The 57,671-nt window shown below is 36.8% G+C and carries 60 protein-coding genes, 2 pseudogenes and 3 other annotated features (2 of these 65 cut by a window edge); of the genes and pseudogenes, 23 read left to right on the top strand and 39 right to left on the bottom strand.

The genetic code is table 11. The features are described 5' to 3' along the window. The 9 genes from COE49_RS13940 to trpE form a co-directional block, all read right to left on the bottom strand. Positions 1–132, bottom strand: the start of a protein-coding gene (locus COE49_RS13940; RefSeq protein WP_098252428.1) for an L-lactate permease. 1,368 nt of this gene lie to the left of the window's left edge; only the first 132 of its 1,500 coding nucleotides appear in the window; its start codon is at positions 130–132; the stop codon falls past the left edge of the window. Positions 133–247: 115 nt separating this feature from the next. Continuing rightward, positions 248–607 carry a DUF4029 domain-containing protein gene (locus COE49_RS13935; RefSeq protein WP_088231398.1) on the bottom strand — a complete coding sequence of 120 codons (360 nt, stop codon included), beginning with the start codon at positions 605–607 and terminating at the stop codon, positions 248–250. A gap of 73 nt (positions 608–680) precedes the next feature. Further along, positions 681–1,457 (bottom strand): tryptophan synthase subunit alpha, encoded by a 777-nt coding sequence (trpA, locus tag COE49_RS13930; RefSeq protein WP_098357504.1) that lies wholly within the window; start codon positions 1,455–1,457, stop codon positions 681–683. A gap of 3 nt (positions 1,458–1,460) precedes the next feature. Continuing rightward, positions 1,461–2,654 (bottom strand): tryptophan synthase subunit beta, encoded by a 1,194-nt coding sequence (trpB, locus tag COE49_RS13925; protein WP_098252430.1) that lies wholly within the window; start codon positions 2,652–2,654, stop codon positions 1,461–1,463. Next, positions 2,651–3,265 (bottom strand): phosphoribosylanthranilate isomerase, encoded by a 615-nt coding sequence (locus COE49_RS13920; protein WP_088231401.1) that lies wholly within the window; start codon positions 3,263–3,265, stop codon positions 2,651–2,653. The genes trpB and COE49_RS13920 overlap by 4 nt, the downstream gene beginning before the upstream one ends. Continuing rightward, positions 3,262–4,023 carry an indole-3-glycerol phosphate synthase TrpC gene (gene trpC / locus COE49_RS13915; protein ID WP_088231402.1) on the bottom strand — a complete coding sequence of 254 codons (762 nt, stop codon included), beginning with the start codon at positions 4,021–4,023 and terminating at the stop codon, positions 3,262–3,264. The genes COE49_RS13920 and trpC overlap by 4 nt, the downstream gene beginning before the upstream one ends. 1 nt (position 4,024) lies before the next feature. After that, positions 4,025–5,050, bottom strand: coding sequence for an anthranilate phosphoribosyltransferase (trpD, locus tag COE49_RS13910; protein ID WP_088231403.1), 1,026 nt, complete (start codon positions 5,048–5,050; stop codon positions 4,025–4,027). Beyond that, positions 5,047–5,634, bottom strand: a complete 588-nt coding sequence (locus COE49_RS13905) for an aminodeoxychorismate/anthranilate synthase component II (RefSeq protein ID WP_098252431.1) — start codon at positions 5,632–5,634, stop codon at positions 5,047–5,049. Before COE49_RS13905 ends, trpD begins: the two co-directional genes overlap by 4 nt. Next, on the bottom strand, positions 5,631–7,049 hold the full coding sequence (gene trpE / locus COE49_RS13900; RefSeq protein ID WP_141552143.1) for an anthranilate synthase component I: 1,419 nt from the start codon (positions 7,047–7,049) through the stop codon (positions 5,631–5,633). Before trpE ends, COE49_RS13905 begins: the two co-directional genes overlap by 4 nt. Positions 7,050–7,101: 52 nt before the next feature. Further along, positions 7,102–7,346: a binding site (T-box leader), on the bottom strand. Between the two features lie 42 nt (positions 7,347–7,388). After that, positions 7,389–7,626: a binding site (T-box leader), on the bottom strand. 306 nt (positions 7,627–7,932) lie between these two features. On the opposite strand from trpE, the gene putP reads away from it, so the two are divergent. Both putP and COE49_RS13885 read left to right on the top strand, forming a co-directional pair. Further along, entirely contained in the window at positions 7,933–9,405 is a 1,473-nt protein-coding gene (gene putP, locus COE49_RS13890) for a sodium/proline symporter PutP (protein WP_088231406.1), read from the top strand. Positions 9,406–9,566: 161 nt separating this feature from the next. Next, positions 9,567–9,962, top strand: coding sequence for an Ig-like domain-containing protein (locus COE49_RS13885; protein WP_088231407.1), 396 nt, complete (start codon positions 9,567–9,569; stop codon positions 9,960–9,962). A 25-nt stretch (positions 9,963–9,987) separates the two neighbouring features. On the opposite strand, the gene COE49_RS13880 is transcribed toward COE49_RS13885, so the two are convergent. Further along, entirely contained in the window at positions 9,988–10,383 is a 396-nt protein-coding gene (locus COE49_RS13880) for a PH domain-containing protein (RefSeq protein WP_088231408.1), read from the bottom strand. Positions 10,384–10,459: 76 nt separating this feature from the next. After that, positions 10,460–11,371, bottom strand: a complete 912-nt coding sequence (locus COE49_RS13875; RefSeq protein ID WP_088231409.1) for a DMT family transporter — start codon at positions 11,369–11,371, stop codon at positions 10,460–10,462. 202 nt (positions 11,372–11,573) lie between these two features. Between COE49_RS13875 and COE49_RS13870 the strand changes: the two genes are divergently transcribed. The 6 genes from COE49_RS13870 (at position 11,574) to exsF (ending at position 16,777) form a co-directional block, all read left to right on the top strand. Continuing rightward, positions 11,574–12,305 (top strand): alpha/beta hydrolase, encoded by a 732-nt coding sequence (locus COE49_RS13870; RefSeq protein ID WP_088231410.1) that lies wholly within the window; start codon positions 11,574–11,576, stop codon positions 12,303–12,305. A 93-nt stretch (positions 12,306–12,398) separates the two neighbouring features. Then, positions 12,399–12,917, top strand: a complete 519-nt coding sequence (locus COE49_RS13865) for a YjcG family protein (protein ID WP_088231411.1) — start codon at positions 12,399–12,401, stop codon at positions 12,915–12,917. Position 12,918: 1 nt separating this feature from the next. Next, positions 12,919–13,341, top strand: coding sequence for a GNAT family N-acetyltransferase (locus COE49_RS13860; RefSeq protein WP_088231412.1), 423 nt, complete (start codon positions 12,919–12,921; stop codon positions 13,339–13,341). A gap of 99 nt (positions 13,342–13,440) precedes the next feature. Further along, positions 13,441–15,507: an ATP-dependent helicase gene (locus COE49_RS13855; RefSeq protein WP_088231413.1), complete on the top strand. Its 2,067-nt coding sequence runs from the start codon at positions 13,441–13,443 to the stop codon at positions 15,505–15,507. Positions 15,508–15,648: 141 nt separating this feature from the next. After that, positions 15,649–16,116, top strand: coding sequence for a CotY/CotZ family spore coat protein (locus tag COE49_RS13850; protein WP_098252435.1), 468 nt, complete (start codon positions 15,649–15,651; stop codon positions 16,114–16,116). 157 nt (positions 16,117–16,273) lie between these two features. Continuing rightward, a complete protein-coding gene (gene exsF, locus COE49_RS13845) occupies positions 16,274–16,777 on the top strand; it encodes an exosporium protein ExsF (RefSeq protein WP_088231415.1) in 504 nt (167 codons plus the stop codon). Between the two features lie 75 nt (positions 16,778–16,852). Here exsF and COE49_RS13840 read toward each other — a convergent pair whose 3' ends face one another. After that, positions 16,853–17,038 (bottom strand): cytochrome C oxidase subunit III, encoded by a 186-nt coding sequence (locus COE49_RS13840; protein ID WP_088231504.1) that lies wholly within the window; start codon positions 17,036–17,038, stop codon positions 16,853–16,855. A gap of 101 nt (positions 17,039–17,139) precedes the next feature. Beyond that, on the bottom strand, positions 17,140–17,499 hold the full coding sequence (locus tag COE49_RS13835) for a DUF1360 domain-containing protein (RefSeq protein WP_098357337.1): 360 nt from the start codon (positions 17,497–17,499) through the stop codon (positions 17,140–17,142). Positions 17,500–17,624: 125 nt separating this feature from the next. Here COE49_RS13835 and COE49_RS13830 point away from each other — a divergent pair, with 125 nt between their 5' ends. After that, the gene (locus tag COE49_RS13830) at positions 17,625–18,083 is read left to right on the top strand and encodes a CotY/CotZ family spore coat protein (protein WP_088231417.1); all 459 of its coding nucleotides are present in this window, start codon (positions 17,625–17,627) and stop codon (positions 18,081–18,083) included. A gap of 60 nt (positions 18,084–18,143) precedes the next feature. Here COE49_RS13830 and COE49_RS13825 read toward each other — a convergent pair whose 3' ends face one another. The 3 genes and pseudogenes from COE49_RS13825 to COE49_RS13815 form a co-directional block, all read right to left on the bottom strand. Further along, complete coding sequence (locus tag COE49_RS13825; RefSeq protein WP_088231505.1) at positions 18,144–18,665, bottom strand: CotO family spore coat protein; 522 nt, start codon at positions 18,663–18,665, stop codon at positions 18,144–18,146. 141 nt (positions 18,666–18,806) lie between these two features. Continuing rightward, complete coding sequence (fabI, locus tag COE49_RS13820; RefSeq protein ID WP_000421885.1) at positions 18,807–19,577, bottom strand: enoyl-ACP reductase FabI; 771 nt, start codon at positions 19,575–19,577, stop codon at positions 18,807–18,809. Between the two features lie 186 nt (positions 19,578–19,763). Further along, a pseudogene (locus COE49_RS13815) lies at positions 19,764–20,223 on the bottom strand (tetratricopeptide repeat protein); the annotation flags it as partial. A 241-nt stretch (positions 20,224–20,464) separates the two neighbouring features. Between COE49_RS13815 and COE49_RS13810 the strand changes: the two are divergent. The 5 genes and pseudogenes from COE49_RS13810 to COE49_RS13790 all read left to right on the top strand — a co-directional run bounded on the left by COE49_RS13810 (position 20,465) and on the right by COE49_RS13790 (position 25,205). Continuing rightward, entirely contained in the window at positions 20,465–21,247 is a 783-nt protein-coding gene (locus tag COE49_RS13810; protein ID WP_098945928.1) for a BclA C-terminal domain-containing protein, read from the top strand. Positions 21,248–21,399: 152 nt separating this feature from the next. Then, a pseudogene (locus COE49_RS13805) lies at positions 21,400–21,567 on the top strand (glycosyltransferase family 2 protein); the annotation flags it as partial. Positions 21,568–21,681: 114 nt separating this feature from the next. Continuing rightward, positions 21,682–22,842 (top strand): FtsW/RodA/SpoVE family cell cycle protein, encoded by a 1,161-nt coding sequence (locus COE49_RS13800; protein ID WP_098945927.1) that lies wholly within the window; start codon positions 21,682–21,684, stop codon positions 22,840–22,842. Between the two features lie 75 nt (positions 22,843–22,917). Beyond that, on the top strand, positions 22,918–23,658 hold the full coding sequence (prpE, locus tag COE49_RS13795; protein ID WP_088231419.1) for a bis(5'-nucleosyl)-tetraphosphatase PrpE: 741 nt from the start codon (positions 22,918–22,920) through the stop codon (positions 23,656–23,658). Positions 23,659–23,816: 158 nt separating this feature from the next. Beyond that, positions 23,817–25,205, top strand: a complete 1,389-nt coding sequence (locus COE49_RS13790; protein ID WP_098357339.1) for a peptidase G2 autoproteolytic cleavage domain-containing protein — start codon at positions 23,817–23,819, stop codon at positions 25,203–25,205. A 47-nt stretch (positions 25,206–25,252) separates the two neighbouring features. Here COE49_RS13790 and COE49_RS13785 read toward each other — a convergent pair whose 3' ends face one another. From COE49_RS13785 to COE49_RS13770, 4 genes are read right to left on the bottom strand one after another with little or no spacing between them, the layout of a single operon-like run. Next, positions 25,253–26,146 (bottom strand): RluA family pseudouridine synthase, encoded by an 894-nt coding sequence (locus tag COE49_RS13785; RefSeq protein ID WP_098357340.1) that lies wholly within the window; start codon positions 26,144–26,146, stop codon positions 25,253–25,255. A gap of 15 nt (positions 26,147–26,161) precedes the next feature. Continuing rightward, a complete protein-coding gene (locus tag COE49_RS13780; protein ID WP_088231422.1) occupies positions 26,162–26,959 on the bottom strand; it encodes an NAD kinase in 798 nt (265 codons plus the stop codon). An 18-nt stretch (positions 26,960–26,977) separates the two neighbouring features. Next, entirely contained in the window at positions 26,978–27,616 is a 639-nt protein-coding gene (gene yjbM / locus COE49_RS13775; RefSeq protein WP_001081488.1) for a GTP diphosphokinase, read from the bottom strand. A 30-nt stretch (positions 27,617–27,646) separates the two neighbouring features. Continuing rightward, complete coding sequence (locus COE49_RS13770) at positions 27,647–28,018, bottom strand: UPF0738 family protein (RefSeq protein WP_088231423.1); 372 nt, start codon at positions 28,016–28,018, stop codon at positions 27,647–27,649. A 144-nt stretch (positions 28,019–28,162) separates the two neighbouring features. On the opposite strand from COE49_RS13770, the gene COE49_RS13765 reads away from it, so the two are divergent. The 3 genes from COE49_RS13765 to COE49_RS13755 all read left to right on the top strand — a co-directional run bounded on the left by COE49_RS13765 (position 28,163) and on the right by COE49_RS13755 (position 30,217). Next, complete coding sequence (locus COE49_RS13765) at positions 28,163–28,741, top strand: CYTH domain-containing protein (RefSeq protein WP_098252437.1); 579 nt, start codon at positions 28,163–28,165, stop codon at positions 28,739–28,741. Positions 28,742–28,925: 184 nt separating this feature from the next. Then, positions 28,926–29,324: a globin domain-containing protein gene (locus tag COE49_RS13760; protein WP_088231425.1), complete on the top strand. Its 399-nt coding sequence runs from the start codon at positions 28,926–28,928 to the stop codon at positions 29,322–29,324. After that, positions 29,324–30,217: a ClpXP adapter SpxH family protein gene (locus COE49_RS13755; RefSeq protein WP_098357341.1), complete on the top strand. Its 894-nt coding sequence runs from the start codon at positions 29,324–29,326 to the stop codon at positions 30,215–30,217. The genes COE49_RS13760 and COE49_RS13755 overlap by 1 nt, the downstream gene beginning before the upstream one ends. A 531-nt stretch (positions 30,218–30,748) precedes the next feature. Here COE49_RS13755 and pepF read toward each other — a convergent pair. From pepF to mecA, 4 genes are all read right to left on the bottom strand, one after another. Further along, positions 30,749–32,575 carry an oligoendopeptidase F gene (pepF, locus tag COE49_RS13745; RefSeq protein WP_098357342.1) on the bottom strand — a complete coding sequence of 609 codons (1,827 nt, stop codon included), beginning with the start codon at positions 32,573–32,575 and terminating at the stop codon, positions 30,749–30,751. 50 nt (positions 32,576–32,625) lie between these two features. Further along, positions 32,626–33,870 carry a competence protein CoiA gene (locus COE49_RS13740; protein WP_098357343.1) on the bottom strand — a complete coding sequence of 415 codons (1,245 nt, stop codon included), beginning with the start codon at positions 33,868–33,870 and terminating at the stop codon, positions 32,626–32,628. A gap of 79 nt (positions 33,871–33,949) precedes the next feature. Next, positions 33,950–35,494 (bottom strand): cardiolipin synthase, encoded by a 1,545-nt coding sequence (locus COE49_RS13735; RefSeq protein ID WP_088231429.1) that lies wholly within the window; start codon positions 35,492–35,494, stop codon positions 33,950–33,952. Between the two features lie 72 nt (positions 35,495–35,566). After that, on the bottom strand, positions 35,567–36,250 hold the full coding sequence (mecA, locus tag COE49_RS13730; RefSeq protein WP_088231430.1) for an adaptor protein MecA: 684 nt from the start codon (positions 36,248–36,250) through the stop codon (positions 35,567–35,569). A gap of 357 nt (positions 36,251–36,607) precedes the next feature. Between mecA and COE49_RS13725 the strand changes: the two genes are divergently transcribed. Further along, positions 36,608–37,282 (top strand): TerC family protein, encoded by a 675-nt coding sequence (locus COE49_RS13725; RefSeq protein ID WP_088231431.1) that lies wholly within the window; start codon positions 36,608–36,610, stop codon positions 37,280–37,282. 49 nt (positions 37,283–37,331) lie between these two features. Here the strand turns inward: COE49_RS13725 and spx are convergent, their stop codons facing one another. Beyond that, a complete protein-coding gene (gene spx / locus COE49_RS13720; RefSeq protein WP_000258267.1) occupies positions 37,332–37,727 on the bottom strand; it encodes a transcriptional regulator Spx in 396 nt (131 codons plus the stop codon). Between the two features lie 592 nt (positions 37,728–38,319). Between spx and COE49_RS13705 the strand changes: the two genes are divergently transcribed. After that, complete coding sequence (locus tag COE49_RS13705; RefSeq protein ID WP_088231434.1) at positions 38,320–38,523, top strand: hypothetical protein; 204 nt, start codon at positions 38,320–38,322, stop codon at positions 38,521–38,523. Between the two features lie 27 nt (positions 38,524–38,550). Here the strand turns inward: COE49_RS13705 and COE49_RS13700 are convergent, their stop codons facing one another. After that, complete coding sequence (locus COE49_RS13700; RefSeq protein WP_088231435.1) at positions 38,551–40,197, bottom strand: peptide ABC transporter substrate-binding protein; 1,647 nt, start codon at positions 40,195–40,197, stop codon at positions 38,551–38,553. A 353-nt stretch (positions 40,198–40,550) separates the two neighbouring features. On the opposite strand from COE49_RS13700, the gene COE49_RS13695 reads away from it, so the two are divergent. Continuing rightward, the gene (locus COE49_RS13695) at positions 40,551–41,996 is read left to right on the top strand and encodes an MATE family efflux transporter (protein ID WP_141524744.1); all 1,446 of its coding nucleotides are present in this window, start codon (positions 40,551–40,553) and stop codon (positions 41,994–41,996) included. A 108-nt stretch (positions 41,997–42,104) separates the two neighbouring features. Here the strand turns inward: COE49_RS13695 and COE49_RS13690 are convergent, their stop codons facing one another. The 5 genes from COE49_RS13690 to COE49_RS13670 all read right to left on the bottom strand — a co-directional run bounded on the left by COE49_RS13690 (position 42,105) and on the right by COE49_RS13670 (position 47,822). Continuing rightward, complete coding sequence (locus COE49_RS13690) at positions 42,105–43,040, bottom strand: ABC transporter ATP-binding protein (RefSeq protein WP_088231437.1); 936 nt, start codon at positions 43,038–43,040, stop codon at positions 42,105–42,107. Then, entirely contained in the window at positions 43,033–44,076 is a 1,044-nt protein-coding gene (locus tag COE49_RS13685; RefSeq protein ID WP_000854340.1) for an ABC transporter ATP-binding protein, read from the bottom strand. The genes COE49_RS13690 and COE49_RS13685 overlap by 8 nt, the downstream gene beginning before the upstream one ends. A gap of 20 nt (positions 44,077–44,096) precedes the next feature. Further along, positions 44,097–45,113 carry an oligopeptide ABC transporter permease gene (gene opp3C / locus COE49_RS13680; RefSeq protein ID WP_088231438.1) on the bottom strand — a complete coding sequence of 339 codons (1,017 nt, stop codon included), beginning with the start codon at positions 45,111–45,113 and terminating at the stop codon, positions 44,097–44,099. Beyond that, positions 45,110–46,039, bottom strand: a complete 930-nt coding sequence (opp3b, locus tag COE49_RS13675; protein ID WP_088231439.1) for an oligopeptide ABC transporter permease — start codon at positions 46,037–46,039, stop codon at positions 45,110–45,112. The genes opp3C and opp3b overlap by 4 nt, the downstream gene beginning before the upstream one ends. Positions 46,040–46,172: 133 nt before the next feature. Beyond that, a complete protein-coding gene (locus COE49_RS13670; protein WP_088231440.1) occupies positions 46,173–47,822 on the bottom strand; it encodes a peptide ABC transporter substrate-binding protein in 1,650 nt (549 codons plus the stop codon). A 319-nt stretch (positions 47,823–48,141) separates the two neighbouring features. Between COE49_RS13670 and COE49_RS13660 the strand changes: the two genes are divergently transcribed. Continuing rightward, the gene (locus tag COE49_RS13660) at positions 48,142–48,522 is read left to right on the top strand and encodes a DUF3899 domain-containing protein (protein WP_088231441.1); all 381 of its coding nucleotides are present in this window, start codon (positions 48,142–48,144) and stop codon (positions 48,520–48,522) included. Positions 48,523–48,627: 105 nt separating this feature from the next. Continuing rightward, positions 48,628–48,844 (top strand) — a binding site (T-box leader). A gap of 74 nt (positions 48,845–48,918) precedes the next feature. Further along, positions 48,919–49,908: a tryptophan--tRNA ligase gene (gene trpS, locus COE49_RS13655; protein ID WP_088231442.1), complete on the top strand. Its 990-nt coding sequence runs from the start codon at positions 48,919–48,921 to the stop codon at positions 49,906–49,908. Between the two features lie 388 nt (positions 49,909–50,296). On the opposite strand, the gene COE49_RS13645 is transcribed toward trpS, so the two are convergent. The 7 genes from COE49_RS13645 to COE49_RS13615 form a co-directional block, all read right to left on the bottom strand. Continuing rightward, positions 50,297–51,043: a YjbA family protein gene (locus tag COE49_RS13645; RefSeq protein WP_088231443.1), complete on the bottom strand. Its 747-nt coding sequence runs from the start codon at positions 51,041–51,043 to the stop codon at positions 50,297–50,299. 142 nt (positions 51,044–51,185) lie between these two features. Then, positions 51,186–51,974, bottom strand: a complete 789-nt coding sequence (locus COE49_RS13640; RefSeq protein WP_098252440.1) for a DUF2268 domain-containing putative Zn-dependent protease — start codon at positions 51,972–51,974, stop codon at positions 51,186–51,188. A gap of 106 nt (positions 51,975–52,080) precedes the next feature. Next, positions 52,081–53,319, bottom strand: coding sequence for a beta-ketoacyl-ACP synthase II (gene fabF, locus COE49_RS13635; RefSeq protein WP_088231445.1), 1,239 nt, complete (start codon positions 53,317–53,319; stop codon positions 52,081–52,083). 31 nt (positions 53,320–53,350) lie between these two features. Beyond that, positions 53,351–54,283, bottom strand: a complete 933-nt coding sequence (gene fabH / locus COE49_RS13630) for a beta-ketoacyl-ACP synthase III (RefSeq protein ID WP_088231446.1) — start codon at positions 54,281–54,283, stop codon at positions 53,351–53,353. 230 nt (positions 54,284–54,513) lie between these two features. Then, positions 54,514–54,690: a ComZ family protein gene (locus COE49_RS13625; RefSeq protein WP_001003337.1), complete on the bottom strand. Its 177-nt coding sequence runs from the start codon at positions 54,688–54,690 to the stop codon at positions 54,514–54,516. 54 nt (positions 54,691–54,744) lie between these two features. Then, entirely contained in the window at positions 54,745–55,617 is an 873-nt protein-coding gene (locus COE49_RS13620; protein WP_098252441.1) for an NAD-dependent epimerase/dehydratase family protein, read from the bottom strand. 29 nt (positions 55,618–55,646) lie between these two features. Then, positions 55,647–56,381 carry a lipase family protein gene (locus COE49_RS13615; RefSeq protein WP_000028709.1) on the bottom strand — a complete coding sequence of 245 codons (735 nt, stop codon included), beginning with the start codon at positions 56,379–56,381 and terminating at the stop codon, positions 55,647–55,649. Positions 56,382–56,537: 156 nt separating this feature from the next. Here COE49_RS13615 and COE49_RS13610 point away from each other — a divergent pair, with 156 nt between their 5' ends. Then, entirely contained in the window at positions 56,538–56,720 is a 183-nt protein-coding gene (locus COE49_RS13610; protein ID WP_001211113.1) for a YjzD family protein, read from the top strand. 33 nt (positions 56,721–56,753) lie between these two features. On the opposite strand, the gene clpB is transcribed toward COE49_RS13610, so the two are convergent. Further along, a protein-coding gene (gene clpB, locus COE49_RS13605; protein ID WP_098945926.1) for an ATP-dependent chaperone ClpB crosses the window boundary here: on the bottom strand, positions 56,754–57,671 show its 3' portion. It continues 1,683 nt past the right edge of the window; the window shows 918 of its 2,601 coding nt (coding positions 1,684–2,601); its start codon lies beyond the right edge, outside the window — the gene reads right to left on this strand; it ends in the stop codon at positions 56,754–56,756.

Here is a 57,671-nt window from a genome sequence, read left to right as displayed (position 1 = left end):
TGTTGGCGAGAGTAAAACAATTCCAACAGAAACGGCATAAGAAATTAATGAGGACCTTAATGACGTTTGTTTAAATAAAAATAAACAAATGAAAATCATCATAATTGGGATAAGTGCCAATAATACGGACATGTTATCATCTCATTTCGTTTAAAATACAATTTTTAACTATTATATAACAGATGGAATCACTTTCAATTGTTTTTATAACAGAATCAAAAAAGAACCAACGCGGCTCTTTTTTGATTTAATCCCAGTTTCTTTTATCTTGAAAAACCGTCTGCTGCCTAATTATTTTGTCTAACATAACAAACACAATATAAGCACATATTACTTGCAATACAATATTCCCAAGCTTTATTAATTCAAATGAATAGATCCACCGGAATAATTCATTTAATAATACAATCGAAACGATACTAAATAGTTCTATACTAATCGAAAATATACATACTTCTAAAATAGATTGCTCTTGAATGCGATTTAAGTTGGAAAAGATGAATACATACCCTAAAAATAGAGCCATCACCTCTATTTTCGTCATGCTAATGAGCCAAGCGTATAGTGGTACAGTTAAAAGAAGATATAGTAGTTTCCGTCTTAGCATGCTTTCTCACCTCTAAATTATATGTATTTTCTGTATATTTTAACATTTATTACGCAAAACAAAAAGAAGAGACTTATGCCTCTTCTTTTTGTTTTGTTGCCTGTATTAATTCACATATTTCTTCTCGTTTTTCATTTTCTAACAGCTCAATAACCTTACTCCCAACGACAACTCCGTCACATATTGTAATCATTTCTTCTACATGTTCTTTTGTTGAAATGCCGAATCCTGCAACTACTGGTAAATGCGTATGTGATTTTACCTTTTCTAAGTAACTATGAATCTCACCTTTAAAGTTTTGACGTGCCCCCGTTACGCCTGCTACTGTAACGGCGTAAACGAATCCTTCTGATTCACTCGTAATTTTTTCGATTCTTTCAATAGGACTCGTTACGGTAACAAGTGGAATGAGCGCAATGCTTGCCTCGCGAAGTAACGGGGCAATAATGTCTTGTTCTTCATATGGTAAGTCTGGAACGATGATGCCGTCTACACCTGCTTCCGTACAGTTCTCGATGAATCGTTCTTTTCCGAATGCAAGTACCGGATTTAAATATGTCATGAGTACAAATGGAATTTGTACTTCTTTCCTCACCTCTATTAACGCTTGAAAAATACCTTTTAATGTTACGCCGCTATCTAGCGCTCGTTTCCCTGCTCTTTGAATCGTTGGGCCGTCTGCGACTGGATCTGAAAACGGAATACCGATTTCAACGATGCTTGCTCCTGCTTCATCTAAAAAACGAATTCTTTCTTTTAATTTTTCAAGTCCACCATCTCCGCCCATTACGTACGGAATAAATGCTTTTTTACCATTTTCAAACGCTGCTTTAATTTTTTCTACTCCCATTGTTTACACCTCTTCCATATAACGTTTTATACTCTCTACATCTTTATCGCCACGGCCAGATAAACAAATGACCAGCCCTTCGTCTTGCTTCATTTGCGGTGCTAATTTTAAAGCGTACGCGACAGCATGTGAACTTTCTAGCGCCGGAATAATCCCTTCTTTTTTCGTTAATAATTGAAATGCCTCTAGTGCTTCATCGTCTGTGATTGAATGATAAGAAACGCGGCCAATATCTTTTAGCAAACTATGTTCTGGCCCAACGCCAGGATAATCAAGTCCTGCTGAAATAGAGTGTGCTTCTTGAATTTGTCCTTCTTCATTTTGCAGAAGGTACATCATCGATCCGTGTAAAACACCGACGCTTCCTTTCGTTAATGTCGCTGCATGTTTCTCTGTATGAACGCCTTTTCCAGCTGCCTCTACGCCGTAAAGAGCAACATCTTCATCGTGTACGAACGGATAAAACATTCCCATCGCGTTACTACCACCGCCAATGCAAGCAACAACTGCTTCTGGTAATTTCCCTTCTAGCGCTTCATATTGTTTTTTCGTTTCTTTCCCAATTACACTTTGGAAATCACGAACAATTTGCGGGAATGGATGCGGTCCAAGAACGGATCCCATAATGTAGTGCGTATCATGCACATGTGAAACCCAGTAGCGAAGCGCCTCGTTCACCGCATCTTTTAATGTGCCGCTACCTGCCGCTACACTTTCTACTTTCGCTCCGAGTAATTCCATTCGAAACACATTTAATTTTTGACGTCTTACATCTTCTTCTCCCATAAAGATGACGCATTCTAATCCAAGAAGGGCACATACAGTAGCTGTTGCCACTCCGTGTTGTCCTGCTCCTGTTTCAGCGACAACCTTTTTCTTGCCCATTCTTACTGCAAGAAGTGCCTGACCGATTGTATTGTTAATTTTATGAGCTCCTGTATGGTTCAAATCTTCACGTTTTAAATAAATCTTTGCCCCTCCGCAATACTTCGTCATATTTTCAGCGAAATAAAGCGGTGTTTCTCTTCCGACGTACGTTTTTAAATAGTGATTTAATTCTTTTTGAAACGCTTCATCTTCCATTGCCTCTTTATATGCTTCTTCTAGCTCTAATACAGATTGCATTAATGTTTCTGGAACGTATCGTCCTCCGTATATACCGTAGTGACCTTTTTCATCTGGGTATGCGTAGTTCATTTGGAACACTCCTTCGCTTTTATAATAAATTGTTTTATTTTCTTTATATCTTTCTTTCCTTCTGTCTCTACTCCGCTGCTCACATCAACCATATAAGGCTGAACAGTTCGAATTGCTTCGTCTATATTAAGGACGTTTAATCCACCAGCTAATATCGTTTTCCCTCGCAACTCGTTTGGCATATGAGCGAGTAACTCCCATGAAAATGTCTTTCCATTTCCTCCGTGAAACTTTTCTTTTGGGCTATCAAACAATATAAACTCCGTTTCATATACTTGAGCGTTTTTCATATCACTCTCTGAAGTTACTCCTAGCGCTTTTATAGACGGAATATTCAATCTTTCAATTTGATAATTATCTTCATTTCCATGTAATTGCACATGTGTTAACCCGCACTCATCTGCAATTTTCTGGATCATGTCTACTGATTCATTTACGAAAACACCGACCTTTAAAACATGTGCCGGAATCACCTCAATAATTTCTTTCGCTCTCTCTGGAGTGATTTTCCGTTTACTTTCTGCAAAAACAAATCCAATTGCATCCGCACCATATTCGCATGCAATTTTTGCTGTTTCCATATCAGTGATCCCGCAAATTTTCACTTTCATATGTTCACCTTACAATCTTCAAAAAAGCTACGAATAGAAGACGATGTCATAAGCGCTTCTCCGACTAATACGCCTTTTGCTCCGGCTCGTTTGACACGGATGATATCCTCTTTTGAATGAATACCACTTTCACTAATCCAAAATAGATTTTCCTCATTCAGTCGTTTTCCAAGCTTTTCTGTTTGGCTTAAATCGACTTCGAACGTTTTTAAATTGCGGTTGTTAATACCGATAACGTGCGGATTTAATTGGATTGCAATTTCTAATTCCTGTTCATCATGAACTTCAACGATTGCTTCTAATCCTTTTTCTAGTACGTAGCTATACAGCTCTTTTAATTTCTCTTTCGTTAACGCCGCTACGATTAGCAAAATAATATCTGCTCCTGCTTCGTATGCTCTATCAATTTGAATCTTATCAATTATAAAATCTTTGCATAAAAGCGGTATGTTACTTTCTTCTCTTGCCGTTTGTAAATCGTGAAACGATCCTTTAAAAAATTGACCGTCTGTTAAAACAGAAACTGCACCAGCGCCGCATTCTTCATATGTTTTCACTTGCTTTCGTACATCAACGTGTAAGTTAATATCTCCTTTTGATGGTGATGCTCGCTTTACTTCTGCAATGACAGTAAATTGATCTAAAGCTTTTACAAGTGAGTGTGTTTTTCTGTTTTCTTTTACTGGTGTATACGTTTTATATAACTCCGCAACTTCCACTTTCTTCTGCTCTACAATTTTGTCTAAAATCGTCCCCACTTTAATTCACCCTTTCTAATTTTTCGTTACTTGCTGCAATTAATACGTTTAGTTTCGCTAATGCTTTTCCAGAGTCAATGCTATGCGTTGCTAGTTTAATTCCTTCTTCAATCGTTTCTGCTTTTCCATTTGCAAAAAGAGCAAGACCTGCATTGAATAAAACGGTATCGCGATAAACACTCTTTTCTCCGCTCAATACTCCAAGTGTAATTTTTGCATTTTCTTTTGGATTCCCGCCTCTAATTTCTTCATTTTTCACTTTTGAGAAACCGTATTTCTCAGGCACAATACTCATTTCTACTATTTCATTATCTTTTAAAACGACGACATGATTTTCCCCTTGCAATGAAGCTTCATCTAAAAAGCCACTTCCATTTACAACAAGCGCTTGTTTCCGCCCTAGCTTTTGTAACACTTGCGCAACTGGTAATAACATATCTCGTTTATAAATGCCGACAAATTGTGTTTCTAAATTCACCGGATTTGTTAAAGGGCCAATTAAGTTAAAGATTGTCGGTACATTTAATTCTTTTCTTATTTTCATAATGCGCCTTAGTGCTGGATGCATCGCTGGTGCAAATAAGAAGGCAATTCCTACATTCTCTAATAAATAGTCAATCTCACCCGGCGTACAACTAATATTTACACCAAGTTCTTCTAATAAATCAGCACTACCTGTTTTACTAGAAACAGCACGGTTTCCATGCTTCGCAACCTTTACACCTGCTCCTGCCAGTACGAATGCCGATGTTGTACTTATATTGAACGTTTGCGCACCGTCACCACCTGTCCCGCAATTGTCCATCGCACCTTTTATATGATTCGAAAACGGTAATGCCTTTTCACGAAGAGCACGAACGAGACCGTATATTTCATCTGCAGTTTCACCTTTTGCTTTCAGTAAGACTAGGAAAGCTGCAATTTCACTTTCTAATAGGTTTTCACTTAATAAAAGAAGTCCCGCCCTATACATTTCCTCTTCTGTTAAATGTTGTCCCTCCATTAATTTGCGAAGATAGTTATTCATACTCTTTCCTCCTCTTTCACTTCTGCTAAAAAGGCACGTATTAATTTCCCGCCTTCTTCTGTTGCAATTGATTCCGGATGAAACTGTAATCCGAAAAGCGGATAATAATTGTGACGAACTGCCATTATTTCGCCGTCGTCCATCGCTGTCGCAAGTATGTCAAAACACTCTGGCAAGCTCGTTTGCGCTGCAACAAGAGAATGATAGCGCATTGCTGTAAGCGGCTGCGTTACGTATGAAAAGATTGACGTTCCATTATGTTTCACACGCGATGTTTTTCCATGTTTAATGCGCTCTGCTCTTACAATGTCCCCTCCAAATGCTGATATAATTGCTTGATGGCCAAGGCAAATCCCTAATATGGGAACGTTCTTATAAAAATGATGAATGACATCGATACAAATACCAGCATCTTCCGGTTTCCCTGGTCCTGGTGAAAGCACAATTCCTTTTGGATTCATCGCTTCTAATTGCTCTATCGTTATTTGATCATTTCTTACGACGACAATATCCTCTTCGTATTCACCTAACAGTTGATACAAGTTGTATGTGAATGAATCGTAATTATCAATCAGTACAATCATTTCATTACCTCCAAAAGTGCTCTCGCTTTATTTAATGTTTCTTCATATTCAGCTACTGGATCTGAATCGTACACGATGCCTGCTCCCGCCTGAACGTACGCTTTTTCATCTTTTACAACCATCGTTCGAATTGCGAGCGCCATATCAAGATTACCTGAAAAACTAACGTATCCAACTGCACCGGCGTATACATTTCTTTTTTCTTTCTCTAGTTCATTTATAATTTCCATCGCTCTAATTTTCGGAGCTCCTGATACTGTGCCAGCTGGCAGGCAATAAGCTAATGCATCAAAACCGCTCATTCTTTTTCGCAATGTTCCGTAAACTTCAGATACAATGTGCATAACGTGAGAATATTTTTCTACTTTCATATATTTATCTATTGTAACTGAGCCGATTTCACTCACTCTGCCAATATCGTTTCGTCCAAGATCTACAAGCATCATATGCTCTGCTCGCTCTTTCTCATTGCCTAATAATTCTTTTTCTATTTCCTCATCTTCTCTCTTCGTTTTCCCTCTTGGCCTCGTACCAGCAATTGGATTTGTCATCACTTTATCGCCCCGTACTGATAGCAAACTTTCCGGTGAAGAACCGAGTACAACATAATCTTGGAAATCGATATAAAACATATATGGTGATGGGTTCGCAATTCTAAGTTTTCGGTATAACGCGAATGGATCACCAATACATTCACTTTGCAAACGCTGCGACAATACGACTTGGAATATGTCCCCGGCTCGTATATGTTCTTTCGCCGTTTCTACCATGTCGCAAAACTCTGTTTCAGTTATGGAAGAAGTGAATGATAACGTTGATTGTATTTCATTTCCTTCCGTTTCTTCTCCCTCCAATACTTCATTTTTGTATACTTGCAACCTTTCATACACTTCTTCATAATCTGCTGAATCATCTTTCCTGCATACGTATACAAACGACAACTTTTGGCGTAAATGATCGTAAACGATAAACTCGCGATACAGTAAAAGGTGTACTTCTGGAATATTCAATGGATCGTGTAAATCTGCTCCAATGTTTTCATATTGTCGAATGACATCATAGCCAATATAACCAACTGCTCCTCCGCAAAATGGGAATGGACTTTCTACTTGCGTTGGTGCAATTACTTCTTCTAACACTTGTAACACGTTATCTTGCAACTTTTCTATTTGCCCGTATGTCGTTCGTTCTACTTCCGTACCCACGCTTTTCACTTCACCATACGGATTACATCCTAAGTAAGAATAACGTCCTTTATCTTGATGAAGCTGTGAGCTTTCCAGTAAAAACTTCTTCTTTCCGTTCATACGTCTATATAAAGAAATTGGCGTAATGCTATCTCCTTCTTCTTCAGCTATTACTAAAAATGTTTTTCCTTGTTCTTTTCGCTTTATAAATTCTTCTTTCGTCATCATGTCCTTCACCTCGCCCGGAAAAATAAAAAAGCCCTCTACATATCGAAAATATGTAGAGGACGATAAATATACCGCGGTACCACCTCATGTTGGATGCAAAAGCATCCCGCTTTATTCAGGTACAAAATTTATACCTTATCCTTGTAACGGCGGAACCCGGGTTGCCTACTGAAAATAATTGTTCAGCATACCTCTCGTAAGCCCATTCCGTATATGGCACCGCACCGGGCTCCCACCTATCCCCAGCTCTCTGAAACGTCTCCAATATACGTACTCTTCTTACTTAAACGATTTCATTTATTTAATTTTTTGTATACAAAAAGGGAGTACTCATCCTATAGAAAGGACGGGTACTCCCGTGGTGCCACCTTAATTCGTTACGACTGTAACGCACTTTACCGTATCAAAAACAATACGTGTCTCTTGTATCGATGAGATCATGTCGCCAAAGCCTACTTCTTTCGTTTCGGTTTGGAAGCTCCGAAGCCCATTCCACATCAATCCCATACTGATTCGCACCAACCATCAGCTCTCTGACATGTTCATCATGTGTACTCTTCTTCATCAACGCTTGCATTTTTTTAAGTTGCACTCATTATAGACCTAACTTTTTTCATAAGTCAATATTTTTTTGAAAAAATTATTTTTTTCTTGTTTCAATATTATATTGACAAAACAATCTCTTTTTATGTAAATATAATAAATACTCTATTGAAATTAAGCTTTTTTGTCTTATATTTATATATCAAAAAAATAAATCATTGTCAAAAAACGCTTACATTTCAGAAAATTCATATTTCAGCATGGATTTTTCTGAATAATCATGATAGATTATGAATATGCATAACGCATCAAAAGACATGACAAAAGGAAGGGGAACTACATGAGTACGCAGATGTTAACTTTAACTTCTATCTCTATTTACATGCTCGGGATGTTAGTAATCGGCTATTTCGCCTATAAACGAACGTCCAACTTAACAGATTATATGCTTGGCGGGCGTACACTAGGCCCCGCAGTAACAGCATTAAGTGCTGGAGCATCCGATATGAGCGGTTGGCTTTTAATGGGATTACCCGGTGCAATGTTTAGCGTTGGATTAAGTAGTAGTTGGATTGCGATCGGCCTAACACTAGGCGCATACGCAAACTGGCTTTATGTCGCTCCTCGCTTACGTACCTACTCTGAAATTGCAAATAACTCTATTACTATTCCAGAATTTTTGGAACACCGTTTCCACGACAAATCTCACATGCTACGCTTAGTATCTGGACTTGTTATTATGATTTTCTTTACTTTCTATGTAGCTTCAGGGCTAGTTTCAGGCGCTGTATTATTTGAAAATTCCTTTGGTATGAACTATCATGTTGGATTATTCATTGTCGCAGCAGTTGTTGTAGCTTACACGCTATTTGGTGGTTTCTTAGCTGTAAGTTGGACAGACTTCGTGCAAGGAATCATTATGGTAATTGCTCTTATTCTTGTTCCTATCGTAACAATTATGAATTCGAATGGACTTGGACCTGCATTTGATACAATTCGATCTGTAGATCCAACACGCTTAGATATTTTTAAAGGTGCCTCTACTTTAGGAATGATTTCTTTATTCGCATGGGGCCTTGGTTATGTTGGACAACCTCATATTATTGTACGCTTTATGGCGATTTCGTCTGTAAAAGAAATTAAAAGCGCACGAAGAATTGGTATGAGCTGGATGATTTTCTCTGTTGTCGGAGCTATGTTTACTGGTCTTATCGGTATTGCTTACTATTCACAACAAGGGTTGACATTATCTAACCCAGAGACAATTTTCCTTGAACTTGGAAAAATTTTATTCCATCCACTTATTACTGGATTTTTATTAGCAGCTATTTTAGCGGCTATTATGAGTACAATCTCATCTCAGTTACTCGTTACTTCAAGTGCGGTAACTGAAGATTTATATCGTACATTCTTTAAACGTTCTGCTTCTGATAAAGAGCTTGTATTTGTCGGTCGTATGGCTGTACTTGGTATTGCATTAATCGGATGCGCTTTAGCGTTTAAACAAAATGATACGATTTTAGCTCTTGTTGGATATGCTTGGGCTGGATTTGGTTCTTCATTTGGACCTGCTATTTTATTGAGTTTATATTGGAAACGTATGACAAAATGGGGCGCGCTTGCTGGTATGATTTCTGGTGCTGCGACTGTTATTATATGGACACAATTTAAATTCTTAAAAGACTTCTTATATGAAATGATTCCTGGTTTCGCTATTAGTTTACTAGTGATCATAATTGTTAGTTTACTAACGCAATCTTCAAAAGAAGTTGAAGAACAATTTGAGAATTTTGAAAAACAACATAATCTATAAAGGGAAAGCTCTGCTGTTACAATAACAGCAGAGTTTTTTTAATCAAAGTTCGACAATCTTCTTCGCGAACTTAACAAATTCTTTATGTTTCGTTAAATTTAGCATAACACTACTCCTTTATAGTGTTAGTATCAGCACTTATACAGAAAGGGGACTCCAATATGTTAGCATCTTTCCAGCAACAACAAACACGAAAATTTTCACCTATTACAAACGCTTCTACTTCTTGTTTACACATACAACCTAAACCTACAATTTCCATTGCTCCTTCTGTTATTTCAGTTATTGGTGTTCATATGCAAAAAAATAAGTTAAAAATAAAAACTGGGCAAAGCACTGAATTATCAGCTTCTATTTCGCCAAAGCAAGCGACAAATCAAGAGCTTATTTGGACAAATATGAACTCTGATGTCATCACCATATATCCAAAAGGTGATACGGTAACGATTACTGGAAAAAGTGCAGGAAGAGCAGTCGTAATTGTTACAACTGCTGAAGGAAAATTCCGCGACTTATGTGTCATTCATGTACAACCTTATATAATAAATCCAAAGTAAAAGAGTGGCTTCCTTAGCCACTCTTTTACTTTGTTTCAATATTTGAGTTTTTACTCTTTACAAGATAGATAAATCGCTCCTTATCTTTAGGAGAAATAATCTCTGTTTCATATGCCCCGTAAGCAATTTCAAGTCGATCAAATGACAATGCATGAGCTGCTATTGGATTTTTCGTTTCGGAAATTTGTTTTATATCTCGTATAAATATGCGTTTTTTAACGAAACCGGATTGAATAGTAATGATTTCTTCCCCGACAATATATTTTGTCGAAAACCAACTCCAACTAAATAGGATAGCTAACGGAATTGTAAAAAATAAGAGAAAGTAGTCTCTCCCTACAAATATTGGTGCAAAACAAGCACTCACAACAATGAAAAAAACTGGATATAACCATGCATCTTTTTTTGATGGAAATTCCATTCCCCTCCCCCTTCTTCACCTAAATTTCTATAAAACAAAAAGAGAAGCCACACAACTTCTCTTTTCTCCTCCAACATTATAATTCCTGTGTATACACAGGCTCGTTCACCACATTTTTTGTTGTTCGTTTTTGTTGCTGTAGTAAGAAAACAGATACACCAAACAATACGAGCATGCTACCGATAATTTGCATTGCGTTTAATGTTTCTCCAAGTAGGAAGAACGCTAGTATCGATGCTCCAACTGGTTCTCCTAAAATACTCATTGAAATCGTTGTTGCATTCACATAATTTAACAGCCAGTTATTGATTACATGTGACACTGTCGGTACGACCGCAAGTAAAAGAAAAACAGTCCAGTCCCACTTCGTATAACCTGTAAAAGGCACTTGTAGCACGATATTATAAATTCCCATGAAAATACCTGCGAATGCAAAGACTGTAAAGCTGTAAATCCAGTGTGATACTTTTTTTACTGTCGTTTGACCAATAAATAAATAACCAACCACCGCTATTACACTTAAAAAGGATAATATATCCCCATAAATCGCTTGTTCACTTAGCCCTAAATCTCCCCACCCAATACACATTACGCCTAGTATCGCAATTCCCATTGTCGCAATGGCTGAGTATGTCGTTCTTTCTTTAAATAAGAAAAAGCCTCCTACTAAAGATACGATCGGTTGAAGTGCTAAAATAATCGTCGAACTAGCAACTGTTGTATGCTTTAAAGATTCAAACCATAAAAGAAAATGAAGCGCTAAAAAGAATCCAGATCCAATTAAAAATCCCCAATCTTTTATTTGAATCTTATGAAATTCTTCCCGTTTCTTCCAAACGATTGGCAGCATGATAAGTACGATAATCCATAATCGATACATACTTAAAATAGAAGATGGTGCTGAGGACATCTTTACAAAAACTGCTGCAAATGAAATGGCTATAATGGAAATTGCTAATGGTAGTGCGATTGATCTTTCTTGTTTCAAATCCTGTCTCCCCTCTCACCTGTAAAAATCCCACTTCATTATATCTGTTTTCTTTCATAACTTAAATACTAATTTTTTAGATTCTTCGTACCATTATGGTAAAATAGAAATTAAGGCACCTATTAGTGAATATTTCTTTCCTTTTCACTACAAGCGTCGCTCTTACAATCGTTACAGTAAATTTTTATTTAGGGGGATCTACATGAATCAAACAGTAGGGAGAATTGAAGAAATTTCATTTTATAGCACATCACTTCAAGAAGACGTTACGCTTCTCGTTTACTTACCAGTAAATTACACGCCATTACACAAACATACAGTTGTAATTGCACAAGATGGCAGAGATTATTTTCAGCTTGGTAAAGCACACCGTGTAATTGAAAGTCTTCGTGAAACGGAAGACATTGACCGTACAATTATTGTCGGTATTCCATATAAAAATGTACACGATCGTAAAGAAAAGTATTTCCCAAATGAAGTGAAAAATGCTGCGTATATTCGCTTCCTTGCTCATGAACTTGCACCATATATTGATGAAAATTATCCAACATATCAAATGGGCAAAGGACGTGTTTTAATTGGGGATTCCCTTGGCGGCACAGTTTCCTTTATGACTGCACTTATGTATCCGCATACATTTGGTAAAGTCGTTATGCAATCACCATTTGTTGATGAAACAGTGATGAACTTAGCAAAAGAATTCAAAGATCCACAGGCGTTAGAACTTTATCACGTCATTGGGACAGAAGAAACAGCTGTAAAGCGTACGGACGGACAAGTATCTGATTTCGTAGAACCAAACCGTAATTTGAATGCTCTTCTTACAGATCGAAATTTCATTACGCATTACGAAGAATTTGAAGGGAATCATACATGGAAGTATTGGCAAGCAGATTTACCGAAAGCCTTCTCTCATATTCTATCAATGAAATAATAGAGAGCAGTATTCAGAATAATTTGATATAATAGATAAAGAGATTTATTTTTCTCAAAATCTAACTAGACTTACAAAGGGAGGAATTGGAACATGAAATTAGGCATTGTAATTTTTCCATCTAAAATGATTCAAGATAAAGCGAACGGATTGCGTAAGCGTTATGATCCGCACTACGCATTAGTTCCGCCACATATTACATTGAAAACACCCTTTGAAACGCAAGATGATCAACTAGAATCGATTGTAAACGAGTTACATACAATCGCAAGTAAAACGAACCCTTTCACCCTTCATGTTGGAAAAGTCGGTTCATTCGCACCTGTTAATAATGTTCTTTATTTTAAAGTAGAAAAAACACCTGAACTTACTTTCTTAAATGAAGAAATGCATAATGGTTTCTTTACACAAGAACGCGAATACGCTTTCGTACCACATTTAACAATTGGACAAGGTTTATCAGATGCAGAGCATGCTGATGTATTAGGTCGATTACGTATGAAAGATTTCTATTATGAGCAACCTATCGACCGTTTCCATCTTCTATATCAATTAGAAAATGGAACGTGGACTGTATATGAAACATTCCACCTTGGAAAGGGGAACAACTAATTTGCACGCACAAATCGTACAAACAGACGAACAACTAAGAGATGCATTCTCTGTACGTAAGCAAGTATTTGTGAACGAACAACGTGTTTCTGCTGAAGAAGAATATGATGAGTTTGAAGAAACTGCTACACACGTTGTTATATATGATCATGATGTTCCAGTTGGCGCTGGCCGCTTTCGCATCGTTGATGGAATAGGAAAGATGGAGCGCATTTGCGTACTAAGTTCTCATCGCAAAAAAGGCATTGGAAAAATTGTTATGGATGCACTTGAAATACATGCGAAGGAAAACTCACTACCAAAATTGAAACTTCATGCCCAAACACATGCTGAAGATTTCTATACAAAACTTGGATACGTAACGACTTCTGATGTATTTATGGAAGCGAATATCCCGCACGTCGTAATGATAAAAGAATTGTAATTTGAAAACAGGAGGTAACCCCTCCTGTTTTTTACATTGCTATTTTCTTTTTCTTCCGCTAAAGTTAAATGTTGATGCTATAGTTTTGAAGGTGAATATATGACACAAGAAAAATTTTCACAAAAATCGTTAACACACGCTGACATTCCGCGAGCAACATATCATATTCCGAAAACATCTACTCATTTAATTATGGAAGAAGATGCAGACGCGGCGTATTTTCGTGCTCTCGAACAGCAGAACGTTTATTTAAACGAAAAACAATTAGAAGCAGTACGAACAACAGAAGGTCCTGTCCTTACATTAGCTGGTGCCGGAAGCGGGAAAACGTCCGTTTTAACAACTCGCGTCGGTTATTTAGTGAATGTAAAACAAGTTCATCCGCGAAATATTTTACTACTAACGTTTACACAAAAAGCAGCTGAAGAAATTCGAACGCGCGTAGCGAACTTACCTGGTATGAACCATGCTGCAAGCAGCTATGTTGTCGCTGGTACATTTCACTCTGTCTTTTTAAAATTGCTTCGTAGCCAAGGATATAATCAGCAAATTTTAGCAAATGAAAAACATAAACAAATTATGATAAAGAAAATTTTAAAAGAACTACGCTTGAAAGACGATTATGATGCAGAAACGATTCTCGCTATGATTTCACTTGAGAAAAACAAATTGAATCGTCCGAAAGATGTAAAAGCGAAGACACCAGTCGAGCAAGAATTTAAAGAAGTATATGAACGTTTTGAAGAGGTAAAACAACGATATAATTATATTGATTTCGATGATATCTTATTAGAAACATATTATATGCTAGAAAATAATGCGCCTTTGCTTACACAATTGCAACAACGGTTCCACTATATTGAAGTAGATGAGTTCCAAGATACATCGTATGCACAATATGAAATTGTAAAATTGTTAGCTACCCCAAGAAATAATTTATTTATCGCAGGGGATGATGACCAAGCTATTTATGGCTGGCGAGGAGCAAGTCACCAAATTATTTTATCTTTTCCAAAAGAATTTGATAACACTACGATTATTGCGCTTAATACGAATTATCGATCCAATCCATTTATCGTCGGACTTGGAAATGAGGTTATCAAACTAAATCAAGAACGTTTTGATAAAGAGCTATACTCTGTTCGTGAAGAAGGTGTACAACCATTTTACGCACGACCAGCTACGACTCTTGATGAAGCAAATCAAATTTTGCAGCTCATTCAAGAAAAAGTGGATAGCGGCGAACGTAACTTCAAAGATTTTTGTTTACTATATCGCACACACTCTGTAAGCCGTTCATTACTAGACCAGCTTACAATTCATAAAATCCCGTTTATTAAACACGGGGCGAGTCAATCATTTTACGAGCATTCTTTAATTAAGCCTGTATTAGATCATTTAAGACTGGTGATTGAACCGTTTCGACTAGAATCACTTTCAAATATATTACCAACGATGTATATCGGACGTGATGATTGCATTTCATTTATTGAACGTGAACAATGGAAATATGGTGAGGGACGTTTCCCTTCTCTTCTTCATTTCTTACTATTAAATCCGAGCTTGAAACCTTTTCAAGTGAAAAAGGTAAATGAGCGCATCGATTTTATTAAGTTTATAAAAGAATTAGAACCGAAAAAAGCATTAAAAGAAATTATTCATGGTAAAGGAAAATATTTAGAGTACTTACAAAGTAACGATCGTTCTTCCTTTACGATGCATAAAGATATACAAGAAGAAATGTTAGAAGAATTAATGGAGTCTGCCACTCGTTTCACCGATATTCCATCTTACTTACAATTTATTGATGAGGCGATTCAAGGTCAAAAAGAAATGGAAGCATTAAAAACAATGCCACAAAAAGATGCAGTTTCGCTTATGTCCATTCATAACGCAAAAGGTCTTGAATTTCCATGCGTCTTTTTACTTGGAGCGAGCGATGGGATTCTGCCCCATACTTCTTCTTTAAAAGATGCAAATGATCGCGTTACGGATACTTCTGAAGCTTTAGAAGAAGAACGCCGACTACTTTATGTTGCAATTACACGTGCAAAAGAAGAACTTTACATTTCCTCTCCGCAATTTTTCAGAGGAAAGAAATTAGATATATCTCGTTTTTTATATACAGTGCGAAAAGATTTACCTGAAAAGACATCCACTACATAAGGATGTCTTTTTCATATCACGTTATGTACATCCCCACTACATAAATTCCCTGTTTTTATCATATGAATTAACGTAATATCAACCATATCCCATTCATATTGTAATAGTGTATGTCAGAACTCACGATAAGGAGTGAACATAATGAGCTGCAATTGTAATGAAGATAACCAACATGATTTTGATTTTAATTGTGTATCGAATGTCGTTCGTTTTATACATGAATTACAAGAATGCGCAACCACAACGTGTGGATCTGGTTGTGAAATCCCATTTTTAGGAGCACATAATAGTGCTGCAGTAGCAAATACACGTCCTTTTATTTTATACAATAAAGCTGGAGAACCTTTTAAAGCATTTGCACCAGTAGGAGACCTTAAGCACTGTACTTCTTCGATTTTCCGTGTCGAGAGTATAGATGATGATGACTGCGCAGTATTACGTGTATTAACTGTAGTATATCATGATGGGACACCTGTAAAAGAAGGTGACGATCCAATTTGTACGTTTTTAAATGTGCCACATTCGAAGTTAAAATCGACTGCTGCTTGTCTTACTGTTGATTTAAGTTGCTTCTGTGCTATTCAATGCTTACGCGATGTTTCTATATAAAACTAAATACTAATTTAAGCATGGATTGGGTGGNNCCACCCAATCCATGCTTAAAAGGTATTATTATGTATTTTTCTTAAAGTTAGGAACTTGTCTAGGGCATAGAACATGTCCCTTTCATTAACTAAAAGTAGACACAGATAAAGGAGTGAGAAACATGTTCTCTTCTGATCGTGGAGTAACTAAAATTGATTGCAAACCGCAACCAGCTAGCACACTACCTGCCTTTGGTTTTGCGTTCAATGCATCTGCACCTCAGTTTGCTTCATTATTCAAACCACTACTATTACCTAGCGTAAGTCCAAACCCAAATATTACTGTTCCCATCATAAATGATACAGTGAGTGTTGGAGACGGTATTCGAATTCAACGAACTGGTATTTATCAAATCAGTTATACATTATCCATAAGTCTTAATAATTCTAATACAATACCAGAAGCTGGCCGTTTCTTCTTATCATTAGATACACCACAAAACATTATTCCTGGCTCAGGTACAGCGGTCCGGTCTAACGTTATTGGTACTGGCGAAGTAGATGTATCCAGTGGTGTTATTCTTATTAACTTAAACCTTGGTAACTTAATTCAAATTGTACCAGTTGAATTAAGTGGAACTGTAGACATCCGTGCTGCAGCATTAACAGTTACACAAATTGGTTAGTAAAAAGCGGTGTTTCTTCATTGAAATACCGCTTTTATATTTATAATAAAAAACACTCACAGTAACATGAGTGTTTCATTCTCCATATTGTTTTATTATGTTCTTCTTTTTCCCACAATTACATCCCTTTTTCTTCACAAATCCTTGTTGCTCTAATTGCTCTTGATATGCCTGTTGTTGTGCATGGTGCTGTTGCTGTATATTATACCATTGCTGCAGATCATATGAATTTTGCCTTGGATTATTGCTCACAGCAAACATCTCCTCTACTGTCAATTCTGTCTATTTACTATATGAACAACTCCTTATTTCCGTTCCCTCATTCGTTTAAACTCCGCTTTTTCTCGTATTATAAAAATATATTATTCTCCCATAAAATATCCTGTAATCGTTTCGATAATCGCTGCTGCACCCGCAATAGCTAATAATGCAAGTAACGGCTCCGCGACAATAGGGATCCACTTATATAAAACTAATAAAAAAGCACTAACCCATACACCTGTACACCAATAGCAGCTTAATAATTCGCCAATCCACTTTCTTAATCCTTTATCTTTCACCTTTGTAAAAGTTGCTACACTTCCATCTGGCTCTGTAATCTCTAATTCATCAATAAACGGTCTTCGTAAAAAGGCTGTGATTTTATCATAAACAATGAGACGAGTTAACCTAAAAGCTGCTAGTGCGAAAATAAAAAATAAAAGCCAACTTGTAAACAGCATGTTCCCACCTTCCCTTATCTTCTTTCGCCTATTTAAAAAAAAAGGTCTTGAGGTTGTGACCAAATCTCCCCGACTCCAATATCTTATTAATGTAAATACAAACAAGAAGATAAGGAGTGACATTAATGAGTTGTAACGAAAATAAACACCATGGCTCTTCTCATTGTGTAGTTGACGTTGTAAAATTCATCAATGAATTACAAGATTGCTCTACAACAACGTGTGGATCTGGTTGTGAAATCCCATTTTTAGGAGCACATAATAGTGCTGCAGTAGCAAATACACGTCCTTTTATTTTATACACAAAAGCTGGCGAACCTTTTAAAGCATTTGCACCAGTAGGAGACCTTAAACACTGTACTTCCTCGATTTTCCGCGTTGAAAGCGTAGATGATGATAGCTGCGCTGTACTACGTGTATTAACTGTGGTATATCATGATGGGACACCTGTAAAAGAAGGTGACGATCCAATCTGTACGTTTTTAAATGTGCCACATTCGAAATTAAAATCGACTGCTACTTGCCTTACTGTTGATTTAAGCTGTTTCTGTGCGATTCAGTGCTTACGCGACGTTTCTATCTAATAAGTGAAGTAAACTAAAAAACTATTGGGGTGGTAGAACATTTCTACCACCTTTACATATTTATAAACCAGCCATATCAATCGATTTGATATCTTCAATAGATAACTTAATATCTCGCATAGTATTTGGCGGCATAATGGATACAATACCATTACGGTACGATATAATCGAGCCGATATATGAGAGCGTCGCTGTTTTTATTCTGCATCTTATTTTCGGAATGTAATGAGGGCGATTTAATAAAAAATGAATTTTCTCCTCATTATTCATATCCTTAAATGATTTATTGTACGGAACCGTTCTCACTTGCTCTTCTTGTTCTTGTTCCTCTTCTTCTATTTTTTCTTCTACTTGCTGCTCTTCTTGTTGTTTTTGTTCTAGTATCTCTTCCACAGCACTACTTACAATATTTTCATTTCTATTATTTTGTTCTTTTCGATTCTCATTTTCAAAGTTTGTAAGAATAATTCTTTTTATTTTCGTCGTAGCAAGTTCTAAATTTACTTGCGTGATATATAACAACGGTTTTCCAACTGTTGAGCTTTTATTTTTATTTTTCACACTCGTCCCTCCCACTTCCATACGTAGCTGGATAAATCGTGTACTATTATAGTTATATTCATCAAGCGGCAAGAACTTTCGTAAAAATCTTTCTTTCTAAGAACAATAAAAAAGGGCAGCCTCAATGTTTAGAGACTACCCTTTAAAAATTATAATCAATATTTATCCTAAAATATGATATCCTGAATCAACGTGAATATTTTCTCCTGTTACACCGCGTGCTAAATCACTAAATAAGAATACTGCTGTATCGCCAACTTCTTCTGGAGTTGTTGTACGGCGAAGTGGTGCGCGCTCCTCGATTTCTCTTAAGATTGAGTTGAAATCGCCTACACCTTTCGCAGATAACGTACGAATTGGTCCTGCAGAAATAGCATTAACGCGAATACCATGTTGGCCTAAATCGTTTGCTAAATATTTTACGCTCGCTTCTAATGAAGCTTTCGCAACACCCATAACATTATAGTTTTTCACAACGCGCTCGCCGCCAAGGTATGTTAACGTTAAAATATTTCCGCCTTCTGTCATTACTTTCTTCGCTTCTCTTGCTACAGCTGTTAAAGAGAATGCACTAATATTTTGTGCAAGTAAAAATCCGTCGCGAGAAGTATCTACAAATTCACCTTTTAAATCGTCACGATTTGCAAAAGCAATACAGTGTGCAACACCGTGAATTGTCCCAACTTCTTGCTTAATCGTTTCAAAGCAAGCTGTAAGCTCCTCATCATTCGTTACATCACAAGGTAATACAAGTGATTCTTGTCCTTCTAATGTGTCTGCTAATTCACGAACATTTCTTTCTAAACGTTCTCCTGCATATGTGAATATTAATTTTGCGCCTGCATTATGCAAAGAGCGAGCAATTCCCCATGCAATACTTCTTTGGTTCGCAACGCCCATAACAACAAATGTTTTCCCTTGTAATAGTTCCATGATATATCCTCCCAGAAATACTTATACTTGTTATTAGTACCTGATACTTATAATTATAGTACCATAAAACCTCTTAAAGGCAAACAAAAAAGTCATTAACATAAAATTTGCTAATGACTTTTGTTTCTATAAAAAACCGTTCTAATCCTTCTTCCCAAGAAGGTATTTATAAAAAAGCGAAACCTATTACTCTTTATATTGTTTATCGAAAACTCTCCGAAAATATTTACGGTTATATTCAATTGCAGCATTATTCGGAACATAAGAAGCTGCTAATTCATTGTAATAATAAGCTTTCTCTTGATTTCCTAACTTGCTATAACAAATACACATTTGTAAATATGGTAACCATGTGTAGCTTGCTGGACTATGAAAAGGACTATCCTTTGCCATTGGTACTTCTGTTGCAAGTTTAAACCAAAATATCGCTTCATTATATTTTTCTTGTTCCATATATATATCCTATTCTTGTACAATTCTCTCCTCTTGGAATATCATAGCGAAAAGATTTCGTACAAGATTCAATTGCCTTTTCCCAATCCCCCAATTTTGCATAACAATCCCCTAACTTACCACATGCATAGATTTTCTCTTCATACCAACCTTCGTCTTGATTAAGAAATGTTTCATATAGTAAAACTGCATCCAAACATCAACCTATTGTATTTTCTTCAGCGCGAACAATCATACATAAACTAATTGTAGTCCTTTTCTTGTTCAACACCATCCCCCTCTTCCAAATCAATCATATGTTATACGTACAATAAACTTTCCATTTTTTAACTTGTTCAATAGTTCAAGATTTCTTTTCCATAATTCAAATGTCCGTGTCATTTTCTTCTAGTTTTTCACCTACTATATAATGAACGCTTTCTGGAGGTGAATCTATGTCAAATAATAATTATTCAGACGGATTAAATCCTGATAAATCTTTATCAGCTAGTACATTTGATCCTAACCTTGTAGGACCGACCGGAGATACTGGGCCGACTGGTGACACTGGACCGACCGGAGATACTGGGCCGACTGGAGACATTGGACCGACCGGAGACACTGGACCGACTGGTGACATTGGACCGACTGGTGACATTGGGCCCACTGGTGACATTGGGCCCAATGGAGGTACTGGACCGACTGGAGACACTGGGCCGACCGGAGACATTGGACCGACTGGCGACACTGGACCGACCGGAGACATTGGACCGACTGGGGCTACCGGACCGACCGGAGACACTGGACCGACTGGTGACACTGGACCGTCTGGATTAGGTCTTTCAGCAGGACTATATGCATTTAATTCTGCTACAAGTAGCCTTTCTCTCGGAGTGAATGATCCCGTACCATTTAATTTTCTCGGATTTCAGTTTGGTACAGCAATTTCTCAATTGGACGCTGATACTTTCATCATACATGAAGCTGGATTCTATAAAATTACGGTTATCGCATATACGGCAGCAGTAAGTGCATTAGGTAGCCTTGCAATTCAAGTAGGCGGTTCTAATGTACCAGGTGCAGGCACAAGCTTAATCTCGGTTGGAGCGCCTCTCGTTATCCAAGCCATTACACAAATTACAATAACCCCATCAATGGTTGAAGCTGTCGTTACAGGAACTGGATTATCTCTAGCTTTTGGTACAAGTGCATCCATTATTATTGAAAAAATCGTTTAACTGTTTACTTAGCAGTAAAACTGATATCAGTTTTACTGCTTTTTCAGTTAGGAATTCAATCATGCAACTTTCACTACCTACATAATCATATTGTTGTATGACATTTTGCAGTTGCTTATCCTGAAACTGATATTTACACCCTGTTGAATAAATACGACTTTTTACAAAATACTACAGACTATAGAACAGCTCTACTTAGCGCCTACCAATGGTGCAAAGGTTCTTTACAATATTATCGAAGTCTACCAGATCTCATTCCAGACGCACATGTACGTCTTTCTCATTGTTTGGATATAATTATTAAAGAGTTAGATGATTAAGCTATTCGATAAAATAAAAAATGTATGAACTATATACATGATTCGTATAGCTCATACATTTTTCTAAACTACAAAACCCATTCATATAAAAAGCAGTAGAAAGGAATACATACATTGAAAGATTCAAATTCTCAATATCAAATAGACTACGTATTACTACTCATTTTATTTGCCATTGGGACTGTTAGTTGTTTTGCTATTGCAAGCGCGCAAACCTCTTTACCACCATTTTTACAAAACGTAAATTTTGTACTAAAGCAAATTCAATGGTACTTCATTGGGTTTATAGCCATTGGTGTCATTATGATTATCGATTTCGATCGTTATCAAAAAATTGCCTGGTATTTATATAGCTTTGCAATGGTACTACTAATCGGGCTAGAACTTCAAGTCCCAGGTGCCGTTACAATTAAAGGGGCTACCGCTTGGTACAGACTTCCAGGCATCGGAAATTTCCAGCCGTCTGAAATTATGAAATTGTTTTTAATTATCGTCATTGGACGAATTATAGCGGATCATAATGAAAAATATTTTTTCCGAACAATACGCGAAGATTTTATATTACTCGGAAAAATATTTGCAACGAGTTTGCCACCACTACTCCTTATTGCGAAGGAACCTGATTTAGGAAATACGATGGTCATTTCAGCGATGCTCGCAGCAATGATACTAGTGTCTGGTATACGATGGCGTTTCATTTTTGGATTAACCTCTGTCAGTTGTGCTGCAGGTTCTGCCCTAACATATATTTATTTTGCTCATACGGAATTCTTCAAAGAACATATCTTAAAAGAATATCAATTAAACCGATTCTACGGCTGGTTAGCACCTTACGAATATGATTCGCAAGGCTATCAATTAAGACAAGCATTCTTAGCTGCTGGATCAGGAGAAATGCAAGGAAAAGGCTGGGAAAATGGACAAGTATATTTTCCAGAACCACATACAGATTTTATTTTCACGAATGTCGCTGAACAATTTGGTTTTTTAGGCGCAAGTGTCATTATTTCACTTTTTTTCTTACTCATTTTCCGAATGATTCATATCGCTTTAGAAAGTAATGACCCTTTCGGTAGTTACATTTGCGCTGGTACAATTGGCATGTTTACTTTTCAAGTATTCCAAAACATCGGAATGACAATCGGGTTACTCCCTATTACAGGGATCACATTACCTCTTATGAGCTACGGAGGAAGTTCGCTACTTACATACATGATTGCGATTGGATTCATTTTAAATGTTCGCTCAAGAACGAAAATCTTTATGTTTAAATAAGCCACACAAAAAACGGTATTTTTATCTCTATCCTTTTTTAGTTATACTAATGAAAAATAGGCTGGAGGTTTACATATGAAATATGACATTATAGGTGATATTCACGGCTGCTTCCAAGAGTTTCAAAATTTAACAACGAGATTAGGATATAACTGGAATAGCGGCCTGCCGGTTCACCCTGACAAACGTCAACTTGCATTTGTTGGTGATATTACAGACCGCGGTCCTCATTCATTACGTATGATTGAAATTGTATGGGAACTCGTCATAAATCAAAAAGAGGCTTATTACGCTCCTGGAAATCACTGCAATAAACTATACCGCTTCTTCCTTGGGCGTAATGTAACAATCGCTCACGGGCTCGAAACAACTGTTGCCGAATATGAAGCATTACCTTCTCATAAACAAAGTATTATAAAAGAAAAGTTCATCACTCTTTATGAACAATCGCCTCTCTACCACATACTAGATGAAAAAAGAGTAATCGTATGTCACGCCGGGATCCGGCAAGATTACATAGGAAGACAAGATAAAAAAGTACAAACGTTTGTATTATACGGGGATATTACAGGTGAAAAACACGATGATGGCTCACCTGTCCGTCGCGACTGGGCTAAGGAATATAAAGGGGACGCCTGGATTATATATGGACATACACCTGTAAAAGAACCTCGCTTTGTAAATCATACAGTCAATATCGATACTGGTGCTGTATTTGGTGGTAAGCTAACTGTACTACGTTATCCTGAAATGGAAACTGTTTCTGTCCCTTCTTCCCTGCCTTTTGTCGCTGAGAAATTCCGCCCAATCTCATAAAGCCTCTTACTTTGTATAGTACAATTCATCAATTACAGGGGATTACCGTATTTTTAGGCGTATTTCATATAAAAACTAAATAAAGTAATGAAAAAAAGATGCAATAAAGTGCATCTTTTTTTCATTACCCTACATATAATGTCGCAGGAGGTGACAGAATGAAGAAAAAATCTTCTAAACAAAAAAGAAAATTCCCGCCTTTATATCTGCCTATGTACGGAATTAACAACTGGTGCGGTATTCGAGCTGCAGCTTTAGAAGAACTGGAAGAACAAAAGTCATCAAAAAAAAGCAAAGCAAGAACAAAATATGTCTCTTTAGAAAATACTGTAATGAGCCGCATAATCGATAATAGAAAAACGAAGATGCAGCCAAAAGGCAAACCTCTCTCTACTCCTGATGAGCAGGTAATACATTCTGAGCAAACAGAGAAAAATAAAGAGGAAAATATCCCTGTAGTAATAAATAAAAAAGCGGAACTAGAAATTCCAGCTACTATTATAAATCAAGTAAAAAAGATAAAAGAAGCATTAGCTCCATCAAATGATGTACAAACAGAAAAAACTATCATAATTCAGACCCCTACACCTGAAAATACAAAAGTAAAAAAAGGAAGCCGGTATGCACATGCAGAGGGTCTTCACTCTCATGCAGAAGGGGCAGCTTCACATGCAGAAGGGCTTCTTACACACGCAAAAGGTCCTTTCTCTCATGCAGAAGGATCCAAAACAGAAGCAACTGGACATAGTTCGCATAGTGAAGGAAGTGAAACGACAGCAGGCGGCTCTTATTCTCATGCGGAAGGTAAACATACGATCGCTTTAGGCGAAGCAGCACATGCAGAAGGAACCGCAACTATCGCTAACGGATTCTCTTCTCATGCGGAAGGTATGCATACATCGACAGCTCAATTTGCAGGTAGCCATATTATGGGGCGCTTCGGCACGGCAGAAGAATCTTATTCTTGGTTCATTGCAAATGGAACAAACGACACTGACCATAATATAGGTGCAAAATGGCTTGCTCATAATGGAGAAATGTACATTGAGGGCGCTTCTTACAATGCAAGCGGAACAGATTTTGCACAAATGTTTGAAACAGAAGACAACAAGCCAATTGATGTCGGTTATTTCGTTACATTTAGTAACGAAGAAAAAATTCGGATCGCTACTTCAAACGATTCATTCCTGTTAGGCGTGTCTAGTGCCACGCCCGCTATCATCGGAAATAGTGGTGCTTTAAACTGGAAAAATCGCTATGAAACGGATAACTTCGGAAGACGACAATATACAAAGACGGCAACTCAAGACATACAACCCCTCTTAAATACAAACTTGGATCCAACTTGCAAATATATAGCAAGAAAGGATCGGGCCGAGTGGATTCCCGTCGGCTTAATTGGACAAATGTTAGTACGTGATGATGGAACGTGCGAAACTCATGGATATTGTCGCCCAAATGATGATGGCATTGCTACAAAATCCGAAAGTGGTTTTTTCGTTATAAAACGTACGGGTGATAATCAAATTTTAATATTATTCCGCTAAGAAAAAGGGAACAAAATTCTTCATTACATAAGAATTTTGTTCCCTTTTTAAACATGTCTTAATAGCTCTTTCATATCGAGTGGAATTGTCGTAGTAAACGACATTTCCTTTTCTAAAATAGGATGATAAAACGTCAAAGATGTACTGTGAAGTGCTTGTCGTTTCATCTCATCCCTTCTTCCTCCATATAAGTCATCACCAAGCAACGGATGTCCCATATGCGCCATATGTACACGAATTTGATGCGTTCTTCCTGTCTCCAGTTCAAGCGATACATGCGTCTTATGACAGGCGCTATCAATCACTTTAAAGTGAGTAACTGCCCTCTGTCCATCCTCACAAACGGTTCGCTCAATAATGCTATCCGATTTTCGCCCAATCGGTGCGTCAATCGTTCCTTCTCGTTCTAACATCTCTCCATGAACGACTGCTTCATACGTTCGTCTCACAGCTTTTTGCTGATGCTGTTTCGATAAAAGATGATGCACAAAACGATTTTTTGCAATAAGCATAAGCCCTGAAGTATCACGATCTAACCTTGTTACAATATGCACCGTACTTGCAAGATGCTGCTTATCGTAATGAGATAAAAGCGCATTGGCCACACTCCCTACCGGATGTTCTCTAGACGGAATCGTTGACATATTCGCTTCTTTATCGATGACAAGAACTGCATCATCTTCATATACAATGCTTAACGGGATGTCTTCTGCAATCATCCCTTCACTTCTTTCTTCCACTGGAAAAAAGACACGCAACTCTTCACCAGCTTTTAGCTGATAACGAACACTCGTATGTTGGCCATTTATTTCAATTGCTCCGCCACGAAACTTTATATCCGTTAAAGCGGCTTTAGAAATCTCTTTCGTTTTTAAAAACTCCCTAACTAAAGTTCCCTCTTCAGCCGGCCCTATATCCCATTTCAACGTAAATCTGTTCAAATATATAAACCCTTTCTATTTATCTGCAACAAACGAGTCACGAACTCGTTTCCAGAACGGGAACGGACGAAAACGAACAAACCGCACTTTCTCGTTTGCAACGCGATACTGAATTGATTTCACATCTTGATGAACCATCGTTAAATGATCCACCGTAATTTGTAAGTTCATTCCTGCAGCCGGTTTCAACACACATGTATGATGCTTCGGCAATACGAGTGGCGAGCCTACAGTACGAAACACACGGTTGTTAATAGATGCCATTTCTGCAATTTGAATCGCTTCAATAGAAGGGTGAATAATTGCCCCGCCAAGCGCTTTATTATAAGCGGTACTTCCTGAAGGAGTAGAGATACAAAGACCATCACCACGGAACGTTTCAAAATACTCTCCGCGTATTTCCACTTCTGTTACTAATGTACCTTCCGCACTTTTTACAGTCGCTTCATTCATCGCCAAATACTGTGACTCTTTACTACCATTCACATAGCGAATAATCACTTCTAAAAGTGGATATTCCACCACTTGGAATGGTGTTTTCGCAATTGCAATTACTAATTTCTCTACTTCTGTCGGTAACCAATCTGCATAGAAACCTAAATGCCCTGTATGTACGCCAACAAATGCTGTTTCATCTAATCGATCATAATAGCGATGAAACGCATATAAAAGCGTTCCATCTCCCCCAACAGAAATTACAATATCGGGTTCCTTTTCATCCATTATAAATCCAAAATCTAACAAATACTCTTTCATCGTACTTGCTAGTGTATCTGATGATTGATCTCCCTTTGACATAATTGTAAATTTCATCGCCCAACACCCTTTAGTTTATGATTCGGAATCTTTCGCTTCTTGCTTTCTTGAAAAAATCTTCTGCGCTTCTTGAATTTCAAGGCGAATAGAAGACATTTCTTCATCTAATAAAAACGCTGCTTCCGCTGCACGTTGTAAGCGTATTTTAATATCTTCAGGAAAACGCCCACTATATTTATAATTTAAAGAATGCTCAATTGTTGCCCAAAAGTTCATTGCTAACGTGCGTATTTGGATTTCTACCAATACCTTTTGTTCCCCCTGTATCGTTTGAACAGGGTAACTAATGACAACGTGATAAGAGCGATAACCGCTATCTTTTTTTTGCGTGACATAATCACGTTCTTCCACGATTTCAAAGTCATTTCGTTTTCGAAGATATTCTACAACAGGCTTAATCTCATCCACGAATTGACACATCATTCTAAGACCAGCAATATCCTGCATATCTTCTCTCAACCGATCTAACGGTACATTTCTTTTTTCCGCTTTATCGATAATACTCGCAACTGATTTCACTCGTCCAGTTACAAACTCAATTGGGGAATGCTCCGTCAACATCGTAAACTGTGTACGCATTCCTTTTAGTTTCACTTTCAGCTCTGCCACCGCTTGGTGGTAAGGTGCTAAAAATTCTTCCCAATTTCGATTCATTTCAACCACCACCAAAATCAATCCATTTGCTTATAGAAATACTTTTTCTACAGCAGTTACTAATTCTTCTCCGTAATTTGCATTACCTTCAATATTTTCAACTAAATATTCTACTTCTTCTTTTAATCCTTCTAATTCCATTTCAACATCATTCACGTGAATAAACATTGCTGCATCTTTATTCATCGCTTCATGCATTGCTTCCCAGCATGTATGCGGAATACTTACATAAATGAAAGATGATTCGTTTTCTAAGATATATAAAAATGATAAATTGTCTGAGTCTACAAGTACGTGATTACGCGTACTTAACTCCTTTACCTCTATTTCAGTATTTTCTGCACAAAAAATAAGAGCATTCTCTCTCTTTTCTACGCTCTTAACTTGGATTTTATTTTGCATGCTCTAACTCCTCCATCTCAACTTCCTGTCTTACTTAACAGTATTATTGTATCATAACATGGACGCAAACAAATAAAACATTGAACCAAATTTGCGAAAAAGCGATAATGTGTTAAGAATTATTTTTCAAAAGGAGCTCATACAATGACACAAGAAATTGAAATTGAATTTAAAAATATAGTTACAGAAGACGAATTCAGTACATTATGTCAATCATTTTCTATTAATGCCTTTACAAAACAAGTGAATCACTACTTTGAAACACCGAGCTTTTCATTAAAAGAAGCTGGCTCTGCACTTCGTATTCGTCATAAAGGGGAAACTTATACATTAACTTTGAAACAACCTGCAGAAGTTGGCTTGTTAGAAACGCATCAAGTCGTAACAGAAGACGAAGCAAGAATGATGATGGAAACAAATACAATCATTGAAGGGCCTGTAGTAGATCAACTACACAAATTACAAATTCCTGTTTCCGCTTTAACTTATATGGGTAGTTTAACAACAGAAAGGGCAGAAACGTTATTTGAAGGCGGAACGCTTGTCTTTGACCATAGTTTCTATTACAATCACGATGATTATGAAATTGAATTTGAAGTACAAGATGAAGAAACAGGAAAAGCTGCATTTATTCGTTTATTAACACAACATAACATACCAATCCGTCATACAAATAACAAAGTAAAACGCTTTTTCCTTGCCAAACAAAACAAAGCACGCTAAAGTGAAAATTCCACTAGTGAATACGTTCTACTAGTGAATCCATCTCACTAAAAAAGAAAAGAAAATGATCCATTTGCAACATGGAGAATACGCAACGAATGTTTGAGAGGCTGTTTATTTGCCCTCTCGAACATTCCATTGCTACAATAGATATACATTTCATGGAAAAAGGAGTTTATAAAGGATGAGCAAGCAACCGATGACACCATTTGAAGCAATTGGCGGTGAACAATGCATTGCAATATTAGTAGACACATTTTATTCCTATGTCAGTAAACACCCTGACTTATCTCCCATCTTCCCAGATGATTTAACAGAAACCGCTAGGAAGCAAAAACAATTTTTAACACAATATTTAGGTGGTCCTAATTTGTACACTGAAGAACATGGTCATCCTATGTTACGAGCACGCCATCTTCCGTTTGAGATTACTCCAAAACGAGCAGAGGCTTGGCTATCATGTATGGAGAGAGCAATGGATGATACAGGAGTGCACGGTCATATAAGAGAGTTTGTTTTTGAACGTTTAGCATTAACTGCTCAGCATATGGTTAATACTCCAGACGAAACAGGTGAAGTGTAATGGATAAGCAGGAAGCAAAGCATATAAATATGCCATCTCCTTCCGCATGTGAGCATAAGTCTGTAGAAGCATATTTATTTATTGATCCACTTTGTAAAGATTGCTGGGAAATTGAGCCCTTTATTATTAAACTATGGCTTGAATACGGGAAATACTTCTCTATTCGTCATATCGTAACAGGGAAAGTGGATGGAACGAACGCTTCCTCACACAAATGGAATAAACCTGCTAATATTCGATTTGTGTGGGAAAAGACAACAAGTTTACAAGGTTTTTCATGTGACGGAAAGGTACATATGCAAGAAGCATCATCAACACCATATTTAGTTTCGATGGCCATTAAGGCCGCGGAATTACAGGGTCGAAAAGCAGGTTCGAAGTTTTTGCGAAAGCTCCAAGAATACATTTTCCTTAAAAATGTATCAAACCCTGACTGCGAATTATTACTTGCATGTGCGAAAGATAGCGACATTGACGTAGAAGAATTTAAAAAAGACCTACATTCTGCTAGCGCAAAAAAAGCTTTCCAATGCGACTTGAAATTCACGAATGAGATGCATATTACAGAAATACCTTCCCTCGTCTTTTTTCATGCGAATTCAGATGAAGAAGGTATTAAAATTGCTGGAACTTATTCCTATGACGTATACGTACAATTATTGAAAGAGCTCGTAAAATGTGAAATTGAACCAGAACCGTTACCACCTTTAGAAGTATTATTAGAAGCAACACAATTTATCTCTTCAAAAGAAGTAGCATTTATATATGACTGCCCGCAACAAGAAATCGAGCGCGAACTAAAAAAATTGCAACTGAAACGAAAAGTACAAATGATTGAGGTAAAATGTGAACGGTATTGGAAATGGATAGCAAAAGAAAAAGACCTGGTGTAAACACCAGGTCTTTTTCTTTACGGCTTATAAAAATATTAAAGGGGATGGGAGAAATTTTCACGTTCAAACAAAGGGGTATATGTTTGTATGTGAATTCGTTCACGCTTATTATATTACAAGATTCGACGTCAGATGACAACCCCTTTTGTCGAATTTCACACTTTTGTCACATTCTAAACGTTTTCATTTTTGAATAAGCTATATAAAAGCTCTTTAGGAGGTGTTTCTCATTAAAAAATCCTATATTTTACTCATTTTTTTATGTGTTCTCGTTTCTTTTTTCTTGTATATTCTCTCTCTATTACAAGCTTTCCCTAAAATTATTGCCTTCCCTCTTTTATTTGGAGTCATCGTCATTGCTCTTTCCTCTTTCAATCATAGAAAACGATTTAAAAGGTTTTAACTTCAAAAATCAACTGTAAAAATGTCTTCTAATTTAGAAAAAGCAAGGGAACTTACCACTTTTTTCGACAAATATCGACAAATTACTTTTAACAAAAAAAGACGAGGATAACTCCCTCGTCTTTTCTATTACTTCTCTTCAAATAGTAATGCTTCTAATTCATTTAATTTTTCTTCGAATACTTGTAATGCTTCTTTTACCGGTTCTGGAGATGCCATATCTACCCCTGCTCTTTTCAACACTTCAATCGGATAATCAGAGCTTCCTGCCTTTAAGAATTCGTTAATGTAACGTTCTACCGCTGGCTGACCTTCTTCTAAAATTTGTTTCGATAAAGCTGTTGCCGCACTAAATCCTGTTGCGTATTGATATACGTAATAGTTGTAGTAGAAGTGCGGAATGCGAGACCACTCTAAGCCAATTTCTTCGTCGATTACTAAAGCGTCACCGAAATATTTCTTATTTAAATCGTAGTAGATTTCCGTTAACATGTCTGGCGTAACAGCATGTCCTTCTTGTACTTTCTTATGAATAATATGCTCAAACTCTGCGAACATCGTTTGACGGAATACAGTACCACGGAATCCTTCTAAGTAATGATTTAATAAATATAGACGCTCTTTCTTATCTTCTGTCGTTTTTAATAAATAATCATTTAGAAGCGCTTCATTACAAGTTGATGCTACCTCTGCAACGAAGATTGAATAATCCCCATATACGTGCGGCTGTGTCTTTCTTGTATAGTAACTATGCACCGAATGACCAAACTCATGAGCAAGTGTAAATAAATTATTCACATTATCATGCCAGTTCATTAAAATATACGGATTTGTCCCGTATGCACCAGATGAATATGCTCCGCTTCGTTTTCCTTTATTCTCATACACATCTACCCAACGATTTTCATATGCTTCTTTCAAAATTTCAACATACTCATCACCAAGTACGTTTAAAGATTTTACTAACAGGTCTTGTGCCTCTTCATATTTCACGTTCATTTTCACTTCTGGTACGAGCGGTGTGTATAAATCGTACATATGAAGCTCATCAAGTCCTAGTGCTCGCTTACGAATATCAATGTAACGATGTAATAAATGTAAGTTGTCATTTACTGTTTCAACGAGTTGATCGTATACTGCTTCCGGAATATTATTATTGCTTAATGCAGCTTGGCGAGCAGAATCATATTTACGAACACGTGCATTGAAATTATTACGTTTCACTGCTCCGCTTAACGTACTTGAGAATGTGTTCTTAAACTTCCCATACGTCTCATAAACAGCTTTAAATGCATCTTCGCGAACACGGCGATCATCACTTTCTAAAAACTGAATGTAACGGCCATGTGTAATTTCTATTTCTTCTCCATCTTCACCTTTAATAGATGGGAATTTTAAATCCGCATTATTCAACATACCAAATGTATTACTTGATGCGTTCATAACTTCAGACGCTTCTGCTAATAAAGCTTCTTCCGCTTCAGATAATACGTGCGGACGTTGACGTGTAATTTCTTCTAATGCATGTTCATATATACTTAAATCTCTATTTTCTTGTAAGAAAGTTTGTAGCGTAGCTTCTGAAATAGATAAAATTTCAGGTACGATATAAGCTGTGCTACTAGATACTTGTGAATATAAATTTGTTGCGCGATCATTTAACGCTTGATACACAGAGTTTGTTGTATCTTGATCGTAACGCATATGTGCATATGTATATAGCTTACCTAATCGCATTGAAATTTCATCTTCATATTGCAATGCCTCAAGCAAATTGTCTGCAGAGTCTCCAAGCTTCCCTTTAAATTCAGTTAACTTTGGCAATAGCTCTTTAATAGCTTGAAATTCCTTTTCCCATTCTGCATCTGTTTGGAAAATATCTTCTAATCGCCACGTATTTGCTTCTTCAATCTCATTACGATCTGGCAATGTTTTTGCTTTGTTTTGTTCAGACATTCTTTAAGCCCTCCTTTAAATATCTCTACTTAAGTACAATTCGTTTTTTCTTATGTAATTCCTTCACGATCACTCTTTATTATATCCCCTTTTCCTTTTCCCATGTTGAACTTTGTCTCAAATAGAGATAGTGCATACGTTAAGCAAATTTCATCATGTTTCCAAACTTCTTCCTCTGTTTGTAACATAACTACATCCCTTATTTTCTGGTACGTATAATTCCCTACTTTATGCAACACACCTACATAACATAAAAAGGTCATATATTCCGTAACTGCTACTTTCCATATGTGCTGCGAAAAATATGGTAGTAGACGTCTCTTCGTATACTTTTTCACATTATTATATACGTATTGAAGGGAAATACAGTCCCCTACCGCAAGCTCACCGATACACTTCATATATATGTAAGCTTGCCATATAAATGGATTTGTTTGAAACGCAAATGAGGAGGGAAGCGGAACACCAATTTCAGAAGGAAAGCTCGCTGGAGAGCATTTTAATTGATATAAATGGCGTAATAGTGACTTATAATTATAATTCCAAATTGGCAGAGCGTTTTGCCGGAAATAGTTCTTCCTTTTCTTCCATTCTTGCTCTATTTTTTCTTTTTGGAAAGGAACAGCAGAAAAGAGCATTTCAACAGTAGTCGTATCACTTGATAAATAAATAGTATGTGAGAAAGAGACATTTGTAGAAAACGGCGTGATAAATGCGCATTTCATAAATGATTTTTGTTTCGGACAGAAAAAAATAAGAAGTGGCTGAGGATAAGATTGTAAGGAGAAAGCCAAAAACGAGGAGAATTTCATCCAATATGCAGATTGCTTTTTTAATTGATTTCCACCAATAATCCAGATGACCTGTATACCAGCTTGCCAATACGAGTATGTTCGCTTCGAAAGCTGCTCTATGGAAAGATTCGCGCATTGATATTCAATCGCAACTTTTCTACCTGCTCTCTCCACGAAAATGTCTGGTCTTTGCTGAATTTCCGGAAGGTAATGTTCTATATTCACATGAAACTTTTGACGTTTCAACCATCTATATAGCACTTCTTTACCGTGCATATGATATATAGATTCTGCTTCATAAAAAGCAAGACATACATTCGCTTTCTTATGAGCAAAATGCCAACTTTTTTGTGTCCCTAATTTCATGCGCACTTCCTTTCCGCAAGCTACGCAAAAGAAGCGTTCCTTTTTGCGCATACGTTGTAAAAGCTCTTCATCACGATTATAAAGCAGATGAATTTTCTCTCCGTTTTCTCTTCTAGCGATAAACATGAGAATCACACCCTTTCTGCTCCTTATATTCTACAATTTGTTACAAATTCCTTTAAAAAAGAGATGTCCTAATTTCGGACATCTCTTTCTATAACAACGGTGATAATAGCCGATACGCCGATTCCACAATTCGTCTATGGAGACGTCTTTTATGAAAACGATCGACATGAATTTCACTTGATTCTTCTAGATCTTCTTTAAAGTCTTGAACGAGTTTTCGAATGCTGTCTGTATCATATAAAAAGGCATTTACTTCAAAATTCAAATGAAAACTTCTCATATCCATATTTGCTGTCCCAATCGAAGCCAAATCAGAATCGACGATGACAACTTTACTATGAAGAAAACCTTTTTCATATTCATATATCTTTGCTCCTGCATCTAAAAGCTCTGGGAAGTACGATCTTGATGCGTAAAAGACAGTGCGCTTATCAGGTTTACTCGGCATGAGTAAACGAACATCGATACCAGCAAGTGCCGCTACCTTTAGTGCTGATAAAATATCATCATCTGGAATGAAATACGGCGTTGCAATCCAAATGGATTTCCGAGCAGAAGCAATCATTGCAAAATACAAATGTTTAATCGTTTCCCATTTATTATCTGGTCCACCTGCAACGAGTTGTACTCCTCCCCAATTTCCCCCTTCTACTGCTTTTGCTTGTAAATATTCAGGTGCTAGTACGGCCTCACCAGTCATATAAAACCAATCTTGAAGGAAAATAAGTTGCAAACTTTGAACAGCTTCACCACGTAAATATAAATGCGTATCTCGCCAAAAGCCGAAATATTTATCCTTTCCTAAATATTCATCACCAATATTTAGTCCACCTACAAACCCTTCATTTCCATCAATAATAACGATTTTTCTGTGGTTTCGATAATTAATTTTATCGTTTAAAATCGGAAAACGCACAGGAAAGAACGGAATCATTTCTACACCTGCATCGTTTAATTCTTCGATATACGAATTTGATAATTTAAAACTTCCAACTGCGTCATATAAAAAACGAACGACAACGCCTTCTTTTGATTTTTGTATTAAAATATCTTTAATTTCTGTCCCTAGCTTATCATCACGTACAATGTAATATTCCATATGAATATGATGTTTTGCTCGTTTCAATCCGTCCAAAATAGCCTGAAACGTTTCATCTCCATTTGTTAATGTTCTCGTTTCAGTTTGGAATGAAATATTTAAAGCACCTAATCGATCTGCTAAACGAAATAACAACTCCTGATGCTTATGATCACGCAAAATCCGCTCTTCATAATCTTCATGTCCCTTATATTGTAAAAACGCCTGTTCATCGAGTAACGCCTTCTTTTGGAACATTCTTTTTCTCCGAAAGTTCTGTCCGAATAATAAATAAGCAAAGAAGCCAAATACCGGAAAAATACCTAGTACAATTAGCCATGTAAGTGTTTTAGATGGATGGCGATTTTCTAAAAAAATAACGCAGCCAATTAAAAATGCAGATACCGTAAATAAAATACTAATAATACCTAAAATCGAAACATCTTGTATCCCAATCACATCCGAATAAAATGCTACATCAATAAACATACGTAACGAAACAAATAATGCGAACAATAGTAGAATAAAGAAAATTAGCTTTAACGTATTTTTCATCTCTTACCTCCTAACTAAGAAAGCTTTCCTATTCTTCATATAAAAAGCCGATTTCATACTACAGAAATCGGCCTACGTTTTAGCAGGAAAATTATTGCGAATTGTTTCAAGCGCATGCTCTTTCACAATTTGTTTCCCATACTCACCTACACGATGAATTGTTAAAGTAGATTCTTCTCCATATTCTAAAATAACACTTAAAATACGATCAATTTCCTCTTCATCATGTAGCACTTCATCGAATTCCACATATACATAATAGCGGTCCTCAAATGAATACAGCTCATCTTTTATATCCTCAAAAATAAGACGGTGGCTTAATGAAATAACATCTTCAAAATCATTAAACTTAATTAAAAAGCCAAACGTACCATCTTCATTAAAGGTTGTTCCTATTTGTTCCTCTACCTCTTCCACTAATTCTTGCTGGAATAATGATTCGATTCCTTCATCAAGAGGAATGTCTATAATTTTGTCTACACCTATTGGTAGCTCCAGCTTTTGCCCATCCTTTGACAGTTCTGCTTTCGTTACAAGTACTTCAATCCCTTTATCGACTGCTTGCACTTGAATCCATAGCGGTCCATCAATAAAGAAATCGTCATGATCACGAGCTTCGTCCATCATCTCCCAAAAGAGCTCTTCACTTCGTTCGCGGTCATACCAAATTTCTTCACGGTTAAACCCTCTGTCCTCTATATCAACGTACGTAATAAAAAATTTCATCGTATGATCATTAATTCTTTCAATTTCCAAAATACAACTCTCCCTTCCTGCTTAGAATTGTTATGAAGGGATTCCCCACTCATATGACAAATCAATAGATTCTTGTACTCTCATTTTATGATAAGATTCTCCAGAATGGAAATAAAATCGATTTATTTTACAAAAATAGTTATATGCCTATCTTCATTTGATTGTCTACACGAATATATCATTATAGCGATTTCTTACTCACAAAAAATTTGGACATACATTTCCACATTCCCCCGTACACTGTAATAAGGTGAAACTTCTATTACCGAAGATTTTTTAGTCCCCAAGATACAGGAAACTTTCTTCATCACATACATAAGGTTCGCTTATTAAAACATCATAAATGGAGGCAGACGAATGGACTTAGAGTTTTTAACATCTGTACTAATGATTGTCGGTATCGATGTTGTATTAGGTGGTGATAACGCAATTGTCATCGCATTAGCTAGCCGAAATTTACCTGAACCGAAACGAAATAAAGCCATTTTGATCGGTACTATTTTAGCAATTGTACTACGAATTCTCCTTACCATACTAGCTGTCTACTTACTCGATATCCCATTTCTACAGCTTATTGGTGGGATTTTACTTACATTAATTGCAGTCAATTTATTAACTGATAATAATAACGACCTTTCTTCTATTCAAGGAAAAACAACTTTATTCCAAGCTGTGCGTACAATTGTATTCGCGGATCTCGTTATGGGGTTTGATAATGTTATCGCCATTGCAGGTGCAGCTCACGGGAGATTTTTACTCGTCATAATCGGCTTGCTCATTTCTATACCGATTATTATTTGGGGCAGCAAACTTATTTTAATACTTATGGAACGCTTTCCATTCCTCATCTATTGCGGCGCAGCAATTCTTTCCTATACAGCAGGAAAAATGGTTACACACGAAGATAGACTTGCAACTTTTTTTCATAAAAACCCAAGTTTCACCACAAGCATTCCTTACTTATTCATTTTCACTGTTCTATGCATCGGTATTATCGTTCAACAAGTTCGATTACGGAATGTGAAACATTAAAAAAAACCTTCTACTATATAATAGGTAGAAGGTTTTCATATTATTATAATTAATTTACAAGACGCTGCGCTTCACGTAATTGGAACGTTCTTACTGTACGTGGTAAGAAACGGCGGATTTCGTCTTCGTTGTAACCTACTTGAAGGCGTTTTTCGTCAATCATAATTGGACGACGTAAAATCCCCGGATAGTCACGAATCATCTTATATAAATCTTGAAGTGGTAAAGACTCTAAGTTTACATTTAATTCTTGGAAAACTTTCGAACGAGTAGAAATAATCTCATCCGTTCCGCTTTCTGTCATACGTAAAATCTCTTTAATTTCCTCAATCGTTAATGGATCTGAGAAAATATTACGTTCTGTATAAGGAATATGATTTTCCTCTAGCCATAATTTCGCCTTTCTACAAGACGTACAGCTTGGAGAACTATATAATGTTACCATACAAAGCTCACTCTCCTTAAAGAGTACAAATTCTGTACTAATTACAGTTTAAATTTCTAATTTCAGCAATTTTTCGCGATAACTTGTCTTATTGAAAAGTGCAAAAATCGCATTTCATGTAAGCAACAACTTTTAATACACAACAATTACTTTTAATAAGTAACTTCTATAATCATTATACAATAGATTTTGCAAGAAATATACAGTAAATTTCCTGTTAGTTGAGAAAACTCTTCCGTGTATTTCACTGCTATGTAACATGATGACGCTCACTTAAACTGTCCTTTAACAACGACATTCAACCCTTTTAGCACTCGCTTTTCATAGATTTCTCACATGATATATAGTTATTCCCCCATAATCTTTCCTATGAAAAAGAGAACGTTTTCTTACTTTTTCCTGATAATTCAATTAAGAAATGTAAGACCATACAGGTAAAAACAAAAGGAACATTTGTTCTCATTTTAACAAATATTCCTCCCCCTGTCTATATGATTTCTAAAACACTCCGAATATTTTTCTGACATTTCTTTCTTTTTTTTCTTTTATCTCATACAATAAAAATACAGACAGGCAAAGGGGGAATTTACAAATGATTGCTTTTTTTATTGATTTTGCCATTGTCGCTGCCCTCATCATCGGAATCACAGCATTGATTGGCGTCATTACAAATGGCATCGGAGAAAAACTCTTTGGCGGAAAAGAAAAAATGAAGTTTGTTAACAAAAGTTTGGATGTACAATCCGGCTGGAACCAAGTTGGTGGAAAAGGTATTTATAAAAAACGTACGTATTAAAAAAAAGCAGGTAATCACCTGCTTTTTTTATTTCTCTACTGATGCCCATTTGAAGCTTACTTCGCCACCATATTTATGATTGTACATATCTTTAATTGTTTCTCTTTGTAAGTATGCTCTACCACGTTGATATACTGGAACAATCGCAGCGTCATCAAGTAACATTTTTTCCGCTTCTAATAAGTTCTTCCAGCGAGCATTTACGTCGCTTCCATCTTTCTTCGCTTTCATAATAATCTCATCGTACTTCGGATTAGAATAACCCATTTTATTCTGCGCTCCGTCAGTTACGAACATATCAAGATATGTAACTGGATCTGGGAAGTCTGCACTCCATCCAGAGAATGACATTACATAGTCACCCGCATCTTCTAATTTTAGTTTTTGCGCGAATGGCTGTTGTTTAATTTTCACTGTTAAGCCTGGTAAATTCTTTTCTAACTCACCTTTTAAATATTCACCAGTTTTCTTCGATAATTCAACGTCTTCATTTAATAACTCTAATTCAATTTCATTTTTACCAAGCTCTTTTTTACCAGCTTCCCAATACTTTTTCGCTTCTTTTACATTTGGTGTTACAATATCTCCATTTTCAGCACGGAAATCTTTGTTATCTGGCCCTTTAATAAAGTTATCTGGAATTAATCCCGTCGCTGGCTTAGAACCATTATTTAATAACGTATCAACGAATGGTTTACGGTCAAAACCAAGAGAAATTGCTTTACGAATATTTTTATTTGCTAAAGCTGGGTCTTTTTGATTTAAGCGAAGGAAGAATACAGAAGTATCTTCTACCGTTTTAAAATCTGGTTTCCCTTTATATTTATCGATGAACTCTGCTAATAACGTCGCTCGATCGACTGCGTTTGTTTCATATAAATTAATTGGCGTAGACGTATCTTTTACAATATTAAAGTTTACTTCGTCAAGCTTCACTTCTTTATTGTCCCAATATGATGGGCTCTTTGTCATCTTGAAGCTACGTTCATGCTGCCAATCACTTAATGTAAATGGACCATTATAAAGTGTTGTGTTTGCTTCTAAACCAAACTTCGTACCTTGCTCTTTCACAAACTTTTCATTCATAGGATAGAAGATTGGATAGACCATTAGATCAACAAGATATGGAATAGAATTATCCAATTCTACTTCTAATGTATGATCATCAATTGCTTTTACGCCTAATTGATCTGGACTCATCTCTCTTTTATTAATTTTTTCTGCATTTTTTATATCATACATAATGTACGCTGATTTTGCAGCTGTATCTGGATTAATCGCTCTTTGCCATGCATATACGAAATCTTTCGCTGTTACAGGGTCACCATTTGACCATTTTGCATCTTCACGTAATTTAAATGTATACTTTTTACCATCTTCTGATTTTTGGAATTCTTTCGCTACACCTGGAACTAGCTTATCATCTTTTCCAAGACGATATAAACCTTCCATTGTATTGTTCATTACTTTCGAAGAAACCGCATCAGCTGATAAAGCTGGATCCATCGTTGGAATTTCTTGTGTTTCAATTAAGTTGATAACCTGCTTTGTACCGCTCTTCCCGCTATCCCCTTTTGCGTTCGCTTGCGGCTCTTCCTTGTCATAACTACATGCCCCTAAAATCATGCTCATTGCTACTGTTGATGCTACAAAAACTGGTATCTTTTTTTTCATACTTCCACCCCTCCAAAAAATGTTAGCCCTTTCATTTTCAAACAGAAAGAAATATATATATGTTCTAATAATTCATATTATACACACAAATATATTTTTTGTATATTTATATTTCTATTTTATTAAAATTTTCTGTTAAAAAAATAACTCTTTGTAAACGTTTCATATTACCGTTTATCCATACTAAAGTGCCGAAAATTATTATTTTTATATTTTTCTTAATTATCAGAGAAAAATGAAATTTATATCTCATTATATTTTCCGTATAATTATCCTTCTCTTTTTAACATAAAATAGCGCTCCTTTCATATTAAAAATATGTAGGTTAAATTGAGTGCAAAGGATAAGAAAGTATGTTACGATACACTTTGCTAAAAATAGATATCGGTAAAGAGGGGACGGACATGACAGCAACTCACTCAAAAAACAGGCCGGCAGAGAAATTGAGTTTATTCTTATTAACATGGCCTATTTTTCTAGAAGTTTTTCTTTTTATGTTGATGGGGATCGCTGATACTTTCATGTTAAGTGCATTATCAGACGATGCTGTATCTGGGGTTGGTGCAGCGAATCAATATCTTCATATCGCTATTTTGGTACTAGAAGTTATCGGGAACGGCGCAGCTATCGTTGTATCTCAATACCTCGGTTCCAAACGTTTTATGGAAGCATCTAAAATATCAGCATTAGCCGTTACATTAAATTTAGTGGTCGGTCTCATTATAAGTGCTGGTTTTCTTTTATTTTCAAAACATATGATGATGGCAATGAATTTACAAGGCGATGTATTAACGTATGCGCAAAACTATTTATCTATCGTCGGGGGAGCTATCTTCCTTCAAGCTATTATTAACTCATTAGCTGCAATTATCCGCGTACACGGTTTTACAAAGCAAGCAATGTTTGTTTCACTTGGGATGAATATTATTCATATCGCCGGAAACTACGTACTCATTTTCGGGAAATTCGGTTTCCCAGAGCTTGGTGTTCAAGGGGCCGCCATTTCTTCTGCTGTCAGCCGATTTATCGCACTTATTGTTTTCTTCTGGTTACTATACCGCGTTATGGAATACCGTGTGAAATTACAATATTACTTCACCTTATCAAAAGAATACATCGGAAAAATTTTGAAAATCGGCATTCCATCTGCATTCGAACAAGTTATGTATCAAGCTTGCCAAATTGTCTTCCTATATTATGCAACATACTTAGGAACGGAATCATTAGCAGCTAGACAATACGCTACTAACATCTCGATGTTCACTTACTTATTCGCAATTGCGATTGGCATGGGAACAGCCATTATTATCGGCCGCCTTGTTGGTGGTGGCGAAAAAGATGAAGCATATGAACGTGTATGGAAAAGTGTAAGATGGGCAATTGGCGTAACTTTATGTATGGTCATTCTCGTTATTACATTCCGCACACAATTAATGGGACTGTTTACAGATAATCCGCACATTATTTCATTAGGTGCGTCAGTTCTTTTACTAAGTGTATTACTGGAAACAGGACGCACAATGAATATCGTCATCATTAACTCACTTCGTGCAGCTGGTGATGCAAAATATCCTGTTTTAATCGGTGTATTCTCTATGGTATTAATGAGTTTACCACTCGGATATTTCTTCGTCTTCCATTTAGACATGGGTCTAGTTGGCATTTGGCTAGCGATTGCTATCGATGAATGGACGCGTGCCATTATTATGTTCTTCCGCTGGAGAAGTAGAACGTGGGAACGTTATGCGCTTGTGAAACCGGAAGAGCAAGACGATAGTGTTTCTGTTCAGGCGCAGTAACACTCGTTTGATCAAGATACATTCATTTGCAAATGAAATTTATATTGGAGATTCTTTAAATAATAGAAAAAGAGCCATCCTTCCATAACAGAAGAGTGGCTCTTTTTCTTATTGATAGATTTCTTTGTATTTCTTATACTCTGCTTCAGAACATAATACGAAATGTCCTGGGCTAATTTCGCGCATTGTTGGTGCTTCACTACCATAATTATGCTGCGATGGATCGTATACGATACGTTTACGATTGCGCTCATAATCTGGGTCTGGAAGCGGAATTGCTGATAATAGTGATTTTGTATATGGATGAATTGGATTCGCATATAACTCATCACTTGTTGTTAGCTCAACGATTTGACCACGATACATTACGCCGATGCGGTCACTAATGTATTTTACCATTGATAAATCATGGGCAATGAATAAGTATGTTAAACCTTTTTCTTTTTGTAACTGTTTCAGTAAGTTTACAACTTGCGCCTGAATCGATACGTCAAGTGCTGAGATTGGCTCATCGGCAATGATAAATTCAGGTTCTACAGCAAGTGCTCGCGCAATACCGATACGTTGACGTTGTCCACCTGAGAATTCGTGCGGGAAACGGTTTGCGTGTTCTTTATTTAAGCCAACTGTGTTTAACAGTTCATGAACACGATCCATACGCTCTTTTTTGCTTTTTGCTAGTCCGTGAATATCAATACCTTCTGCAATAATGTCCCCTACTGTCATACGAGGGTTTAATGATGCATATGGATCTTGGAAAATCATTTGCATTTTACGATTGAATTTCTTCAGTTCTGCACGTGATTTTTTACCATGTACATTTTCACCATCGAACAACACTTCACCAGCAGTTGCATCATATAAACGAATAATCGTTCTTCCAGTTGTTGATTTACCACAACCAGATTCTCCTACAAGTCCAAATGTTTCACCGCGATAAATGTCAAATGAAATATCATTAACCGCTTTGACAACACCACCACTCACATCAAAGTGTTGTTGTACATTTTTCACTTCAATTAATTTCTCACGTTGTTTAGTCATGTTGTTCACCTGCTTTCATTTGAAGAATGCGTTTTTCAACGACTGCCGGCGGTTTTACTTCTGGAGCTTGCTCGTGAAGTAACCAAGTTGCCGCATAGTGTGTATCACTTACTTTAAATAAAGGTGGTTCCATTTCAAAATCAATTTTCAGCGCCTGTGGGTTACGTGGTGCAAAAGCATCTCCCTTTGGCGGTTTTAATAAGTCTGGAGGCGTTCCAGGGATTGCGTATAATTCTTCCTCTGATCCATCTAAGCTTGGCATAGATGCGATTAAGCCCCAAGTGTATGGATGTTTCGGATTGTAGAAAATCTCATCAACCGTTCCAATTTCAACAACTTTACCAGCATACATAACCGCTACTCGGTCCGCAACATTTGCTACTACACCTAAGTCATGCGTAATGAAAATGATTGCTGCTTCTGTCTTTTGCTGAATGTCTTTCATAAGCTCTAAAATTTGCGCCTGAATTGTAACGTCTAGCGCTGTTGTCGGCTCATCGGCAATTAATAATTTTGGGTTACAAGCTAACGCCATCGCAATAACTACACGCTGTCTCATACCACCTGAGAATTGGTGAGGATATTGTTTTAAACGTGCTTCTGGATTTGGAATACCTACAAGGTCGATTAATTCTAACGCTACTTTACGCGCGTCTGCTCTACTCATCCCTTGGTGTTTAATAAGACCTTCCATAATTTGATTCCCAATTGTCATCGTTGGATTTAATGATGTCATAGGATCTTGGAAAATCATCGCGATATCTTTACCGCGTACTTGCTGCATTTCTTTTTCCGTTAATTTCGTTAAATCACGGCCATCAAATACAATCTCTCCATTTTTAATACGTCCTGGAGGATTCGGGATTAATCCCATTAGCGCTTTAGAAGTAACTGATTTCCCAGAACCAGACTCTCCTACAATCGCTAATGTTTCCCCTTTTTTCAAATCAAAAGTAACTCCGCGCACTGCTTGTACTTCACCTGCATGTGTATCAAAGGAGACTTGTAAATCTTTTACCTCTAACAATGTTTTCATTTTTACTTCTCCCTCCTCGTTTACTTACGCATTTTTGGATCTAACGCATCGCGTAATCCATCTGCCATTAAGTTGAATGCTAAAATTAACATACTGATGACAACCGCAGGGATGAACATCATGTGTGGATACGTTTGAATAGATTTATAACCATCATTTACAAGAGAACCAAGTGATGCAAATGGTGGCTGGATTCCTAAACCGATGAAACTTAAGAACGCTTCACCAAACACCGCTGACGGAATTGTAAACATTGTCATTACGATAATAGGTCCCATTACGTTTGGAATTAAGTGTTTTACAATTAATTGTGTGTTTGTTGCACCTAATGTACGAGATGCTAATACATACTCTTGGTTTTTTAACTTTAAGATTTGTCCACGAACAATCCGCGACATCCCTATCCAACCTGTAATCGCCATCGCGAGTGTGATCGACCAAATACCAGATCCCATAATGATTACCATTAAAATAACGATGATTAAGTATGGAATACCGTTAATAATCTCCATAATACGTTGCATAATATTATCTACTCTACCGCCGTAGAATGCTGAAACTCCTCCGTATGCAACCCCAATTACTAAGTCAATTGCTGCTGCTAAAAGAGCGATATATAATGATACGCGTGTACCTTCCCATGTTCTTGTCCATAAGTCACGGCCAAGATCATCTGTACCAAACCAGAAGTACTCTTTAATATCACGTTTTGCATATTGGTCAACACCATATTGATCTGTACCGTCAAATGGTAACCAATGAACATTTTCAATAACTGGAATTTTCGGTGGTAATTTCGCACGACCTAAATCTTGCTCTTTATACGAGTGTTTACTTACCATAGGTCCAAAAATCGCTAATAGTGTGATGATAACTAATAATACAAGACCAAGCATCGCACCTTTATGTTGGAACAAGCGTCTTCTTACATCTTGCCAAAACGTTAAGCTTGGACGGGCAATGACTTCATTATCAACATTATTTTGATTTGCTTGCTGAAATAGATCTGGAGATAATTTTTGTACATCTTTCATCATTTTTTCCCTCCCGCTAAACGAATACGAGGATCAATAATTCCGTATAAAATATCGACAATGAAAATAACTAATATGAAGATTGCACTATAGAAAATCGTAGTTCCCATAATAACTGTATAGTCATTTAAAGTAATCGATTTAACGAATTGTTCCCCAAGTCCTGGTACAGCATAAATTTGCTCGATAACAAGTGTCCCTGTAATTAATGCAGCAACCATTGGTCCTAAAATTGTTACAACTGGAATTAACGCGTTACGAAGTGCGTGTTTTACAATGATAACGCCTTGGCTAATCCCTTTTGCTTTCGCTGTTAAAATATAGTCAGACTGCATAACTTCAATTAATTCTGCACGAGAGAAACGTGCGATTGTTGCGATAACTCCCATTGATAGTGCAATTGTAGGCATTACAGTAAACTCTGGTCCTTTCCAGAATGCTACTGGGAACCAGCCAAGTTTTACCCCTACGAAATATTGCAGTAATGCGGCGAATACGAATGATGGTACTGACATCCCGAGTACCGAAATAACTGTTGCACTATAATCCACCCACGTATTATTACGAAGTGCGGCAACAATCCCTAAAATTAATCCGACAAATGTTCCTAAAATAATCGCTTGTAAACCAAGTTGTGCTGATGGTCCAATACGATCCACAATCATATCTGTTACTGGACGGTTATCATATTGGAATGATACCCCTAAATCACCTTGTGCTAAGTTACCTAAGTAACGTGCATATTGAACTGGTACTGGATCATTCAATCCGTATTTTTCAAGAATGATTTCTTTTTGTGCCGGCGATAGCTTCTCCTGGTTTTTAAGCGGAGAACCCGGAAGTAATTTCATCAAAAAGAAAGTCAGTGTAGTAATTAAAAATAATGTCAAAGCCATGTACACGAAACGTTTTAATACATAACGTCCCATAGTCAAGCACCTCCCCGTTTTTCTCAAAAGCAATAAGATAGTTTAAAATATTCTTACTTTTATTTTTTTAAAATAAGAGCATATGCCCATCATAGGCACATACCCCTGTAAACGATGGAAAAAAAGATTATTTTTATTCAACAGATGCCCATTTGTAAGTTAATTTACCCCCATAGTTGATTGGGATAATATCTTTTACAGCACCTTTTACTACATACGCTGAGCCTTTTTGGAAGATCGGAGCGATAACCGCATCCTCTTTAACTAGCATTTTCTCTACTTCTAAAAGGTCGTTCCAGCGAGCTTGTAAATCTTTTGTATCTGTTTTAGCTTTTAGAATTAACTCATCATATTTCGGATTAGAATATCCTGTTTTATTTTGAGAACCATTCGTAACAAACATATCTAAATATGAGATTGGATCTGGGAAATCTGGTCCCCAAATACCATACGCAATATCATATTGCTGAGAATCTTCTAATTTATTTTTTTGTGCGAATGGCTGTTGTTTCATTTTAATCGTTAAACCAGGTAAGTTCTTTTCCATCTCACCTTTTAAGAATTCGCCAATTTTTTTAGCATCTTCATTATCGAAGTTTAAGAATTCTAGTTCGATTTTATCAGTGCCAAGCTCTTTCTTCGCTGTTTCCCAAAGCTTTTTCGCTTCTTTTGGATTTGTTTCAACTAACTTTCCATTTTCATCTCGGAAGTCTTTTTTATTCGGGCCTTCAGCGAAATCTTTTCCAACAAATCCGTAAGCTCCAATTGCACCGTTATTTAAAATAACTTTTGCAATGTTATCACGGTCAAATGACATTGAAATTGCTTTTCTTAAGTTTTTATTACTTAAGTATTGATTACTTTGATTAAATCTTAAGTAAGCAACACCTGCTTCTTTTCTTGTTTCGAACTCTGGGCTTTGTCTAAATTTATCAACAAATTCCGACGTTAAAGCCGCACGATCAATCGCGTTTGTCTCATATAAATTCACATCAGTTGCTGTATTTTTTACAATATTAAAATTAATCTCTTCGATTTTAACCGTTTTATTGTCCCAATATGAAGGGTTCTTCTTGAATTGGAAACTTTGTTCATGTTTCCAATCACTCATTACGAATGGCCCGTTATATAGTGTTGTATTTGCCTCTAAACCGAATTTATCACCTTGTGCTTTTACAAAGTTTTCATTCAGTGGGTAAAATACTGGATAAACTGTTAAATCGATAAAGTAAGGAACAGGGTTGTCTAATTCCACTTCTAATGTATAATCATCAATCGCTTTTACACCTAATTGATCAGCAGGTAATTCTTTTTTATGAATCTTCTCTGCATTTTTAATATCAAACATAATGTACGAATACGTCGCTTTTGTATCTGGATTTACTGCTCTTTTCCATGAATACACAAAGTCTTTCGCTGTTACAGGTTCCCCATTCGACCATTTCGCATCTTTTCTTAATTTAAATATGTATTTCTTCCCATCATCTAGTTTTTCGACATCTTCAGCAATTCCCGGCATTCTCTTTTGATCTTTGCCGATACGATATAAACCTTCCATCGTGTTATTTAATGCTGTAGAAGATGAAGAATCAGATGCTAATGATGCATCCATTGACGGAATTTCAGATAACTCTGTTAAATTAAGAATCTGTTTTCCATTACTACTACTAGTAGCATTCTCTTTCCCTTTTGCTTTTGCGTCATCTTTTTCGTAGCTACACGCGCTAAGCAACATACTTGCAGTTAAAGTTGATGCAAGTAATAACGGTATCTTTTTCTTCATGTTGTGTTGCCTCCCCTAATTGCACTTCCTGTACCCCCACTTGTTAAAAAGTAGAATTGAAAGAATAATCTCCAAGTTTCTACAATTTTCATTATACATATAATACGACGATTGTGAATATAGTTTTTTGTTTTTTTGTTAAAATTTTTAATAAAATGTTTATTTTTTTATTTTTCTGTAAAGGGATACGTTAACATTGCTACCATCATCTTGAAATCAGACCTTTAATTGCGTATAATTTTCAAAAAATTATTTCTAGTACTTATTATAGCTTTTATAGTATAATAATTCTAGTAATATTTTGACGGAGGGGAATATTTTGAATAAAGTTTTTTTCCATACTTGTATACTAATTTTTATAGCGATCATTGCTTCTAGTATTGGCGCATTCCTCATTTCATCTCAATTTTTGTTGAATTTTGTCAATATCTCGTTTTATATCGCACTATTTTTTATTCTGGTTGGTGGTTTTTTATACATATTTCAAAATGGATTTTTTAATGTAACCATGTATGCTTTCCAAAAAGTATTTGGTACGAACAAAAAAATAGACTCTTTAATTGAAGAAGCAGAGGAACCTGTTAATAAGAAAGAACGTATTTATAAAACATATTCATTCAAATGGACATATCCTATATGTATTACAGGCATCGTACTTGGGGTGTTCTCGACTCTCATTAGCTTTACTATTTTGATGTAGTTTGCAAACACTAGCCCATATGATATAATTATCAGCAAAACATTTTGTTATAAAACTTTAGTTCTTTCATATTAAAAGAGCTCAAGTAACAATAAATAAATTTATATGTATGCGATGACAAAGAAGAGTACATATTGAGGCAATTTCAGAGAGCTTGTGGTTGGTGTGAACAAGTAATTGTACAATGTGGAATGGGCTTTTGAGCACCAAACCGAACCGAAAGTAGTAGGCTTTGGCGTTATATCCAAACGTTATTATGGATTAAAGAGATTTCACAGTAGTGAAATAATTAGGGTGGTACCGCGGTCCATTCGTCCCTATCATTTTTGGGATGAATGGGCTTTTTTGTTTGCCTTCTCTTCCCTATCACGCATTCAATTTTAGGAGGAATTACTTATGTCAGTTATCTTTTCTGGTATTCAGCCGAGTGGAACGATTACACTTGGAAACTATTTAGGAGCTATGAAGCAATTTACAGAACTCCAAAACGAACACGACTGTTATTTCTGTATTGTAAACCAACATGCTATTACAGTACCTCAAGATTCCGTACAACTTCGTAAAAATATCCGCAGTCTTGCAGCTTTATATGTTGCATGCGGCATCGATCCTGAAAAAGCTACTTTATTTGTACAATCAGAAGTACCAGCACACGCTCAATTAGGATGGATTATGCAATCTGTTGCTTACGTTGGGGAATTAGAGCGCATGACACAATATAAAGATAAAGCATCAGGTAGAGATTCAGTTCCAGCTGGATTACTTACGTATCCACCATTAATGGCTGCTGACATTTTACTTTACAACACTGAAATCGTACCAGTTGGTGACGACCAAAAGCAACATATCGAATTGACACGTGACCTAGCAGACCGTTTCAACAAACGTTACCGTGAAATCTTCACAATGCCAGAAATTCGCATTCCAAAAGTAGGAGCTCGCGTTATGTCATTAACAGAACCTACGAGAAAAATGAGTAAATCTGATCCAAACCCAAAATCGATGATCAGTATGCTTGATGAGCCAAAAACAATTGAAAAGAAAATTAAAAGTGCCGTAACTGATTCTGAAGGTATCGTGAAATTTGATAAAGAAAACAAACCTGGTATCTCTAACTTATTAACAATCTACTCTTCATTCTCAGGAAAAACAGTTGAAGAAATAGAAGCAATGTACGAAGGAAAAGGATACGGTGACTTCAAAGGCGACCTAGCACAAGTAGTCGTAGAAGCAATTCGCCCAATCCAAGACAAATATAACGAACTAATCAACTCACCAGAACTAGACGAAATTCTAGACAAAGGTGCCGAAAAAGCAAACCGCGTTGCATTCAAACAACTACGCAAAGTAGAAAACGCAATGGGATTAAGTAGAAAGCGTAGGTAACATAAAAAGCGGAGGCGACTGTTTAGCCCTGACGGCTAAGGTTCTTTCGCATAGAAGACGCTCTTTGTCTTCTTATGCGGAAGGTTCTTAGACGCGAAGGGCTAGGAGCCGGAGCTGGATTTCATATAAAGCGGAAGCGGCTCGTTCAGCTCTGACTGGCTAAGGTTCTTTCGCATAAAAGGCGCTTTTTGCCTTCTTATGCGGAAGGTTCTTAGACACGAAGAGCTTGCCGCTGGAGCTGGATTTCATAAAAAGCGGAGGCGGCTCGCTTAGAATGTGAGGGGGATGGAGCTCCTGACGTAGAGGCGTTTTTTGCCTCGCAGGAAGGCGCGAAGCCACCGAGCATTCTTGCCGAATCCATAAAAAAAACCGCCAATTGGCGGTTTTTTTAATTTACCTTCTGCTCATTTTCCATTTCCCATAACTTTTCAAAAAATGGCTGTCCTTTTACAAGGCGCTCGCATAATTGCTGATGCTTCTCAGACCAGCCTGATTTCGCTTCATCATATAATCTAGCCCAAATATCTTCAAACTCCATATGTTGAACCGTTCCATATGCTGATGGATCCCACTCTGTGTACCAATAGCGAATCTCAGCTGTATTTTTCGTTGTATGTAATTGATCTAACGCCATAAATAATAATTGTTTTAACTGTCTTTCTTTACGAGTCAAACCATTCATAATAAAAGGAGATGGCGATAAAATATGATGCTCTTTTTCTGTTTCTTCCACTTGGAACTCATACTTTTCTGCTTGTACGTTTTCTACCATCTCATATACCATCTGCTCTTGGCGAGGTATAAGTCTGCTTTTTCGAATTGGTACATTGTAACCAATTGAATCAATCGCAATAATTCCTTTACCATCTGTAACTACAAAACAATATTCTTGTTGCAAACGTTCGTGATTTTTACGAATATAAGCCTTATGATGTACGTCTTCCAATAACTTTTGCGGAAGCTCTAACAATTCGTTCTCGATGTAATGATATAATGTGGAATCTACTTTTAATAATGGCACTTGATCTAATAGTTCAATCGTATCATCTTTCCGCCATTCGTAAAAATGACAAACGTTATACCCATTTTCTTCACCTTCAAACCAATTTACCCATACATCATGTAGATATAACATTCTCTACCCCTCACTTCACTACTGTTTGTACCAATCATTATGTTCATTTTTGCTTAACTTTATTCCACTTAAGGAAATATATTCTAATTATTATTTTTTCTTCTATACTATTTAAAAAAACAGGAGCCATATCTCCTGTTTTTCATGGCACATGAAACGTATTTGCTTTACTCAATATTTCTTTCGCATCTATAGGTAATAAAGATAGTGTATCTTCTTCCAATGCTACACAATCTTTTACAATATGAAAGCCAAGTGCATAACCAAGCATTTTCGGATAGGAATGAAGGCCATTTAATAAGATGTCATGCTCCCTTGTTCCCCGTTTTATCGTTATTCTTTCGTGTACAACGTTCCTCCAATAATAAAGTGCTTCTTCTTTTGAAAGGTACGTCGTCCACGGTGCATTGTTTTTTTCTGTATACCTTTCCGCTACTGCTTGCTCAGCTAACCCTTCCATGATCATCGTATCAAGTAATGTATACTCTGTTTCTTTCGTTTCAATTTGATGTAACCTGCATATATGATGATATTCATGTGCCAATAACGCTTTTAACTCTTCTAAAGAATTCCGCCCACATACGAACAAGAAAATAACGTGGCGCATCGAAAGCCCTGCTTTCCCGTTATATTCTTCTTGTACAGTTCGATTATAGGAATCTGATAATAAAATAAAGATAGGGACATCCGGACCTTTTAACCAATTTTTCAATTTATCATACTCTATACTTAACTCTTTCCAAATTTCCTTCTTCTCTAACTCTTTAATTTCTTTTTCTCCTCGCATGACTGGGCGATACATACCTTTAGAAATTAAAAATCGATACAATCTTTCTTTCGGCAATGGGATATACTTCGTAAATTTTTCACACAGTTTTTCTGGCCGTCCGTAATATAGATGTAACCACTCAGCTGTTTCAACAATCCCCATCTTTATCCCTCCTTTTTCTTATGTATATGCAAAAAGGAAAAAAGACGTAAAAATAAATAAGGTGTTTTTTCGTAGTTTGTTACGAAAAAACACCTTATTTCATCTATTATTTATACGATTTAAATACTAATACTGCATTATGACCGCCGAATCCTAGTGAGTTACTTAATACTGCGTTTACTTCTTGTTGTCTCGCATTATTCGGTACGTAATCTAAGTCACATTCTGGATCTGGTGTTTCATAGTTAATTGTTGGAGGAATTACTCCGTCTGTAATTGATTTAATCGAGAAGATCGCTTCAACAGCACCAGCCGCTCCTAATAAGTGACCTGTCATTGATTTCGTTGAGCTAATTGCTACTTTATACGCATGCTCACCGAACGTTTCTTTAATTGCCATCGTTTCATACTTTTCATTCGCATCTGTACTTGTACCGTGCGCATTAATGTAATCGATGTCCTCTGGCTGTAGACCTGCATCTGCTAAAGCTTGACGCATTGCACGCACGCCGCCTTCACCGCCAGGAGCAGGCATTGTAATATGGAATGCATCACCAGTTGCACCATAGCCAGCGATTTCCGCGTAAATACGAGCGCCACGAGCTAATGCGTGCTCTAATTCTTCAAGAACGAGAATACCTGAACCTTCACCCATTACGAAACCACTACGGTTTTTATCGAACGGGCGGCAAGCTGTTGCTGGATCTTCATTAAATGTTAAAGCTTTCGCTGAACTGAATCCTGCGAATGCCATACTTGTTAACGGCGCTTCTGCTCCACCTGTTATCATTGCGTCAGCATCACCGCGCTGAATTGCTTTAAATGCATCACCAATTGAGTTTGCACCAGATGCACAAGCTGTTACAGAACAAGTATTGATTCCCTTCGCTCCTGTTGCGATTGATACTTGACCTGCTGCCATATCTGGAATCATCATCGGTACGAAGAATGGGCTCACGCGGCGCGGGCCTTTCTCAGTAAAAACTTTAAATTGTTCTTCGTATGTCTCCATACCACCAATACCAGAACCAATCCACACACCAATTCGAGGTCCGTTTTCTTCTGTAATCTCAAGCTTTGCATCTGCAACTGCCATTTTCGCTGCTGCTACTGCATATTGCGTAAAGCGATCCATACGACGCGCTTCTTTTTTATCAATATATTTCTCGACTTCAAAGTCGTTAATTTCTGCTGCTACTTTTGCTGGAAACATTTCTGGATCAATTCTTGTAAGTCGTCCGATTCCAGATACACCCTTTTTAATGTTTTCCCATGCTGTTTCAACATCTGTTCCGACCGGTGTAACAGCTCCTAGTCCTGTAATTACGACCCTCTTTTTTTCCATACAAAATACACTCCTTTTTTTCTCTCAGTCCTTATTTACCCCAACGAAGAGCGACTGCTCCCCATGTTAATCCGCCACCGAAACCAACAAGTATAATTAAATCACCGTCTTGAATACGTCCATTTTGCAATTCCTCTACCATTGCAATTGGAATTGACGAAGCTGATGTATTACCAAACTTTTCAATTGTCATACTCATTTTTTCTTGTGGTAAATTCAACCTCTCTCTTGCCGATTCCATAATACGAATGTTCGCTTGATGCGGCACTAAGAAATCCACATCCTCTTTCGTAAGACCAGCCTTATCTAAAACGCGAAGACATGAATCACCAAGTTGACGAACGGCAAATTTAAAGACTTCTCTGCCATTCATCATAACATACTCATCTTGATAAAGATGCTTACCGCCACTTCCGTCTGCTCCTAATTCGAAAGATAGAACGCCTCTTCCTTCTGAAACAGCTCCCATTACGATAGCACCGGCTCCGTCTCCAAATAATACTGCTGTATTGCGATCATTCCAGTCTACAATTTTAGAAAGTTTATCACTACCAACTACTAATACATTTTTATAAGTTCCCGTTTGAATAAATTGCTGCGCTGTAATCATTCCGTACATAAAACCAGCACACGCTGCACCTAAATCCATTGCAGCTGCATGTTTCGCCCCAATTGCTTCTTGAATCACACAAGCCACTGCTGGAAAAGCACGATCTGGCGTTACTGTCGCTACTAAAATAAGATCGATGTCCTCTCCGCTAATCCCAGCGTCTTCAAGTGCTTTCTTAGAAGCCTCTACCGCCATATATGAAGTATCTATTGTATCATCGGCAATGCGTCTTTCTGCAATTCCCGTTCTCGTACGAATCCATTCATCGGATGTATCCATTATTTTCTCTAAATCGTGATTTGTGACTACTTTTTCTGGCACATATCTTCCGATCCCTAAAATGCCCACGCTCACATCGCAGCCCTCCGTTTTATATCAATTATTATGACTTGGTACTAATTTTAAAACATAAATGTATTTTTGTCTAGAATATATTTCAGCCAAAACATAAGGCTAACGCATTATTCACTTTATTTTTCATTAAAAGAAACAGAAACATACCTTTTCTTGTTTCATTCCAAATAAAAAGGCCCTGACCGCTTCTAACCACGGTTCGAGCCTCTCTCCCCTCAAAAAGAAGGGTTTTATTCTTTATCTGCTTTCCCAAGCTCATATGCTTCGTTCATTACTTTCATCAATAACTCTAACACTGGTTGTGCTTTCTCCATATCAAGTGCAATTCCATTAGAATCTAAAATTGCCTTTGCTTCTGGTAAATGCTTCATTGCGATTTGTAAAAATTGCATGCTTTTTTCGTTCATATTCTATTCTTCCTCTCCAATAAAACTTTCACATACAATAGTGTAACATGCGCGCTACCCTTCGTATAACTCTTTATATTTTTTCATGTGGGCCAATTGCTTATTTAAACCGTATTCTAACGGGGTATTTCTTTTAATTGAAATATCCTCGGCTGCCTCATCTCTTTCTTCTTTACTATTTTTACTCACTTTATCATCTGCACGTAAAAGGCTCATACCTTTTTCCCATAACGACGGTTTACCACTGAGTAAATTGTATATACCAACATGGTCCCCGTTCGTTCCATTTTCCCATAAGTATTCACATACATCTTCAACGTAAAGTAAATCGCCCCCTTTTTCCTCACTCGTACAACGGCACTCTTTCTCATCCAGTTCTGATAAAATGAGCTGATGATACATCATAAAAGATGGTTGCCACGGTCCATATAATGTAGGAACTCGAAATACACTATATTGTAATTTCCCTTTTTTTAATCCTTCTTCCACTTTCAAAAATAGACGTTTATTTTCGGATTCCTTTTGGCTTCCTACTTCAATAGAAGAGATTAAATTTAACTTTATTTTTTGCTCTTCACACATTTTTATCATCCGCTTTAAATATTGTAATATGACTCTTTCATTACGAAATCCGCTTTGCTGATTCGGTTCATACAAGCAAAAGTAAACGGTGTCAAAATTCTCTCCCTCTACTGATCTCCATCCATCCTCATCCCTTATGGAATAGTACGTAAATAAAGCATTTCGCCCAATTAACAATATCTTCTCTTCATTAATTTTTGTCATACTATCGAATTCATCAAAATCAAGTCCATACACTTCTACTTCTTCTGCGATCATTTTATTCACAAGGTGATAACCTACAAACGTAAGTGCACCTATAATCAGCACGCGTTCCATACCACCAACCCTTTCCCCTTGAAACAAATAGCTCCTCATTTATGTATATGGGAGCTTCACAATTCTTCTTCATATTTTTTAAAGAAATCAGTCGTTTGTCTAACCATTTTATATTTCACATCTTGGAGATGGAATAAGACAGAAGTATCACATTGATTGAATTGCCTCATTTTCTCGTATTTACGTAACAATTGTTTTCTTCCTCTTTTTTCTTGTGTTGATACGAAAATTTTAACAGGTACACAAGACGGAAGAAGCGTAAATGATTTCTTATTTATTTTTGATTCTAATTCTTCTTCTTTTGAATCGTACGCCAAACTTAATTCCTTCACTAATCTTTTGTAAAAAAACTTATGCTCTTTTTCGAACTCCACATATTCTGGCAAATCTAAACACGGATTTAACATAATGACAGAACGTATACTTTCAGGGTATTTGTTCATCATTTCAAGCGCTACAAGCGCACCCATACCATCTGCCATGATGTGCATTTTCGTATTTAATGTCTCTTTTCTCAAAACAACATCATATAAACGTTTCGCTAGACGAACAGATTGATCGTTCCCCCAGTGTCTCCCATATAAATTAGAAGAAAAGACCGTGTAGCCTTCCTCAATAAGACCATGTAAAAAATAAGATCTTCCCGCATGCTGTGTCCATAAACTTGTACCATTCTCAATAAAGTAGTTGTAATCACCGAGGAGCATAACCGAAAACCCATTTGGCTTCTCCGGTAAATAAATGACACATGGTTCTTTTTCTAAGTAAAAAAAACGTTCCGTAATACTCATTTTTCCCCCGCCTTATTTTCTAAACGTATAAAACCACTCTTTTATAATGTATGAACGGAATGCAAATTTGCGTTGAAAAATCTACAAATATTTTTCTATATTCTTTTTTCAATTGTGTTACAATAAGGACAGATTGAACGAATAGAGGTGTAAAATATGCGTTTCATTTGGGCATTAATTTGGTCGTTCGCGCTTGTACATATGATGAGCTACGTAATCGGCTCTATGACTGGCGGTACATACGATTTTAACCAAGCGTCTATTTTCTCAGTTGTTCTTGCGGTATTAGTACTAGCGATTTCAGCTACGATTCCAAACGAGCCAGTAGAACAACATTAAAAAAAGAGTCCGGATTTTATCCGAACTCTTTTTTTATTTCACATCAACGACTAACTCGTTATTTTCAACATCAACCACTACGTGACTATTGTCAGTAATCGTTCCTGCAATTAACTCTCGTGCTAACTTCGTTTCGACTTGACGCTGTACATATCGTTTTAACGGACGAGCTCCGTACATTGGGTCAAAGCCTGCTTCTACAACGAATTCTTTTGCTGCATTTGTTAATTCCACTGTAATGTGACGGTCAGCTAAACGGTCTTGTAATTCTTTTACAATTTTATCAACAATACCTTTAATTTCATTCGTTGTAAGAGGTTTGAATAAAATAATTTCATCAACACGGTTTAAAAATTCTGGTCGGAAATGCCCTCTTAATTGCCCCATTACAAGTTCTCTTGACTCTTCTTTAATAGAGCCATCTTCTTCTAGCCCTTCTAATAAGTGAGCAGATCCAATATTTGAAGTCATAATAATAACCGTGTTTTTAAAGTCTACCATACGCCCTTGTGAATCTGTAATGCGGCCATCGTCTAACATTTGTAATAAAATGTTGAACACTTCTGGATGTGCTTTTTCAATTTCATCCAACAAAATAACAGAATACGGTTTACGTCTTACTGCTTCTGTTAATTGGCCACCCTCTTCGTACCCAACATATCCAGGAGGTGCACCAATTAAGCGTGACACTGCATGTTTCTCCATGTACTCAGACATATCAATACGAATCATTTGCTCTTCGCTATCAAATAAAGACTGTGCTAACGTTTTTGCAAGTTCTGTTTTACCAACACCTGTTGGTCCTAAAAAGATGAAGGAACCAATTGGACGGTTCGGATCTTTAATACCAGCACGAGCACGAAGAACTGCGTCTGATACTAAGCTTACCGCTTCCTCTTGTCCGATGACACGCTCTGATAAAATTTGCTCTAAGCGTAATAATTTCTCGCG

Source organism: Bacillus sp. AFS029637 (assembly GCF_002584985.1).
GTDB lineage: Bacteria > Bacillota > Bacilli > Bacillales > Bacillaceae_G > Bacillus_A.
The sequence above is the reverse complement of the archived record's forward strand: the minus strand, read 5'-3'. Positions and strand labels throughout refer to the sequence as shown.

Bases quoted from the DNA above. Each gene is read 5' to 3' on its own strand.
- fabI (WP_000421885.1), bottom strand. From the start codon at position 19,577: ATGGAACTATTACAAGGGAAAACATTTGTTGTTATGGGCGTTGCGAAC.
- COE49_RS13645 (WP_088231443.1), bottom strand. From the start codon at position 51,043: ATGTTATATCTACATGATGTATGGGTAAATTGGTTTGAAGGTGAAGAA.
- COE49_RS13810 (WP_098945928.1), top strand. From the start codon at position 20,465: ATGTCAAATAATAATTATTCAGACGGATTAAATCCTGATAAATCTTTA.
- COE49_RS13625 (WP_001003337.1), bottom strand. From the start codon at position 54,690: ATGAACGAAAAAAGCATGCAATTTTTACAAATCGCAATGAAGCATTTA.
- COE49_RS13920 (WP_088231401.1), bottom strand. From the start codon at position 3,265: ATGAAAGTGAAAATTTGCGGGATCACTGATATGGAAACAGCAAAAATT.
- COE49_RS13725 (WP_088231431.1), top strand. From the start codon at position 36,608: ATGGACTTAGAGTTTTTAACATCTGTACTAATGATTGTCGGTATCGAT.
- COE49_RS13865 (WP_088231411.1), top strand. From the start codon at position 12,399: ATGAAATTAGGCATTGTAATTTTTCCATCTAAAATGATTCAAGATAAA.
- COE49_RS13770 (WP_088231423.1), bottom strand. From the start codon at position 28,018: ATGCAAAATAAAATCCAAGTTAAGAGCGTAGAAAAGAGAGAGAATGCT.
- COE49_RS13840 (WP_088231504.1), bottom strand. From the start codon at position 17,038: ATGTTTGCTGTGAGCAATAATCCAAGGCAAAATTCATATGATCTGCAG.
- COE49_RS13765 (WP_098252437.1), top strand. From the start codon at position 28,163: ATGACACAAGAAATTGAAATTGAATTTAAAAATATAGTTACAGAAGAC.
- yjbM (WP_001081488.1), bottom strand. From the start codon at position 27,616: ATGAATCGAAATTGGGAAGAATTTTTAGCACCTTACCACCAAGCGGTG.
- opp3C (WP_088231438.1), bottom strand. From the start codon at position 45,113: ATGATGAAAGATGTACAAAAATTATCTCCAGATCTATTTCAGCAAGCA.
- COE49_RS13670 (WP_088231440.1), bottom strand. From the start codon at position 47,822: ATGAAGAAAAAGATACCGTTATTACTTGCATCAACTTTAACTGCAAGT.
- exsF (WP_088231415.1), top strand. From the start codon at position 16,274: ATGTTCTCTTCTGATCGTGGAGTAACTAAAATTGATTGCAAACCGCAA.
- COE49_RS13880 (WP_088231408.1), bottom strand. From the start codon at position 10,383: ATGGAATTTCCATCAAAAAAAGATGCATGGTTATATCCAGTTTTTTTC.
- COE49_RS13755 (WP_098357341.1), top strand. From the start codon at position 29,324: ATGGATAAGCAGGAAGCAAAGCATATAAATATGCCATCTCCTTCCGCA.
- COE49_RS13850 (WP_098252435.1), top strand. From the start codon at position 15,649: ATGAGCTGCAATTGTAATGAAGATAACCAACATGATTTTGATTTTAAT.
- COE49_RS13640 (WP_098252440.1), bottom strand. From the start codon at position 51,974: ATGGGGATTGTTGAAACAGCTGAGTGGTTACATCTATATTACGGACGG.
- COE49_RS13825 (WP_088231505.1), bottom strand. From the start codon at position 18,665: ATGGAAGTGGGAGGGACGAGTGTGAAAAATAAAAATAAAAGCTCAACA.
- putP (WP_088231406.1), top strand. From the start codon at position 7,933: ATGAGTACGCAGATGTTAACTTTAACTTCTATCTCTATTTACATGCTC.
- COE49_RS13695 (WP_141524744.1), top strand. From the start codon at position 40,551: ATGTTACGATACACTTTGCTAAAAATAGATATCGGTAAAGAGGGGACG.
- COE49_RS13760 (WP_088231425.1), top strand. From the start codon at position 28,926: ATGAGCAAGCAACCGATGACACCATTTGAAGCAATTGGCGGTGAACAA.
- prpE (WP_088231419.1), top strand. From the start codon at position 22,918: ATGAAATATGACATTATAGGTGATATTCACGGCTGCTTCCAAGAGTTT.
- fabF (WP_088231445.1), bottom strand. From the start codon at position 53,319: ATGGAAAAAAAGAGGGTCGTAATTACAGGACTAGGAGCTGTTACACCG.
- trpA (WP_098357504.1), bottom strand. From the start codon at position 1,457: ATGGGAGTAGAAAAAATTAAAGCAGCGTTTGAAAATGGTAAAAAAGCA.
- COE49_RS13615 (WP_000028709.1), bottom strand. From the start codon at position 56,381: ATGAGTATTACGGAACGTTTTTTTTACTTAGAAAAAGAACCATGTGTC.
- spx (WP_000258267.1), bottom strand. From the start codon at position 37,727: ATGGTAACATTATATAGTTCTCCAAGCTGTACGTCTTGTAGAAAGGCG.
- COE49_RS13935 (WP_088231398.1), bottom strand. From the start codon at position 607: ATGCTAAGACGGAAACTACTATATCTTCTTTTAACTGTACCACTATAC.
- COE49_RS13835 (WP_098357337.1), bottom strand. From the start codon at position 17,499: ATGCTGTTTACAAGTTGGCTTTTATTTTTTATTTTCGCACTAGCAGCT.
- COE49_RS13855 (WP_088231413.1), top strand. From the start codon at position 13,441: ATGACACAAGAAAAATTTTCACAAAAATCGTTAACACACGCTGACATT.
- COE49_RS13790 (WP_098357339.1), top strand. From the start codon at position 23,817: ATGAAGAAAAAATCTTCTAAACAAAAAAGAAAATTCCCGCCTTTATAT.
- opp3b (WP_088231439.1), bottom strand. From the start codon at position 46,039: ATGGGACGTTATGTATTAAAACGTTTCGTGTACATGGCTTTGACATTA.
- COE49_RS13905 (WP_098252431.1), bottom strand. From the start codon at position 5,634: ATGATTGTACTGATTGATAATTACGATTCATTCACATACAACTTGTAT.
- trpS (WP_088231442.1), top strand. From the start codon at position 48,919: ATGTCAGTTATCTTTTCTGGTATTCAGCCGAGTGGAACGATTACACTT.
- COE49_RS13735 (WP_088231429.1), bottom strand. From the start codon at position 35,494: ATGAAAAATACGTTAAAGCTAATTTTCTTTATTCTACTATTGTTCGCA.
- trpE (WP_141552143.1), bottom strand. From the start codon at position 7,049: ATGATGACGAAAGAAGAATTTATAAAGCGAAAAGAACAAGGAAAAACA.
- COE49_RS13705 (WP_088231434.1), top strand. From the start codon at position 38,320: ATGATTGCTTTTTTTATTGATTTTGCCATTGTCGCTGCCCTCATCATC.
- COE49_RS13780 (WP_088231422.1), bottom strand. From the start codon at position 26,959: ATGAAATTTACAATTATGTCAAAGGGAGATCAATCATCAGATACACTA.
- COE49_RS13685 (WP_000854340.1), bottom strand. From the start codon at position 44,076: ATGAAAACATTGTTAGAGGTAAAAGATTTACAAGTCTCCTTTGATACA.
- trpB (WP_098252430.1), bottom strand. From the start codon at position 2,654: ATGAACTACGCATACCCAGATGAAAAAGGTCACTACGGTATATACGGA.
- COE49_RS13830 (WP_088231417.1), top strand. From the start codon at position 17,625: ATGAGTTGTAACGAAAATAAACACCATGGCTCTTCTCATTGTGTAGTT.
- COE49_RS13885 (WP_088231407.1), top strand. From the start codon at position 9,567: ATGTTAGCATCTTTCCAGCAACAACAAACACGAAAATTTTCACCTATT.
- COE49_RS13690 (WP_088231437.1), bottom strand. From the start codon at position 43,040: ATGACTAAACAACGTGAGAAATTAATTGAAGTGAAAAATGTACAACAA.
- COE49_RS13610 (WP_001211113.1), top strand. From the start codon at position 56,538: ATGCGTTTCATTTGGGCATTAATTTGGTCGTTCGCGCTTGTACATATG.
- COE49_RS13870 (WP_088231410.1), top strand. From the start codon at position 11,574: ATGAATCAAACAGTAGGGAGAATTGAAGAAATTTCATTTTATAGCACA.
- COE49_RS13700 (WP_088231435.1), bottom strand. From the start codon at position 40,197: ATGAAAAAAAAGATACCAGTTTTTGTAGCATCAACAGTAGCAATGAGC.
- pepF (WP_098357342.1), bottom strand. From the start codon at position 32,575: ATGTCTGAACAAAACAAAGCAAAAACATTGCCAGATCGTAATGAGATT.
- trpD (WP_088231403.1), bottom strand. From the start codon at position 5,050: ATGAATAACTATCTTCGCAAATTAATGGAGGGACAACATTTAACAGAA.